A 57,671-nucleotide genomic window follows, 5' to 3' on the forward strand; every position below is an offset into this window, starting at 1 on the left:
TACGCTGCTGCGCTCGCTGATGTCCGGTCAGGAACTGGCGGCCTTCCGGGAGCCGCAGGCCGAACAGCTCTCCTTCTTCAGCGAGGCCGAAGTGACCGGACTGCCGGAGCCCGCAGCGCCTGCGGACCTCTTCTCCGGCGGGCCTAATTCTTCCCGGCCTCTTGGCGGACCGGCTGAGGGCGGACCGGCTGCCGGCGGGCCCGCTGCTGCCCTGGCCGAAGCGGCCGATCCACGGCTTACCGAAGCGGCCTTGGTCGGAGCAGATTCCATCGACGCGCTCGCCCAAGAGGCCTCTTCCGGGAGGACTGCTTATGTTTAAGACGGCTGCGCTGGCCTACAGCTATGACGGCAGCTTCGAAGGGCTGCTCTCCTGCGTATTTGAGAGTTATGTGTGGAAGGAGACCCCGCTGGCCATTCATCCCCAGGACGATGGTCCCGGGCTGCTGCTGGAGTCCAAATGGATCGAGACCGATCCCGAGCATGCCGGACGCGTCCTGCGGTCCATCCCGCAGCGCATCGGGGCGAAGGCCGAAGAACTGGTGCGCCTGGGCTTCTGTACCTGTCTCCCGGACAAGGAACTGCTGCTGCTGAAGTTCCTCCAGCTCGGCTTCGCCCATGGCCCGCGCGTCCTGGACATGCTTGCCGATGATACGGTGGATGCACTGGTTAAGGCCGTTCTGCACTTGCGGCGGGAGAGCCACCGCTATCTCGGCCTGATCCGCTTCTCCGTCTACGGACCGGTCATAGCGGCGGTGATTGAGCCGCGGAACCTTGTACTCCCGCTCATCCGCGACCACTTCTGCGACCGGTTCGGGGGCGAACGCTTCATGATCTATGATGCCGCCCACCGCATGGCGCTCATTCATGAACCGGGACGATCCGCCATCATTCCGCTGGAAGCGTGGACGCCGCCCCAGCCGGATGAGACGGAGGAGCGCTACCGGCGGCTCTGGAAGGGCTTCTACGAAGCAATCGGCATCAAGGAACGCCGGAATGAGCGGCTTCGGATCTCCAATATGCCGAAGCGGTACTGGAAGGAGCTGACGGAGATGGACGGCGGCGGCTGGGGAGCCGCGGTTGCCCGGTCCCGGGCCCGCTCCGCGTCCCCGTCCGCACCCGGCGGAGCCGGCGGTGCGCCGACGGCGGAATCTCTTCCGGCCCCGGGCGGGAGCGGGGATTAGCCACGAGGAGCGGGATCACCGAGCAAATGCGCTTGGCAAGCATTAGAGAACGGTTATCGCGCTTTGCTTTTCCAGATCATGTACTGCAGCATGTCGGAGTCAAAGTAAAGCTTGGCGCCTTCCTTTTCTCTGGAAAAGTATCGGATTCGATCCATAATAAAGGCTTCAACATGGTTCATGGACAGGCAAATAAAACCCGGTACAGCATTCTCTCTTTTGGTGACCAGAAGCTTGCCCACTTCATGAAATTGCCCTTTTGATACGGAACGGGTTCTTAACTCCTCTGCATGAAGCCTTACTTTGGTCTCCGAGAAGAATCCGATCCTCCTCAAACAATACTGGATGCGATCCTCTCTTCGCATATGTACTTTCTCTAAATTTAATCTGGAAGCGGACTTTACTTCACAGATCAATCCGATGTTGGTATTCGGGCTAAAATGTCCGAAGAGATATTCATCACGGTGGCCATTGCCTACCTCTTCCGCCACAAACTTGGGACGGATCGCAACGAGATCTGCGTCCGCGTTCTGATGTCCGTCCTGCAATCCCTGCCGGTGCAGCACAAAATTGGTTAAGGGAAAGAACCCATTAAACCGCAAATACCAATAGACCAATTCTTCAGCAAAATTCTTCATGATTATCCTTTCTTCTAAACGGTTTAGCTGTCACCTCTATGTATCGGTTGGATGACTGTCCGATAAAAGCGAGCGGCAGACCGGTTCAATTCGCTCCCGGTACTGCCGCTCGAACTTGTTTATAGACTACTGCGCCGCTCTCAAAGTCTGCTCCTGGCCGTTAACGCTGAACCGGTTGAAGGTTACTTTGCCTTCCAATGAGACGATCCGCAGCGAGTGGGGAGCATCGGTCAGGTTTTTGACTTCGTAGACGACTTTGCTGTAGCCTTCGAGGTTCGCTGAGGTCAGGTCGATGATGCCCTTCGCGACGTTGTCGATATAGACCTGCGCCGTGCCCATATTGCTCTGGACATTGGACAGCCAGCGCACGCCGGTGCCGGTGAAGCTGAAGGAAGCGATCTCGCCGGAGCTCTCGGTCTCATTCCAGCTTCCGTTCTCATTGGTTGCAATGCCGGCCGAGTAAAAGATCCCTTCGTCACTGAACGCATAATCGCGCCAGCCGGTCTCGGTGGAGGGCAGTCCCTGCTTCGGCGTCAGCTCGATAAAATCGAGGTTGACTCCGCCGGTGTTGCCGCTGTCATGACGCAGCATCACGGTATTGGGCCCGTCGGTCAGCGTCACTTCGGTGGCAATGCTCTTGTAAGCGCCCGCGCCCGACGACTTGCCGGTCGAGGCAAAGGTCAGCTTGCGGATCAGCTTGTCGTTGACGTACAGGTTCAGCGTAGCGTCCGCCGCGGTGGCGTACCCGATGCGAACCGAATAATCGCCCGCACCCGGCATGATGTTGATAATGCTGACGCTTGCTCCGCTGCCGTGCATATCCCGGACATAGCCTTGGGAAGAAGCCGCGGCGTCGGCTGCCGTCTTGGCGATGCCGCCGAGCTTGCCCTTCTCGGCCTCATAGAGCGGTCCGCCCGGCGTTACCGGCATATCCGGCACGGCCAGCGTGGCCGGGCTGCTCGCCGCCGAGCTGTTGCCGGAATCGTCAAACGCCCGGACGGTGTAGGCATAGGTATGGTCATAGGCGACCGAGGTATCCGTATAGCGTGTCACGGCAGCGGGAAGGACGGCCAGCTCGGCCCCGTCGCGGTACAGCACGTAGCCGGTTGTTTTGCGGTTGTCGGCCGCCTCGCCCCACTGGATGACTGCGGTATTCCAGGTCGCCATGGCGGCGCCGGCAATGACCGGCTGTGCCGGAGCCTGCGTCTCCTTCGGCGTCAGGTACAGCTGCACCGCTTCGCCTGCGGCCACATTCAGATCTACATCCATATACGGCGATGCCGTGCGTTCATAGGAAGAGTAAGCTGCCCCCAGCGTTTTGCCGTCCCGGTACTGCTCTACCCGGTAGGCGGCGTTATCCGGGAGCATAATCCGGACCGCAACCCGCCGTGCCGGGGTCCCGGCCGGCTCGAAATTGACGATGCTGACAATCCGCTTGTCCGCCGAAGCGCCGATGTTTGAAGCGCCCAGGGCCCGGGTGTCTACAGCGCGGACATAGATTTTGCGCCCGGCTGATTCATCGCCGCTCAGGAAGGAGTAGGCCAGGGGCGATCCGTGCGTCGCATAGGCAGCCGCCAGCCTGCGGAAGGTTCGCAGCCGCGTCTCCCCGCCCTCAGCCGCATTCGCCGACCAGGCCGCCGTATCCGCAGCGCGGTGGGTGCTCCAGTTGGCAGGCTGGGCAAAGAGCGCATAGTTCGGATTGGCCGTATCGAAGGCGGTGTGCTGCATCATATGGTCGGCATAGCCGATGTCGGCGCGCAGCTCCCGGTCGAATGCCGCGGCGTATTTGTAAGCGGTAGCGCCGAACTTGCTGTTGTCGGCATGCAGATCGTTGGCGCCCGTCTCCGTCATCATCATTTCCTTGGGCAGACCTTCCTCGGTGCCCCCGTTGTAGGACAACAGGTTCTCGTTCAGGGAGCCGCCCCGGCCCTGCGTAAGGCCGGACAGCCCGTAGCTGTGGCCGTTCGTCAGATCGGACAGGGCTTCAATCGGTCTCCGCTGGGCGGGATCGCGCTCCCAGCCGTAGGGAGTGCCTTTGGAGGGCCAGTAGGCCCAGCCGGGGGCAACGATTTTTAACTGGGGATAAGCGGCCTTCTGGGATTGGAGGAATTGCGCCAGTTCCACCAGGGATGCTTGGTTGTGATTGAATACGCCCGGCTCGTTATCCAGCTCCAGGTAAGCGAAAGACGAACCGTAGGAGGCCATGAACTGGCGGATATACGTCTTGATCTCCTCGGACACATGTCCGGCAAGCATCTCGGTGCTGCCCATATAGTTGGAGCCGATCATGCCCACCACCGGCTGGAGATTCAGGTCCTTTAGCGTCTGCAAATACGCTCCGAGGCCGTCCTGCCACTGGTTGCGCGTATCGGACCAGGCAGGGACCCGCATCATATTGCCGCTGTAGGCGGAACCGAGCCATTCGGTCAGATCCGGCAGCAGCCGGGTCACGTTGTCGTTCATAGCAAACCCGTTCGTAATCGCGGTTCCGAGGTGGACATACCGGCCATGAATCGGCTCGGCGGCCGGGGCCTCCAGAGCGGTCAGCGACAGCTCGTCCCACTCGTACCAGAGATAGGCGTCACCGGATGTGCCGGCATAGGAGCCGGCATAGACCTCCAGCTTGAGCTCGTTGCTCCCGCTCTTCAGCAGCTCCACCGGAATATACAGCCGGTATTCATCGCGGTAAGGATTGGCGCCGCCGCTGCCCGAGGTCCCGGCAATCTGCAGCATGCCCGCCAATCTTCCGTTGGAGTACACGGCCATCTGGGGAACCGACATATAGGCATTCAGAATGTGCACATCCAGCTCCGCGCCATACGCCGGCAGCGCATCCAGCTTGTAGCCGATGGAGAGCGTCTTGTTGACGCTGGCCTTCATTCCTTTGGGAAAAGCTTTCCAGTCCGGCGCAGCCGGGTCGGAGGCATAGGTGGAGTAGACCGCCGTCATCGGCTTGAAGTCGGCAAATTCGGCGGAGCTTCCGTCATGCTTGCCGATCTCCCAGAGCTTGCCCTGCGGAGCAGCGGCGGCAAGAGCGGCGGCACCAGCCTGCGGAGCATACACTGCTTGCGTGACGGCAGCCTTAAGCGCCGGAGAAGCCGATGGCGTGATTGTGATGCCGGCGGCGGTTGAAGCGCTTGCGGGCTGCTGCTCGGCATATACAGGTCCCATGGAGAGGGCCGGTCCGCCGAGAATCAGGGCGAGCGCCGCGAGGGCGGAACCTGCTCTGGACAGCAGCTTGCTGCGCGGCCGGCTGCGCCGGGCGGGGACAGGAGTTGAAGCTTCTTGGCGGTCATTGCAGATATTGCGGGTGTTGCCATCAGGTCTGTTCCATGAAGTCATGGTATTTCTCCTCCGTTAAAATAGTTCCCTGATCGCCGCCGCTGCCTTGGGATAGGTCAGCGGCGCCCGAATGGGCGGAGGAGGAATTACTTTTATCAAACGGCGGGTCTAAATCGGCGGCATACGTTCAAAAAGCTCTTCCCCCAAGTGAGTCTGCTTGATTGGAACCGATTTGATTTCAGGCAGAAATCACTCTTTTTCCGGCAGCGCGGCTGCCACCTTCGTCCTGCGTCCCTTCAAGCGGAGCTTAGCAGAGCGAAGAAGGCCCTATGGCTTTGCGTCCCTGCCTTTCGGCAGGTTTGCCTTTGTCACAATATAGGGTGAAGCAAATAAAGGACGACGGACGGCATCTTGCGAGGAATCGCTGCGGCGGCTTGCCGCGTACCGGAAGAACGGCAGGAAAAAGGGTTCGGACAGGGGAGAATTTCAATGCGAATCGGGCACGTTCAGCAAGCTATCCAGCAAGCGTTTCTACTCTTGTATATCGGTCTTCCGGGAGTTTCGATTTAGACTCGGACAGCCCCTATCTTTCGCATTTCTGAAAGGATTGTGACGATTCATATAGGCAGTTGTCAGCCGCCTTCGGTACGCTTGGGCCATAAGACTCACAGCCTGCCGGCAAAAAAGCCGAGTCACCGTCCGCGGGAAGTTCACGCAGGCGATGCTCGGCTTACAGGGTTAAGGCGCTCTCCGCATCCTTTAATCAGCGTTTAACCTGATTAGGACTGGTGTTCGTTACGACAGGCAGCATCTTTTCACTCTTCTCCATGAGAGCCTGACATTGGCCGCAGACCGGCTGAATCGAAAAAACGAAATTGTCTCTCATCCATCCGTTGCACTCTTCATTGGTGCAGGACCATATGGCCGTCATCTCTTCTGGAAGATCCGCCATCAATCTTTTCCGTGAATAGTACATGCAGCATCCTTCTTTCTCTGGTGGAATCAGGAGCGAAAAAAAAGCCCCAATGCTAGGATTGGGGCTCTCGGTCAGCTATTTACAGTTTAACAACATTCTCGGCCTGCGGGCCGCGGTTGCCTTGAACCACGTTGAATTCAACGCGCTGTCCTTCGTCCAGCGATTTGAATCCGTCACCAACGATAGCGCTGAAATGTACGAATACGTCATTTCCGCCTTCTACCTCGATAAAGCCAAAGCCCTTGTCTGCGTTAAACCACTTTACTGTTCCTGTTTCCATTATTCATTACCTCCACGATATTATTTACATGATCTTAAAATTCCTAAAAAAAATCACATATTGTACAAGGTTATAAAATCAAAATCATAACCCTCTACAATATGTGAGTTCAGGTCGAAATTTCAATAAACTAACTATAACACATCTGGGGAGCATTGACAACTCCCCTTTTATTTTTATTTACAGAGTCGTCAGATACCGCTCATTCGCCCCTATAAGCCTGTTGCAAGGCCGCCAGGTCGAATTTCTTCATGTTCATAAAAGCCTTCGTTACACGCGCCGCTTGCTCCGGCGTCCCCTTCTCCAGCAGCTCGCCTATATCGGCCGGAACAATCTGCCACGATACGCCGAACTGGTCGGTCAGCCAGCCGCACTGTTCGGCTTCGGGAACCGCAGACAGCCTCTCCCAATAATGATCGATCTCTTCTTGCGTATGGCATTTCACCATAAAAGAGACGCCTCCATCGAACTGGAACCGATGATCATGCGCGCTGTCCATGGCGGTGAACCACAGATTCTCCAGCCTGAAGTCGGAGAACAGGATCGTCCCCGCCCGATCGGGTCCCGAGCCTTCCGGATAGCGGACAAGCATTCCCTGCCGCGAATTGCCGAATACCGAAACATAGAGAGACATGGCCTCTTCCGCCCTGCCGCATACCTCTCCTACAAACGTTAGAGCAGGCAAAATAGCCGGCCGCTCCTCGCCTTCCGGATTCGTCAGAATCAGCTGCCAGGACAAGCCGTACTTGTCCTGAATCCAGCCGTACCGCTCGCTGAACGGATACTTGCCCAGCGGCATGAGGGCTTGTCCGCCCTCGGATAACCGGTCCCAGACCTCATCCAGCTTCCGGGCGGCGTTCTTGTCGCGCGAAGGATCAAAGTTCACGAAGAAGGACACCGACGGGTTGAACCGGAAATGAGGTCCCCCGCTGATGGCCATGAACTCCTGTCCCCAGATTTCAAAGGAGACTTGATCGCAGTCGCCCGAAGGCGTGCCCGAAAGGGTTGTCACCTTCGTGACTCTGGATTCCGGGAATACCGAAGCGTAGAATTGAGCGGCCTCCACCGCTTCTCTGTCATACCACAAGTGCGGCACGATCTTTGGATTCACGTTGGCCAAGGATCATTCCTCCCCGGGAACATTCACTTGAAACGTAACGCCGAACCTGTCCTTCACAATTCCGTACAAGGGGCTCCAATCCGTCTTCTGAAGGGGCATGACAACCTGACCGCCGTCCGCCAGCGCATTGAAGATCTCCCACGCCTCCGCTTCTTCCGAGGGATGAATGGCAATCTGAACCGTATCCCCCTCCGCCTGGTGCGCCGTCCCCGGAAAAGTATCCGAGAACATAAGGTCCGTATCCCCGACCTTCAGCTGCGCATGCATCACAAGGTTCTTCATTTCATCGGTTAGCGGATGACTCGGATTCTCCGGCATATCCCCGAACGTCATGATCCCCACTACATTCCCGCGCAGCGCTTTCGCATAGAAATCCAACGCCTCTCGGGTATTTCCGTTAAAAACAAAATACGGGTTCAAACGGATTGACATCATTCTTCATCCCCTTCGCAGTACAAATGGGCTTTCAGCTTCATTATACACAAAGATTGGAGGAAATATATGTTTTTTTGCGAACGTATGAGCTCTTTTTTGACTTTTTTTATTGCCTTTATTATCTGGATAACTTATCAGCTGAATCTTTGTATTATAAGCCGTATTAAATTCCAAGTGATTCTACTATCCACAAAAATTTTAAAGGGTTTTGATTTTTTATCATAAGGATTTATCGCTATGACTCCTCACTTTTTTCCTGAAAAATCCTTATCTACAACTTTTAGATACGAAGTAGCAGTGCTTCTAGAGGTAGAACATCGTATTAAAAAGAAAATAAGAAGTAACATTTCTGAACTGTGCCTTTGTTCTTAAATATATTACTAATTACAATAGAGTACGATAACATAAAAAAGACACCCCTAAAGGTGTCTTTCACTGATACTCCATATGGAGCCGAGGCAGGATTATTTAAGGCCACAACTTTCCGGCTACAGTTGAATAAATTCCGTAATTACTAAGGACGTTTTTTGCTATCTTTATCATTATCTTTGCTTCCGTAAGTCACCCCTTCTTTTAAAATTCTAGGTGGGGGTGATGATGGTGGTTTTTGTTCTTGATTTTGCGGATCATTATTGCTCATAGACACTACCTCCAACAGTCTGTTTTGGAATACTTACGACTTCAATCTTTTGGACATCTTCTTTAACAATTAAAAGGGCACTTATAACCAGTGTAAAATTTTCAGATTTCCTTTTATCTTTCTACCTTTTCCCGCATTTCCATCCTCCGTCCCTCTCTCCTTGCTTTATTCCATCAGCTGCTCAAACTACAACATCTTTCCAGTCCAACTTCAGCCGCCGTCAAGTAACTATGATGTATCCTCAGTTCAGCAACATGTAAAAACATAGAATTCTCATGCCAAGCCGAAAACATTCCAACGACATTCCACAACACTCTATAACCGAACATGATGTATAAAATTTAAATTTTTAGTGGAAGAGACCCTGCATAGTCCTGTCGTTGCTTAGGAGCGAGTAATTTCCTGACAACGAAATACTTTTCGTAAAATTCTTTGTCCTGTTTCTTCTCTTCCTTGTCTCCTAGCAATTTTTATACCTTTACTTTAAGCCTTCGCTTAGATTTAATGTTACTAGAGCCATTACTGGACAAGAAGGGAGCATCCTTTCTCCATTCCACTCATAGATTGATCCAACAAACTGCTGAATGGAGTTAACGAATTGCGAAATTCCTTAAATATAAACAAGCAGAGCCGCCGATGGATATATTCGATCCATGAGCAGCTCTTTGTTACACTCTCGTTTGACTTGTGTCCACTTAGTTCCCGACACCCATCGCAGAATACTTCGACCACATCTGCTTGAATTGAATGAAAGCTTTCCCATTTGCACTGCTAAGCGTTCGTCCGTTCTTAGCGGAAAGTGTATAGACTTCACTCCATAGTGTGATTTTCAGGCCTTGATACTCCTCCAGGATTTTGTTGTATACTGCGCTATATCCTCTATCAAGCGTCATAGCCTGCGCAGAACTTTCGTACATGGCCGGGACGTAGTAAATAAACCGAATTGGATTCGGATTGCGGCTGTCGCTACCACGACAAACCTTGGTAGAGACCTTTGTGACCTTGAGCAATATGTTTGCATTGTTCCAACCTGCTACAGCTCGAAGTGTTCGGCCCAAAGGATTTTCAGAAATGTCATCCCACCCATTCGGCCCCACTGCGGCGTAATCAATGGTGCAAGAATCCGTAGCCGTATCCGTCACGCTTCGATAGCCACCATTACACTCATTTCTCCCCGTCATGCTATTATACTTGGTCTTTAGGCAAGAATCGTAAACCGATCGCGTGTATCTAAAATTCCAGTAATACGTGAGCTGCCTCGTATCGGGTATGGCCCACACTCCAATTTTTTCACCAAAGTAAGGACTATACTTGTTTGCATTAGCTTTTACTTGGCTGCTAGTATATTTAGAAAGGTCCATCGCACCAGTTGGAATAGACCCATTACTTTGCTTAAGCTCTCCAACCTCTCGAATAATCCCCCTATCTTTCCAATAGGTTGAATTAGTCGGCCCTTTTATTTCTAAGGTTGTAAATGAGCCTATTGTTACTCCCCCACTGTTTCCGTTTTGATCAAACGCCTCAAGCTTGCAGGTATACTTTGTTTCCGAAGAGAATCCGGTTAACTGTGAAGACGCCAGCGTGCCAGTGTAATTTGTATTATATTTAGGACTGCATTTGAGGGTGTAATGCGAGAAGTTTACATCTTTAATTGCCGTCCAGTAGGCAGTAGCATCATACTCTCCAATGTTTTTGAAATGAATTGGAGGAGTAACAATCTTTTTGGCTGGGGTCTGTGTGGCGGTCGGTATTGGTGTAGAACTTGGTGTCGGAGAAGGCGTTGTTGTCGCCGTGACCAACTTTGAAATATCGAACTCCAAATAGTCCATTCGGCCATACCCATCATCAAGCGAAAGAGTAACCTTTTGTTTAGTGGTACCGGCCATCCGCAGAATTTGTTCATTGGACACAAATACTTCGCCAGTAAACTTCGAGTTTTTTCCAGGATTCCATTTTCCTTGGATGACCCCAAAACCAGAAGGTTGTACCCATTGAGCACCACCAACTACTACCTGCTCGCAATTGGTCGGATCCAGAGTCATATCATCCGTAGACTTTTTGGTCCCCACTTTCACTGTCACGTATCTGCCAGTATATCCATAAGCCTGATAAGAGATTTTAAAGCCCGGTGTCTTCTTTCCGTTCAACGTGTAGTTTGTAACAGCTGTTGCCCTTAGAAACGCCGGAAAGGGCGTCATCTGATAAATAGTGTACCCTCGATAAGCATCTTTGTCCGTTGTAAATCCAGCAAGGCCGTTAAAATTACTTACCTCAACCATCGTGCCTCCGATAGAATTAATAAATTCATTCATATAGAGAAAATAACTCGGCCGAGCATGCCCCTCTTTGGAAACTTTGTAGAGGCCGGTTGTACCGACAGATGCCTTGATATCTGGAGTCCAAATATCCCTTGACTCAAATTTTCGTCGCATCAACGCCGTACGGAATGCTGAAATCTTGGCAGCATCCCGGGTAAAACCACCCGAATTTTGGAATTCAGCGTCGCTGGTTGGGTTAAGAGCTCCGATAAGCTTGGATTGCTGCAAAGCCTCTTGAGGAAGCATGGTATAACCGGTGCTGGTTGCCGCTCCTCCGGTCAGGTAGGAGGAATCAATATTAAAATTGAGCAGATCGGTAACAACCGCCTTGCCAGAACTCGCCGTAATCCCCGCAAAATCGTTCAAAAAAACTCCTGCCCACCGGGAAACAGAAGCCGTAGTTTCAAGGAATTCGTTGGTTCCTTTCGCATAGTTATGAAATTGACCATCTGTCCATCCCTGAACATTACGGAAAGCCTGCGCAATTTTGTAGTCTTTGGTTGTCGTGAATGGAAACTGAGCGATTGCTGTATTCATGATCAAATTGGCAGCCTGGTTGGCTTCCGTAAAAGGATTATACTCTACCCCAACCCTTGTATGCAGCCAATTTTGCAAAGTTGCCTTATCCGAAGCCGCACCAGCCTGTTGTCTACCAATCGTTGTTAAAAGAATTATGATTGCAAAAAAGGCTGCTTTAATAGCAGCCAATTTCTTGTTATGCATCCCTGGACCCTCACTTCCATTAGTTATTGATTCCAAGAGCTTTGTATACAGTGTCCAATGTAACCATGTTTTTGTGAGCATCATATAGGATCAGATCGTTATCAATAACCCCTTTATAACCATAATGCTTTTGAGCGTAGGACTTAGACATGATGTAATAAGTATCAATGCCTACAGAGCGAGGCAAGTAGTCAATCTCAACGAAAAGAATGAAGTTTGAGCTAAGATTGGCCAAGATGTGCGGACTTCCTGTCGGTAATTCCGCTGAGGTTTTTTTATCAACATCCTCGTATCCCGATAGCACTCTCCAAGACTCGTTTTCATGAGTTATAGTTGAAGGAAGTTGAAAACTCAGGGTTCTGGTAGAAACATCCCAAGTCAACGGCTTAAAAACAATAGGGCCTGTTACTTTCTGATTGGCGGTTGGCACCCATGTCGTGTGTTTATTTTTCGTTTCTGATGCAGGGGAGGGAGTAGAAGCCGGAGTTTCCCATGGTGTAGTGATCATAACAATCCCGCCTCCACCTGATTGAATGGTATAATCCACCGTTGCACCTAGCCCCTCGCTAATAACTCTCAATGGCACCATAACACGATTATTTTTTATAACTGCTGGTGATCCTGCAGGAGTGATCACAACAGGATTATTCAACGTTTCTACTAGAACTTCTTTTCCGTTCAGGGGGACCGTGACCTTTCTGCTAGTCGGTTCAATCAATTCGACCGTGGCTTGTTTATACATGTTATCCCAAGTCACAGTTGCCCCTAGCGCCTCACTAACAAATCGCAAGGGCACCATGGTATACCCTTGGCTAGCGTAAGCCGGAGCTTCTCGCATCGAAGTAGTAGCTCCATTGACTTTAACAACAATTCCTGGAGCTTTGGCCGCAGAAGCACCGTTGAGCGTGACTGTAAACATTGAGATAGCAGCAACCACGCTTAGGATTACCCTCTTTGTCTTGGTTTGTTTTATCACTTTTGTTCCTCCTTAAGATTTCTTTGCTGTCCTGCTGTTTAGCCACTCCACGACCTCACTGTGATAAAAGGTATACTCCCAGACCTTCACGTTGCCCGAATAGATGTGCCTGATTTTGAAAGGTAAAGGGTCCTTCTCAAGTCTTGTCCAATTCACAATTGTTCGGGGTGAAACCTTTAACTCTCTAGCCAACTCCTTTTTGGAATATTTCACTCTACGACCACCTCCGCATCCAAACAACATCTCTAGATTTCAAACGTTCGGATTTTAACACAAAACCAATTGTTTTTACAATATATGTATAAAACAATTTTATATAAACCATTGCTTCTATTCAAACTAAGCATTCATGAAAGAACTATCTATTGAAGAAATCACGCGAATTTGGTGGTATAGCACACAGAATGGCAATAAGAAAATTTTTTATAATGTATGAGGAAGTCTATCATTTTTTATTATAGAGGAGGGTCTTTCGATGAAGTTTTCTGGAAGGATAAAGTTGATCTTGACAGCAATGTTGGTGTTCACTACTATAATCAGTTTTAGCAATAATAATTCTGTAGTATCGGCCTCTGTCTCAACTAACCAAACAATTACGCCAATAACAAACAACTTGTCCAAATTCAATTTGGACCTGCAAGTTAAGCTGCCTTTTACCACGACTGTGAACGGACTTAGCTATACTCTGCACAAGATGATGATCTACGATGTGAATTCAAAGGACGCCAAAGCTCTGATGAAGCAGTATGGTTACTCAAGCAAAACCACTTGTTACCCGGATATGAAGTATCTCATTTGGACAAAAATCACTATTACCAACAAAAGCAAGTACAAAATGGGTGCTTATCCGGACGATATGAGTGAGAAGTGGAGTTATTATCTGGATGATGGCCGCAATTTCGATAAGATGATGCCGATGAAAGAAGCTTGGACCTATAATAGCAAGTCGGCTCTTTGGGCTTATATCCTCAAGCCGGGTGAGACCATCACGACATATCAAGCCTATGCCCTTGGTGGAGAATTCACTAATCTTCGCCTCACGACCAGCTTCAAAGGGGTACCCGGTAAAGAAGTCCAATTCGCTACTCTCAAGAAATAGAGGGAGGATTTGCTTCTCCGAGCTAACAAAAGGTATTTCCTTTGCGTTTGAATATTCCTCCGCTGCGTTAATATTCCAGGCTAGTCCAAAGCCCGAAGAGACTAGCTTCCTTGGCTCCCTGGCCCGTTCCCACTTGTCTGGACCGAGCAACAGGCTAAGTCTTATTCCTTGGTGCCCGGTTTGCGGCCAAAGATACGGGCTCCCCCAGCCAACGGAAGGTATCTTCCTTGGCTTGGAGTATCAATCAGCTATTGCAGTACTTAGTGATATGCGCAAGTTCAAGAAATAGGCCTCCGAATGGCTCGTGTCACCAACTAGAATTGAAGACTCGCATACTGGTATGCTTGTTTCTTAGGTCGGCTTGCGCTGTTGATATGGCGCTTGCCGCATTCTATGAGAAGTTTCTTCCCATACCGACCATATAGTGTGGAATGCTTCTCTGAGAGTATTTGGTGCACCTGCCAAATAGCCCGAATTCTCTTTAGTCCGATTTTATATCATTCCTTATTTAGTGCTCCAGCTGGTAGAAGCCCTGCTCTTGTGATGAGAGCAGGGCTTCTTCGTGTTTGACTACATCAATTTTACTAACGTGATCCTAATAGGGAGGAGGAGTGCTCCATGGTACAGTTTACCAAAAGAGAGCTCCAAGTATTGAAGAGGATGTTTGTTGAAGGTAAGGGGCTACACAAAATCGGTAAGGAAATTGGCGTGTCTACTACGCGTGTACGCCATATCCGTGACCGTGTAAAAGTCAAGCTCACTGACCTCGATTAATTTCCTCAAGAAGTGCCCGGGCGCTTACGTTACTGGGCACTTCTTCCCATGCTTAGGTCCACTTCAATTCGGCCATCTTTTTAGCCGGGAGTTCAAATACGACAGGCAAGCTATACTCGAAGTCTTCGTCTGTGCCGCAGTTGTCGCTCTCGTCTCCAAGCATTCCCAGGGCATGAAGTATCTTAAGTCCAGCTTGTCGCTCTCCCGGAAGCGCATATTCCTCTTCATCTTGGGTTGATTTTGGAAAAGCGAATCTCAATCTCTCGACCATCCCATCAGCTGGGGCAAAACTCATGATAGTTTCTTCCAATTTAAAGCCATACTCGCTAGGAAGATCTGTAGCAATTGCAATTTCGCCTCCATCCACTTCCATGACACTAAAATCAATCTGCATTGCCTTCGCGTCTGGAAAATGGTCTTGGATCATGTTGGGAATATCAGTCGGACCACATTTCTCAGTGCCCTTAAACACTCTTACCGCTACCTTTGCCATTAGCAAAACCTCCTCTTAAATTTCGGGGAAATTCTACCATGCCATCACAGTGCTTCACAATTTGTACCCTAAATAGTTGTGAGAAATTTTCACTATGGTTATTGCATATCCAATAGAATTATTAGTCTTCGCCGGTTAGCTTTCTCCAAATCTGTCGCAGTATAATGCCTCTCCAAGCCAACAAAAGGTATTTCTCTTGGCTTGGAACCCCGCCCGGCTGCGTTAATATTCGGGCTGAGTTGTAAGCCCAAGGGACCCCATTCCGTTGAGCTCCAAGGCCCGTCTGGGCCCAAAACAAAGTTAAGCCCCCATTTCCTCTTGGTTAGGAAATAGGGGCTTGACTATTATTCTCCGATATAGTTAATATTAATAACGGACCCTTCTCTAAAAGGGCCTTACCAGAAAACTGGTACATGCTGCATTGGGTGAATAAGAAAGCAAATAAGTCTGGATGGGATGGACATTTTAGGAAGGAATTCCCTAATTTAATAACCGTCCTCTGGCCGTAGGAATCTGCTCCGTGGTCGCACCCACGGTGCTTTCTTTTTGTAAGAACCGCCCACAGCGGGCTCCGCGATACACCAAGAATATCAGACCGAAGCTAAGCTGTCAAGTGACCCTACGTATCAAGTTTAGCATAAAATGGAACTATTTGTCAATTATGTTTCGTTGTGGCCGTAGCCCAAACATAAAAAGGAGACCCAACTCCCCAAATAGCCAGGGGTTGGGTCTCCTTTCTGCTTTAGTCAACGTAGATAATCATCCGACCGTAGCCAGTACTGATAAACTCCAGGGTCTTATTTTCCACTTGCAATGTCTTTGTGTCCCCTGCCGGAGAGAGCGTCCAGTCGATAGTCTTTTCTACACTCGGGCCACTTGGCAGCCCCAGGGCATCCATCGCAGCAAGAACTGCCTGCAATTGTGCCTGGTCTACGCTATCATTGTTATTGGAGCTAAGCATTCCCGACATCGAGATAACCTGCGTCCCTCCCGAAGCAGTGTTGTCGCTGTAAGACATGAAGATGATGCCATCTTCGGTCCGGAGGAATGTCCGGCCTTGGCCTTTGTTGTAACCCGCGCCAAAACCCAAGTCGCTTACTGCAGCCAGCATCTTGTCCGCCCAACCCTGCAGACGAGCGTCATACCCGTCGATTACGGCCACCGAACCCTGGCTACCGCCGGGAAGAGTGGAGGCATCACTTTCTGTAGTCGGACGATTCTGGAGATCGGCTCCATTTGTTTTGTCCAGCACGTTCTTGATAAAAACTACTGCCTCAGCCCGAGTCAACGTGTCTCCACCTTGATATCCATACACTGTGTTTGAGCTTTTCCCCGAAGCCAACCCCGAAGCCAACATGTAACGGATCGCATTCGCCCCTTCGTAGTGTTTACCTTGAGTTCCTGCAATCAGTTCAGCTACTTGGGCTCGCGTGATCTTGGCTGACCGACTTGTTCCAACTGGATAGTTATACTGTTTAGCGACCGTATAATAAGGTGCGCTCCACCGCTGGCCAGCGTCCGCCACCAGTTTGCCTTTGTACGACCGGATCAGCATCGACAGGAATTCTTCAGAGGTCACCGAATCGTTTGGTTTAAATGTACTGTTAGCATAACCTGTTGTGATTCCTTTGTTTACGCCCCATTCCACTGCCGAATATGCCCAATGGCTCTCCTTCACGTCTTTGAAAGATGCTGCGTATGCGGACGCGGTTCCCATCAGGGTTGCGGCGATAGTCAAACTAATAATGAACTTGCTCGCTTTCATCTCAATCACTGCTCCTTGTTCGAAATTTAGGAAAATCCTAACGTCACTACTCAAGTAAAGACAATCCATTTTGGAGCCCTTTTAAAAGAAGGGTTTTTTGCGTTTAGTTTTGAACTCTAACAAGCCGATATTTAATTTATGACTATTATAGAAAGCAAGTGATAGAATTGTTCGAATCTGTAATGAATACCCCGATGTTTTATGACATCCCCGATATTGATCCGAATTTGGTCGTGCCCAAGTTCTCAGAACGTCGTCTTGATAAGGGAAATGTTTTATTTCTCCAAGGGGATCCAGGTAAGGAGATGTACCTTATTAAATCAGGAACACTTAAAATTTTTCGGGAAGCTGAAGGCAAGGAACTTATTCTTGGACACCAATTCCCCGGCGAAACAATAGGCGAATTAGAAGTCATTCATGCAAATAACCAGCGTCTTGCTTCGGTGTCCGCATTGGAGAAGAGTGTGCTATGGATGATACGAAAGCCAGACCTTGAAGCATTGTTAGAACTTTACCCGCAATTGCTTCGTAAATTGTTTTATGTGGTAAGCGAACGGTTGGATCAGGCAGATCGCAAGCTGGAGTACTTAGCTTTCTTGTCCAGTCGAGTGCGAGTAGTTAATCTTCTGCTCGACTTGAATTCCAACTTTGGTATTAAAACCTTAGAAGGTTATTTAATTAATTGGAGGGTTACCCACCAACACTTGGCCTATATGATTGGGGTGAGTCGTGAATCTGTAACTATCACTCTTCAAGAGCTTCAAAATGAAGGCTTTCTTGTACTGCGTAATCGCCTTATCCTTATCACAAACCTTGCCGGTTTGCATGCTTTAGCGCAAGATGATCAGCATTCTGCTAAAACTCGAGAATGGCACTCCTCTTACAAGTATACTATTAGATAAAAAACCATAGTTCTGTTAGCTACATAACCGAATATTTATGAATTCAGTCACGGAAATCGCGACCTTGACGCTTTAGGGAATAGGATATGTTCTTTTCAGAAGGACTTTTCTGGATAAATGGATTTGAGAACCCACGCAACACCGTGTAATTCCTCGTGGCTTACCAGAACCGTAGTAAAAAGACTGGAGGGCTCAAGAACAAGCAAGACGTTTCATGAAAACGATTAGTGGCACCTGAACTTACGTAAATCTGAACGAGTGACTCTCCGAACATCTACTTAATCCCCCTATTCGGAACCTTAGGAGTCCTGGCCAATTGAGTTCCTATGAACATAGGAATTGTGCACCCCAAATTCTCTGTGATAGGATTTGCCAACATTAACACAGAGGAGATGGAGAAATATGGACGATCCACTGTTCCCGATCGGGCGAGTTGTAGTTACACCAAGAGCCATGGGGATGATAGGAGATTATGGAGTTTTGTTTGTCATTTGTTGCCATGTAAATGGCAACTGGGGAAACGTCAGCAAAAGCGATGAAAGGTTGAATACTTGGGCTATCAACAATAGAGAGCGAATCATCAGCACCTACTCCGGAATCTGGGATAGAAGCGTGTTTGTTGTCACCGAACGAGATCGGAGTGTAACGACTATTTTGTTAGGAGATGAGTATTGATTGCACAGACCAGGGTCAAACCTAGGTCAATGCCGGGGTCAGTGCCTTCGCACCCCCTGTGGAGGGGGAAGAACCGATAGGTCAAGAGGTCAATAAAAAATTAAACCTATTTCTTCCTAACAAAAAAACAAACACAAAAAACATTGAAACTCTTGTACCCTTTATCTTTTGCTTTGACCTCTTTGACCCTTTCCTTTTTAATCCCTCTCTACGTTTCTCTTGACTTTGACCCTCCCTTTGACCCGGGCTTGACCCTTTTGACTTCAGTGCCGGTTTGAGTTATGAAAGACAACAAGAGGGAGCTATTAGCTCCCTCGCTTGTGTTCAGTTTTTTTCTTGTGGAATGAATTTCTCAAAGGTATCGTAGGTAAACTTGTAACCTTGGATTCGCGCTTCATTCTTCTCCATCGGGGGTGCCGTTGGGAACCGAATAAGTGTAGGGGCAGATGCTTCTAGATACCCCCCGTTCTTTAGTTGTTCACAAACAGCTTTAACGCTCTTATATCCACCCTCCCTAATAATTTGCTCAAGAGTGCTCCCTTTAACGATGAGATGACTTTGTTTGACGTAGCATACATTTACTTTACCAAGGCCGTTATAAGAAAGTCCTTCGTTAAGCAAGATACAGTCCTTCTCGTTATACGACATACCGGCCATAGCTTCAAAGATTTTCTCCACGATAAGTTTCATTTGGTTATCAGCCACATTGACATTATCCGTTTGGGCTTCCATTGATTCTTTCAGAAGTTCGATCATGTTATTGACATTGATATTTATATCGAATAGCTCATTAAATTGTTGAAGGCAAAAAACTAACACTTGGGCTTTCGTTGCCAACCTCCCGTATAATGCATCTTTCCCAGTGCAATCAAAAAGCTTGTGGAGTTCTCCTATTTTGTGGTAAATTTTATCCGAACCCAGAGCTATCAGATGCTCGATCCAGGGCTCGGCAAAGTGTCCAGCATTGTCGAGCCCTCTCTTCTTGTAATTTTCAACATCATCTTTTGTTGTTTGTGTTTGGAAGGGGCTTCGGTTAATCATAAAGATTCGACCCTGAATTCCGGCTGAATCCTTTGGTGTTGTTGAGTAAATGGGTACCTCTCCGTTAAAGAAAAGCGTTCCTTTGTATTGACTCCTCTTGGGATCAATTCCCTCCCATCCTCCTTCTGTTTGAATACTTTTGGGACCCTCTTGACCGTTGATTAAATCATGCGGAATTCCTCCATGCTGCTCCTTCATCCGGTGGGTGTCATCTAGGATTAGCGGCAAGTTGTTGCTAACCCGAGCCGTATTCCAAACGCCCGCATCCTTCAATTTTGCCCAGCTTTGCTTTAGAAGATCACCAAGGCCATAGATGATATCAACTGCGAGCTTTTGAATGGTTGTCTTACCGCTTGTTGTCTTGCCAGCAATATCAATACCGATGTTTTCATCTAATTTCCCTGGAATCAATGGTACAACGGGGCTTGCGAGACATCCAGCCAGGCATAAAGCAAATACCGGATTGTCTCCAAGTTCTTGAACTAACCTCTTCGCTTCTTCAAGATTTCCTTGTGGAATGTTCTTCATGGATTCTGTGATGGAACGCAAAAGGGTTTGTCCATTGTTGGGAGCTGTTGATTCTTCATTCAAAATACGGTATGGATAAAATTCCTTTTTATCCTCGCTCCAGCCACACCGATCTTTCTGTATAGCAACCGGCAGGCCCTGCAGCCGGTCATTGGCTTTCCACAAATCCGCAAAATACTGAGCTAGCCCCCCGCGTTGCTGTTCGCTCACTACGATTTGTAGCGAACTATTAATTTCAGGGAGCTTGCGCGTTGAGGTCAAAGTTGCATAGTCGAACAACACCTCATGTTTTGTCCACTGTTTTCTGTCGTTGTCCCAAAAATTCAATCTGACCTTTGGGTGTCTATCATCCTTGTCTTTTTTAATTAGTGCGGTCGGTACAATAACAAAGCCATATATCGGTTGAACCGCTTTGGAGCTCATCAGCATAATGCCTTTATTGGGGTCTAGTGAGTAGTTATCCGGAATCTGTAAGTCCACTCCATTGGGCAATGGTGGGAATATTTGTTGTAAAGTTTCTGGCTTGGCTAGGTCAGGACGTTCTTGTGCGATTTGATTTAAGGCTGCTTCTAGCGGGTTGTCTTTCATACCTCAAAATACTCCTTCCACTTTCCAAAATAAGGGGCTAATTTGTACGGATTTGTCATAGTTATGGGGTCATCCCAATGTCGTCTGAGTTGAATTCCAGCCTGCTGAGCAGTTTGCTGAATAAATTCTCTCGCCACTCTTGTTGTAAATTCTCCTTTTTGTAAAAAAAGCCAAAAAATTCGGCCTTTTCGTTCAAAGGGAATCTTCATTTGAGTAAGTTGTCGTTCAAAGCGTGCAGCTTCTTCATCTGAGAACCACTCAAACCAAATAGACCGGACATAATTGTTTACCGCTGGAAACTGGACATATAGTTTTGTGTCTCCAATCAAATGTTTGAAAATCCAGTAATCAGTAGCCTTCTTATGCTTGGGAATACCTTCTGGTCTAATTTCAAAACTCGATGATTCGTGGAATAAAGATCTGAACCGTTCATAACCCCCTTCTCTTTCCCAAGCCCTAATTTCTTTTCTCTTTTTTCCTGTAAGAAGGAATTCTTTGCTGTTACAGCTATAACTCGGTGGAGCATTAAACAGCGCAACGAAGTTAAAGGGGCATGTGGAAAGTTTGGGGCATGTCCATCCCGCGTGACTTAGTCCTTTACAACTGTACGGATATTGGTTACGCTGCAAATCGTCAAGCTTCTGATAGAATTTCTTTTCGGTCTCATCTTGGTCGTAGGTTAGATGGCCTCGGCTGACTTCGTGGGCCAATTCCAACCCACTCTTATTAAAGACAGCAATATTACTAAGCAACGCTTGCCAGGCAGGTTCCTTAAAGTCATTCGCGTTCGCAAGGCTGGCTTTAATCGCCTCGCACCCTCGAATGCGCTCCAATTGTCCATCGAGTTCTTCAAGTTCGAGCCACTGAGATTGATCCACTTGTGTTTTCTTCGCAATCTCTCCTTTTTCTACTTTCGGGGCTGACGCATGGCGTCTTTCCTTGAGCTTCGGATGATCAGCAGGAGTACGTTTTATATATGCTTCTTCTAGTTTTGCCCACTGATCTATGAAAGCTTGCTGGTTCTTGTCGATGAAGACGCAATTACCCTTTCGCATGGCGTTCCCTTGAAGCGGAAGAGCAATTTGATTGCCGAATTTCCCTTTGTTCAGTGTATCCTGCGTTGGAAATAGTCTATCCATAGCCTTACCCATGCTGTTACCCTTTTTCATCGCGCCTTCAAAAGAAATGCCACATTCAATTAAAGTGTTAAACATGAGCGTTCGGGCATCCTTCGCTTGTACAGGATTCTCAAAGAATACCCAGACGTGATAGCCTTTTCCTGAGTAACTTCGTTCCACTAGAGAAAAGATTTGTTGCTCTTCCAGTTGGTTGTGCAATCCCCATGCTTGATTAAACGCTTCTTCATGCTCGTCAAAATCAGCTACAACGAAGCTGCACGTATTAGTTTCAGGCTTGATTGGATAAGTTCCGATTCTGATTTCACCTTTAAGATGACTGATAATTGTAAGTGGTGTGATAGGCATTAACTCATTTTGATGGCGTAGGGGACCTATCCAGCACTGACCTTCAGCCTTTCTTGCTTGAACTTCTGTTCTGTGAATGAACAGCTCTTGAAATAACTTTACTTGCTCCATATCAACCATGTTCTTCCTCCTTTTGGGTCCAATTAGAACACCAATCATAAGAGAGGCGCAATACCCTTCGGGAGGACCGCCGCGGGCGGGCCTCCCGGAAGAGCCTTATAAATCTCTTGGTTTTTAAGAAGTGTACAACGACTTTCGGAGTTTGTTCCGCTTCCAATCCCTAATGTTGTCTTTCTGAGTTCCAATTTTAATATTTTCTTCTTGCAAATTATTTTTATCGTCATCATTATGCAAAGTAAGGTAGCCTTTCTTGAACATCTTGTCTCCATAAAGTTGGTAACACAAAAGCCGATGCAGCTTGACAAGAATCTTCCCTTGGTTCGGTACTTCGACAACTGCAAACGGGTATCCATTATTTGGTTTAATAATAGGAATCAAGTTTCCTTCAGGATCGAGAAGCTTTTCATTTACCACTTTGAATCCAGCGTTGTGAACAGCTACCAATTTTTTTCCAGCTTTAGTAATTGACACTTGATTCCCTCCTTGAGTACAGCGCATGATTAATTAATCCTACATTGATTTCCAGTACGTCGGGCCCGATCGTTCTGTTGGATTTATAATAGCGCGATCTCATTTAAGTAGCGATCTTGGTATTTCGCCTTCTCCAATCCACCTTTTTTAGGGGGATTCGCCGTTTACGGCCTGGGCGGAAAGGGCGACCTCTTGACAAGGTCATCCTTCATTATTTAAGCTCTAGCTTCCTCAGTCGCTCGTTTTCGCAATTTTTTGTGCGTACGCTTGGGTTCTGGTATCGCTTTGTTTTTTAAACCATTCCTGCGCTTTCTTCAAATCAATCCAAACAGTACCATCGGTGTGTCGTGTGGATGCTAATCCTCGATTTCTCCACGTTAATACAAGACGATTGCTGACTCCTAACATCCGAGCGAATTCACCATGCTTTAAAGCCTCTTCTGAAAATTTTTGGTCCCCATTGGTATCGCAGCGCCCACGCCACCATTCCTTGCACTGATCGACATCAAATGCGTAGGTGTTGAGACCTGCAAGAAAAACAACTGGGAAGTCGGATTGCTTTTGAATAGTCCTCCTTACCGTAATAGCACTGCACTTAAGCTCTTTCGCGATCGCGTTTACTCCATAAACAATCAAGTACACCCCTCCTTATCGGAACATATGTTCCTTAACTGATAAGGAATTTTATCACACCCAACTACGCCCCACAATTACTCCGGGTTTGTATTTTCAGGGAGATTGTAGCTCCCTGGGATACCTCAAAATTTTTGTTTTAACCTTGCCTTTTTTTATAAAAAAGAACACGCTGATTTTTTAAATAATCAGCGTGTTTTGAGAATCTCAATCATTTGAGAACTCCGCTACTGCGTTCGCGGTCGTCCCCTTGGCGAATTTACAGAGAGTGTTCCAGGCTACTATTATTCCTTAATGAATTCTTTGAAATGTTCAAATCCTTGGGTGAGATTTGTCTTCACTGAGTCGGCTCCGTTCATACCGATCATTAATCCAAGCCACACTAAAATAATGATGGCTAGGCTTCCTGCGCTAACAAGCCAGCGTCGTGAATGATTAAATAACAGCAAACATGGAGTAAAAGCTAAAACCCATAATGGAGCTAATACAGGAATTGATAAGAATATAAGCAATGCAAGTACGGAGAAGGTGATAATTAGAACGGCTGTGACCTTTTTTTTAATTGGCAAGTTATTCTTCATCAGAAGACTCCTCCTTACTATTCTTACGTCTCTTCCAAAGGACAATCCACAACAGTCCGCTCGTCAAAATTGCAATTGCTCCTGTTTCTCCCCGCTTCCATTCCTGCCCTGTTGATTGTTTAACATTCTTAGTGTTAATCTTTGGCGCACTTTGCTTGTGAGCCTCTGGCATTCGTGCCGGAGTCGTAGTACCAGGCTGCCCTTTGTGAATAATAGCATGCCGGCTCTCTCGGGAAAGCATGCTTGGATAATGCTTTGGCAGGCGCATGTCTTGTTTTTTAGCAGATGATCTACTGATTTCTGTCCGAACCTGGTTTCTTGTTTCCTTTGATTGATGATCGCTCACTGAAGTGGTCATATTTGACATTGACAGGATGTCGTAATTTGAAGAATTGCTTCCTACCGCTACTGGAATCAAATTATCTTCATCTTCCTTCTCATCCTCCGGCTCATAGCGCGGTAGAAAAACCTCAGCAGGCGAGGTCGGCTCAGCTGTTAAAAAGGAACCGTCTAATTCAGGTTCATTAGCCACCTGCATTAAAGGCGGAACATTCACGTTGTTGTCTTCGGATGTTGATACTGGTTCTGGTGTTGGCGTTGCTGTCACGGCTGGATCAATAGAAGGTAATGAATTTGCATGGTCTGTTTCTAATATAACCCTCACCTGAGCAAGTCCGCTTATATAACCAAACGTAGCTCCTATACCAAGAGTCCCCTCTTTCTTGCCGTAAACTCTGCCATGAGCGTCCACATTTGCGATTTCGTCTGTAGCACTCCACCAAAGCGCTTCCTCGGTAACATCTTGTTCCGTATGGTTCGAAAATTTAGCGATCGCCTTCAATTGTAGTGACCCTCCTACCGGGAGGGTTCCTTCGCTAGGAGTGACTACAACCTCAAGGGGATTCATTTGCTTTACGTTGATTAAAGCAACCCCTTGACTTTCCTGCCAGTTAACAAAAACATTGGAATTACCAGATCTCAGGCCTGTAACAAACCCTTTATCAAGCTTGATAGCTTCCGGACTCTCCAAGCTCCATTCGGCATCATCCGTAATATCTTGAGCCGTTCCATCTGTAAAGTGGGCAGTTGCATGAAGCTCGATAGTCTCTCCCGGAATTACCTCGGAGTAATTGGGAGTTACTTCAATCCAAGTCACCAGATTGGGAGTTACACTCGGGCCCGTTGTTGCAGTAGGGGGTGGGCTGCTCTCCTGTGGAGCTTCACTTGCGGGCGAAGCGGAGGGCTGAACCACAATATCGAACGTATATTCAGTATACTGGGATGACCAGCCAAACAATCGGGCTGTAATTTGAGTGGTGCCTTGACTTACACCTGTAATCCATCCCCTCTCATTCACGGTAGCGATAGCAGGATTAGAAGAGATATAGGAGGCAAACATGGAGTCGAATTTAGGATACCAGAGTCTTTTAGACCCCCAATTAATACCATCATAGCTTTGCAAAATTGAATACCTCAATTCAATGCCTTGACCAGTTTTCACTTCTACCTGCTTTGCAAAGTTCAACAGAGTAGGGTCAAGCAAACCAAATTTTGTTTGTGGAGAAATAATTTTCTCACCAGCTACCTGTATTGTTTGAATAATATCTTGGTTGTCCACATCGAACACATTTATAAAGTTATGGCTTACATCAAGACTTTGCAGTCTAGCAAGAGATGTTAGGGGAGAAAGATCGGTGATGAAGTTTTCTCGTAGATCTAAAGAGGACATGCTAGCCAGCGTTTTAAGAGGTAAAACATCGGAAATAGAATTTTCGGCCAACACTAAACTTTTTATTTTGCTTAGCTGACCAAGAGCTTTAATATCTTTAATTTGATTTCCTTGCATATTTAATATGGACAAATTTGTAAGATGAACAAGCGGAGATATATCTTCTATTTGGTTCTGCGAACAATGAAGATTTACTAAACTCGTCATGGAAGCCAGTGGCCCAATTTGCTGAATTCGATTGCCTCCGATGAACAATTGCCTCATCGCTGTCATTTGCCCTAATGGTGTCAGTTCAGATATGTTATTGCCGGTTAGCTCTAGAGTATTGAGCTGTTTTAATTCAGCCAGGGAACTAATATCAACTAGACCGTTATGGGATAAATACAAACTTTCCAAGGAAATAAGCCCCCTGAGCGGAGTCAAGTCGGAGATTTGATTGACGTTTAGACTTAGAGTCTGTAATTGATTCAGGTTAGCCAAAGGCAGTAACTCAGATATTTGGTTTGATGAGAAATCCGCCTCATTGAGGCTAGTTAAATTCTCAACTGGCGATAAGTCGGTAATTTCATTTCGGTAAGCTATCAATCGTTTTAGTGAGGTAATTCCGGCTATTGGAGAAAGATCCTTTATGGAATTTTCAGATAAATTCAAGTATCTAATCCCAGTACCTTCGAAAATCTCCATCCCGGTTAAGTCGGAGACATCCTTCCTGTTCAGGGTGAAATAATAATTTGTTGTAGCTAATTTAGAACGAATGTCAGTCTTATAGATCGTATCTGTCACTGACTTCCCGAGCCATTCAGTTACAGCCTTGCGCAGGTTCTCGTCACGAAATCGCTGAGGTTCCGAGTATGCATCTGCCGAAACCGTTGTAGGCCGTAAGGGGCTGATGTGCTGTGCTCTTGGAGAAATCAGAGAGAATCCGGATGTAAAAACAAGAAGAACGGTGAGAATTTTAGCTATAAGCGACTTCATTTAATTTTCCCCTTTCAATTGTACAAACAAAGACAGATCTAGACCTGAGTAACCATAAGAAAATAAACTCCGTAAGAGAGACTCTCAAATGTCACCGCACCCCGTTTCTCAATACAATCGCTAATCATGCCGAATTTCTTCTCTTCGGCTTTCTAACCAAGAAAATAAGGCCTTCTTAGAAAAGCGATATGCCTTTCTCTCAGGAATAACAACTTGATTTTGAAAAGTTAAGCTTTTTCTTGCCCAATATCGCACGGTGCTGGGATGAACCCCCGCTATTCGGGCGGTTTCTGTGAGGGAAATCCCATCTAAAGAACGATTGTGGATTCTGTCCTCTAGCCAAGCCCTAGCTGCAGGGGCATCTACATAAATCCGCCCATACTTGCTCATTTTGATGACAGGCATTCCTCGGTTAATCCACTTCTTCGCAGCTTGCTTGCTTATCCTCTGGCTGGCGCAAAAGTCATTAAGGCTTAAAATTTCCATTTGTGTTCACCCCTATTAACTTTGGGCGGATTTTAACATAAGAAATTAATTCTTTACAATATATGTAATTTATTTTCTTCTCAAAATTCTCTTTTCTTCTTATCATTCCCGACGAAGTCCCCAGAGAGGAGCGTTTGGCGCTATCTTGCGCACCTCCGGAGAGAGCGGTTAGAATTTGCACGCAACTAAGCCTGAATACAACCATGGCAATTCACTCCAAGGAGGAATAGGGATGGGGATGTTGACCGCACAAACTCAAGTTCTGCGAGAGAGTCTGATTAAACAAATTTATGAGCCGAAACATCTTAGCTCTAAAATGGATAAAAGCAGTACTCAATGGGAAGCAGCAGGAGAATTACTCACTTCGCTTTTGCGTGCCAATAAAAGTTCATAGCCGTATGTATGTTTGGGGGATACACCGCTATTTCACATAGATGCTTTAAATGAATGAGGGGGATTGTAGGATGGGAATAAAGGCCGCCGTGTACGCTCGTTATAGTTCGGACAACCAGCGCGATGAATCCATTGATGCTCAGATTAGGGCCATTGAAGAGTTCGCTCAAAGGAATGATTATATGATTATCGAGGTTTATGCCGATAGAGCTAAAACCGCTACTAGCGACCGACGTCCAGAATTTCAGCGCTTGATCGCAGATTGTGAGAAGGGGCTTTACAAGGTCGTAATTGTCCACAAGCTTGATCGTTTCAGCCGCGACAAGTATGATTCGGCCCATTATAAGCGCAAGCTTCGTGTGGCTGGCGTCCGGTTGGTCAGTGTATTGGAGAACTTAGACGATTCTCCGGAAAGTATCATTCTGGAGTCTGTACTGGAGGGAATGGCAGAATACTATTCTAAAAATTTGGCCCGTGAGGCGATGAAGGGTTTGAAAGAAACAGCCTTGCAGGGGAAACATACGGGAGGACGGCCACCAATTGGATACAAGGTAGACAAGGAGTCGCAGAAACTCATCATCTATGAGGAGGAACAGCCCATCGTGCAATTGATTTTCGAGCAATATCTTGCGGGACACGGTTACAAACAGATCGCTCAACTTTTGGATGCTAAAGGCTATCGCTCCCGTCTTGGACGGCCAATTAGTAAAGCGACTATTCATGACATCCTACGAACAGAGAAGTACACAGGTATCTATCTTTACAATGTCACGGATAGCAAGGATGCTCTAGGGAAAAGAAATAGCAACCGAAAGAAGGACGCTAGCGAAGTAATCCGTATTGAGAATGCAATTCCGGCCATCATTAGCAAGAAAGACTTTGATACTGTGCAGCAGATGATTGCTCAGAATAAGCGAACACGCCGTTCTGGGTCATACACCGCCAAGGAGCAGTACTTGCTGAGCGGACTGATCTTCTGTGGGGAGTGCCAGAAGCTTCATGGTACCCCAAGCGGGATGGCAGGCAACGTCAAGTACTCAGGCAGAAGCAAACTCAAGTACGTCACTTATCGTTGCAATCGGAAAGACAACTCTCGTTCTTGCCGTAATAAGGAGATTCGCCGAGAGCATATCGAAGGTTACGTGCTTGATTATCTGGTGAACCATATCTTTAGTGAAGAGAACATCCCCCTTCTGGTAGAGCAAGTCAATATTCAACTTCAGAAGGCAGAGTCCAAGGATGGTATAGAACGATTGAATTTGGAGCAGCGGTTTCGTGCCATTAATGACCAGATCACAAATCTGGTCAACGCGGTTGCACAGGGTTTTACCCAAGCATCTTTTGTACAGAAAATTGAGCAACTGGAGGCAGAGAAAGATTCTTTAGAGATCGAGCTGACCAAGCTTGCTGCTAAAGAAAAAAGAGCAGGAATCACAGAAGAGGCTCTGCGAACACTGCTCTTTTCCTTAAAAGATTCCATTGCTCATAGCAACTTTCCGGAGCTTAAACGCTTTGTTCAAGCCTACGTTCAGCAAGTTGTCGTCTATGCCGAGCACGTAGAGGTCGTCTTCAAGCTTCCAGTCGTTACCGATGATCGCTTAACCAATGGAGCCGAGGGGAGTCGAACCCCTGTCCGAAGGCAACGCCACACAAGCTTCTACGAGTGTAGTCACGGTTTTGATGTCACCCTAGAAGCCCCCGTAACCGGGTCCCCTTCGGGTCAGCCTGATTATCTTCTTCTGCTGACCCCAGGCGGAGACCAGACAGCCAAAAACAGGCTACAACATACATTATGTTAAATCCACATCTAAATAATGCTTAGCCCTACTTTGAAGTTGCTCCATTATAAATCCAGCTTGTTCCGAAGAAAGGCTCAACTCATCAGATATCTTTTTTAAATCATCTCCATTAATTAAAAGATAAATAACCTTTCTTTCTAAAGATGATAGTCTTGCCAAAAAAATTTCTACATCAATAATAGTATCATCATATGGAATTGATCTTATGAATTCTAAATGAGTGTGAGATTCATTATGAATACGCACAGGTGCATCCACTGAAAAAATGGATTCCATTCTCCTTATAGCCCATGCTTCTTTGTTTTTTTGTTTCATAATTATTTTCAACTGTGCTAAAAAATAGTCTTCAAAGCATCCAAAATGGGTATTGTAAGTACGAATAGCATGGATAAGAGCCACCACACCTTCCGTAATTCTATCTTCAATTTCCAAACCTTTGTATGAATTTTTGCATTCATTAACTACAAGCGGAAAGTAATGATTTACGACGTCAGCCTCAGTAATTTTCTCTTTCACTGTATAGCTTTATTAGGAAGCATATTACGAAGTCCACTTTTTCTGGGTTTCTTAGGAGTATTTTGGGGAGTGAGCGGTACTTGCTTTGGAGGAACTAACGTAGCAAACCATAAATCATCTTTTTTTTCAACAGTATAACTTGCCGGAAAAGAAATTCCTCGCTTTTCGATTACCTTAACTAATTCGAGGTCTTTTATTTTCCCATTTTTCAAAACATGATATCCCTTTTCAGCTATTCCTAACAGCCCAATATTCTTTCCGTCTGAACTTATACCTATTGTTAGCTGTTTAGGAATGAATTCATAAAGCTTGCTGTTTAAACAGAATCCCTTTTCATTAGATACACTTATTGAAAATACCGGCTTAGAAGGACTAGGTAAAAACCATTCTAGCTGATAAATATCAAATTTTTCTTTCCTATTAAAATCATCATTCATATCCATTCTCCTTTTTTGTACCAAATTGGTATTTCTAATCATAATTTACTTGGATTCTATCTATTTTTCTATGACAATATATATTTGAAATATACATACATTGAAGTAATATATTAGAGTTATTCTATTGAAAAAATATAATGTCTATACTATGCTTAAAGCGTATATAGGTCAGATACTTTTATCTGTGGATTGAAATAATGTATGTATTTTTCAAGACAAAGTAAAAAAAGCCACCTTCTGTATGGTGGCTTTTTTTATTAGTTAATCACTTATAACAACGGTTATCATTTTAGACGGTACTACAAAAGGGATTTTTTTTCATAGGATGCAATCACATTCTTTATTTTCTCAAAGCCTCGATCTCTTGCTCTGTTAATCCAGTAGCTTTTATAATAGTCGTTATGTCCAGATTCAAGCCAAGCATGTTTGTAGCTACTTTTTTTATGCCTGCCATTTCCGCACTACCCAGCATAGAAGCCTCGTCATGCAAATACTTCTGTCTAGCCTCATACAAACGTCTGGCCTCTGAATCCTGGCTCAAGTATTGCAAGGTATCCATCGCCTTTTCCAATCCCGGTTCATTCATCTTCAGCACCTCCCAATGGGTTGTATCTACGCCCTTGAGGAACAACAGCCAGTTCTCCAATCCACCGTTTGATGGGATCACATCATCCAACTTTGGCAGCTCCAAAAAATGGACCTCAATATCGTCAAGCAGTGGTATCAATGTTCGGTCTTCGCGGAGATGAAATATATTATGGTACTCGTCATTCGATAAGAAGGCATAGTTCAAAATGTTAATGGTGACGCACTTCTTCAGTTCCTGATACTTCTCGCCTTCCTGAAGCTGACTGGCGTATCGCTTGCTCCAGTAGAACAGCGTTCGCTTCTCGATATCGTATTTGTTGAACAATTGCATCTCAATGTCTATCAACTTACCCTCAGCCGTCTTGGCATAAACATCAAAGATGGACTGTTTGTCGAGTGGATCATCTTTATCCGTATAGGGATTCATCAGGATGATCTCTGTCAGCGGCGGCTCGCCAGCTTCGGTGAAGATGCGGTTAAGAAAAGCCAGCAGCACATCTTTATTGTTCTCGCTGCCAAATATCCGTTTAAATACAAAGTCCACACGCGGGTCCAGCAGTTCCATCGGCATCAGCTCCATTCATTATTATTATATCATTTTTCAAGGGTTCTGAACCTTGCAAAGATACGTAATACCGCTCAGATTAAATCAGGCTGTCGTTTGAATTACTGTAAACACAAATTATATGCAGCAGAGTAACTGAATGTCTGAGAAGCTCTGGAGGCTTTGAGGGCTAATTCAGAAGTAGCCTTTAGGTAGTCCAAGTGCAGATGATGGGGATGAACGACAAAAACGCACGGTGAAGGGAGCAATCGTATCACTAGTTACGTAGCAGCCAAAACCTCCTGTCTCCGTATAGCTGAAACTCACTGCATCCATTAACAGTAAGCTCCAGAAATCGCATCATAGCAAGCTTTTCAACCACTACGTATAGTCCAAAATAACCGTGAAAACGAAAAAAGACACCTTAGAAGGTGTCTTTCACTTTACTCCATATGGAGCCGAGGGGAGTCGAACCCCTGTCCGAAGGCAACGCCACACAAGCTTCTACGAGTGTAGTCACGGTTTTGATGTCACCCTAGAAGCCCCCCGTAACCGGGTCCCCTTCGGGTCAGCCTGATTATCTTCTTCTGCTGACCCCAGGCGGAGACCAGACAGCGTATCCCACTACTTGTTAGCCCCTATCCCTGTCACATGGGCGATGCAGGGTAGAAGCACGCTCACAGGTTATTAAGCTGCGAAAGCGTAGTTGTTGTTTTGTTTGCCGTTTAATTGGCTTTAGCGTTGATGAAGCGGACGCGTCCCCACTACTCGCTACCCATGCTCGAACTACCCCCGTCGAATCCAAGAACGGCCCCTCATTAGAAAGGGCAGCTTCGGATCAAGCAGGCCGTCCGGCAAGAACGGTGCTGACATTGAAGCGCTAAGTCTTACATACAGAGTATATCACAAATGGCGGTAAAAAGGGATAGATCCTCAAGGAAATGGTGCCATCCCCTGCCACTTCTGCTCTTCAAGCCCTGCCGCGCGGCAATCTGTCGGCATATTTGGCCCGCAGCTTCCCCAGGTGCCCCAGCCTGGACAGCACTTGCTCCTTCATCGACAGTCCGATGCTCAGGATGATCTGCTCCACCAGCAGCAGCGGCGCCACCATGGAATGGAATTCACCCCGTTCACCCCGCCGGACGTAAAAGGAAGCTTTTACCGAAGCGCCGTCCCGGAATTCCTCCCGGTCGGTTATCATGACTGCGGGGCAGCCTTTCTCCTTCACATAATCGAGAATGACCTCAGTCTCGGGCAGCAGACGGGTGAAATTGAAGAGCAGGACGGCATCTCCGGCCTGGACATGGGCCAGCGGCTCCAGCAGCTCGTGACCGCTCGCCGGCATCAGGCGTACCGTCAACCCGAACCGGGACAGGCGGTAGCGAAGCAGCTCGCCGAGCGCCGCAGCCGGTCCCGGAGCATGAAGGTAGATGAGGTTGGCTCCGGCCAGCAGCGCCGCGGCTTTCTCCAATTGCCCCGGCGCAATCTGCGCCGCCGTCTCCCGCAGATGGAGAATGGACTGCTCCAGCGTGTGAAGCGGCAAGCTGTCCGGGTCCATGCGGGAGATGGTTGTCTCCAGCTTCACCGCCGGCGTGTGGGCCGAGGCGACCCGCAGCTTCCGCCGGAAGTCCTTCCCGCTGTCATACCCCGCTGAACGCCAGAACCGGGACACGGTAGCGATGCTGGTGCCGATCCGGTCGGCCAGCGCTTGCTCGGTCAGGAACAGCACTTCATCGGCATGGTTCTCAATGAAAGCGGCAATCTTCCGCTCCCCGGGTGTAAAACCGGCCTGCTCCGAAAAGATCCGGCCTGAACTGGACGGCATGGCGCAGCTTCCTTCTTTCCTTTTAGAGTCTCCGCGATGGCTTCAGCATACCCGCGATTTGTTATGTAAATTTTATTTCATCTCTTTCAATATGTAAAATTTATTACAATACGTTGACAAACCCTCCCGCCTCGCTTAATAGTTCCCCCCTAGACTGAACCTGTAAGCAACCCAAGAAGGAGGCTGATGTCCATGAAGAGTAGCACCCGAACCCTCTACACCCTGACGTCTTCGCAGAAAATGATGATCTTCGTCCTGTCCATGTCGCTGTACGGCCTGTCCAACATGTTCACCGAGCTGATTCCCGAGCTGCGCATCGGGCCGGTAGAACTGTCCGTCGAGTATTTCGCCTTCATCCCGCTCACCCTCTGCATCCTGTTCCATCCGCTGTATGCCGCGGTCGGTGCGGCGCTGGGCGAGATCATCTTCGGCGAGCTGATGCTCGGCCAATTCGGCGGTCTGGGCGAGCTGGAGAAGTTCCTGACCTTCTCGCTGGCCATGTACATCGCCGGCCGGATGGTGCGCAACCCGCTGAGCCGCATGCAGGTCGGAATCGCTGCGATGACGGGCGTCGTCCTGCATCAGCTGTGCAGCAGCCTGATCGACATCGGCAAGGTCTGGATCGGGGTAGAGGAATTTGAAGCTGTACCCGGACTGGCCGAGAGCGTCGTGATCGTCGAAGGCGTAGGCTTTCTGAACGATGTTCTCTTCTCCGGCATTCTTTTTGCGCTGCTGCCTACGCTCTATCTGGTTCCCCGTCTGTACGGCAAAATCGAGCCGCTGCTCGGCATCCGCCCGCGCGACCGGTCCACCCGTTACGAAGGCGCGGGCGTGCTCACGCCCAAGATCGTGATCCTCGGGCTCGCCCTTGCGCTCGCCGCGTTCGGCGCTGAATTGCTCTCCGAGACCGATTGGAATATCGGGGAGTGGGAGAGCGGCTGGGCCGGCCAAAGCGGTGCGGTCTGGATCAGCATCGGAGCAGCCGCAGCCGTCGCCGCCGGGACTGTGCTCCTGCTGCGCCTGAAGCGGGCCCGCAGTTCCAGAACCGGAGCCGACACGGAGGGTATGCCTTATGCGCGTTAATCCGGCCGACCAGACGCCATCCTCTCCCTATGCGGCTGAAATATGCGGAGTGACCTTCAGTTACCCCGGCTCCGGGCATGCGGTGCTGAACGGGGCGTCCCTGACCGTCGAACGAGGCAGCTTCACCGCCATTATCGGCGGCAACGGCTGCGGCAAGTCTACGCTCTGCAAGCTGTTCAACGGGCTCATTCCCCACTATTATTCCGGGGAGTTCTCGGGGGAAGTCCGAATTAACGGAGAGGATGCCGCAGGCCGGAGCGTGGCCGAGCTCTCCCGGATGGTGGGCTATGTGTATCAGGATTTTGAGAATCAGCTGGTCCGTCCGACCGTGCTGGATGAGGCCTGCTTCGCTCCGATGAACTACGGGCTCGCCGATTACCGGGAGCGGGCGCTGCGCGCGCTTGATCTGTGCGGATTGGCCGGCCTCGAGGACCGCTACATCTGGGAGCTCAGCGGCGGGCAAAAGCATCTGCTCGCGCTGGCCGGCGCGCTGGCCCTGGAGCCCGGCATCCTGATTGTCGATGAGCCGGTCTCCCAACTGGACCCCCGGCATGCCCGCCAGGTCTACGACGTGCTGCGACGCATCCACACGATTCACGGCCGAACCGTGATCGTCATTGAACACCATACGGAGTTTATCGCCGATTACTGCCAGGACGTCTGCCTGATGGAGCAGGGCCGGGTCGTATGGCAGCTTCCTGTGGCCGAAGCGCTGAACCGTCTGCAAGATCTGGAGCGGCTCGGCATCCAGCCGCCTGAAGTAACCCGGACGGCAGCCAGACTTGCAGCGCTCCAACCGGAGGCCGCCGGGACGGCGCGGGAACCGTACCCGGTTACCGTGGAAGAGGCGGCCGCATACTTCAGCCGCCTGCTTCCGGCCGGTCCCCCGGCTGCCGCCGGGATGCAGGCAGCTCTATCGGTGCCAAAGATGCCGAAGACGGCGGCCTTCCCACAGTCGGAGCCAGGGTCTGCGGCAGAGCCTGGGGCGGGCTTCGTGTCAGGATCCGTTAAGGGGCTCCTGACAGGGCCCGATGCTTCCGGCCCTGCCCAAGGTGAAGCGGCCGTCATCCGGCTGGAGCGCGTATCGCTGGGCTACCGCTCGATCCGCAAGCAGGTACAGCCTGTCCTGCACGGGGTGACGCTCCGCATCGGCGAAGGGGAACGCGTTGCCCTGGTCGGCAGCAACGGCGCCGGCAAATCCTCGCTCATGAAGCTGATTGCCGGAATCGCCCGGCCTTCGTCCGGAGCAGTTGAGGTGCTGGGTCAGGATACCCGCACCCTCACGCTGGAGCGGCTGTCGCGGGAGGTCGCATATATTTTTCAGAACCCGGAAGATATGTTCATCGAAGACAGCGTCCGCAAGGAAATCGCCTACTGCCTGGACAGCCGCGGTTATGCCGAGCCCGGGAAGACGGTGGATCACATGCTCCGCAGCTTCCGGCTCGGACCGCTTCAGGAGCGCGATGCCCGTCTCCTGTCCGGCGGCCAGCAGCGCCGGGTGTCGCTTGCGATCGGCTCGGCCGTCCGGCCTGCCGTCATGCTGCTCGACGAACCGACCGCCAATCTGGATATGGCGACCCGGGAGGAACTGCTGGGCATACTCCGGGAACTGGAGCAGCATGTACGGACGGTCATCATCGCCACGCATGACATGCAGCTTGTCAACGAATGGGCCACCCGGGTCATCGTCATGCATCAGGGGGAGATTACCGCCGATGGGACGGCTGCGGAGATTTTTGCCGATTCCGGTCTGATCGGCCGGGCCGGGCTTGCTCTGACCCAGAGCATGGAGCTGTCGGCTGCGCTGGGCCTTTATCCGGTCAGCAGCTCTCCGGCTGCTCTGGCCGAACGGCTCCGCCGGATGCAAATTCAAGAAAAGGAGGAGAACGGCCATGCAGCTTGTCCGCAGCTGGTTTGACCGCATCTCGTTGGACCGCATTCAGCTGGAACTGATGAATACCGCCTACGGCAGCGGACATGCGTCTCTGTCCCGGCTTGACCCGAGGGGTCTGCTGATCTGGTATCTCTTCTTTGCCGTGGTCCCCTGGTTCATCGGCAGCATGACGGTTCTTGCGGGATTATGTCTGCTGATGATACTGACTACCGCTCTCTCGCGCGTCTCGCCGTTCATTCTGTTCATTCTGGCGCTCGGTCTGATCGGCCAGGTCGGATGGCTGTTCCTGCTCTCGCTGTTCTTTGGCGGCGATGTCTCCTCCGCCCTGCCGCTGCTGAAGCTGACCCTCAAGCTCTCGGTGGTGTCCCTGGCCAGCATTACCGTCTTCTCGGGGATGGACCCCGAGAAGATCAGCGACGGCCTGCTGGCGCTCGGCATGCCGGCGGCCTTCTCCTTCAGCCTGTCCTACGGCTATCGCATTCTGCCGGTGCTGTTCGAGGAGTTCCGCAACGTGCTGCTCTCCTACCGGCTGCGCGGCCGGGTGCCGGAACGGCCCGGTCTTCTCTACTGGCGGTATGCGGTTCACTATGTAAGACTGCTGGTGTACGCCTTCTTCCCCCTGATGCTGGCGACGGCAAAACGCTCCCGGACGACCGTAGAAGCCTTGGAGACGCGCGGCTTCTCTTACGGCATGAAGAATCCCGCCGCCAAGAAGCTGAAGCTCGCCCATCTCCGGCTGCGCAGGCATGATGTTCTGTTCCTCGGCGGATCAGCGCTCTATACAGCCGTCCTGTTCGGTCTGGACCGAATTGGATAAACCACATTAAAACAAGGAGACGATTTCATGCGCATTGATCTGCATACCCATGCCAAATTATCCAAGGCCACCGATTTCTCGCCGGCCTATTATGAAGAAATGGCCGCCGAAGCGGCAGGGAGCGGGCTGGACGCCCTGGCTCTGACCGAACACTTCAATACCCGCCATTTCCATGACGTGTACGAATCGCTCGACCGGATGTACCCCTTCAACGGGGAGTATTACGAAGCAGGTTCGCTGAAGATCTTCCCCGGTATGGAAGTCGATATCCGGGAGAATGGACATATCCTGCTCATTGGGCGCAAGGAGCATATTCTGGAGGTCCGCCGCGGCCTCGAGCCTTATACGGAGAAGGGCTGCTTCATTCCTTTCGACGAACTGATGGCGATGACCGAGGCCACTCCTCTGCTGCGCATCGGCGCGCATCCTTTCCGGCAATCGACGCCGCTTCATCATTTGAAGAGAGAGCAGTTGATGCGGCTCGATGCCTTCGATCTGAACGCCAAGGACCTGTACGAATACGGAGCCGCGGCCAACCGGGAGCAGGTCGAGCGCCTGGCCGCCGGGTTGGGCAAGCCTGTAACCGCCGGGAGCGATACGCACCAGTGCCTCCAGTACGGCAGTGTATACAATGAATTGCAGCATCCCTGCCATACGGCGGCCGAGCTGAAGCAGGCCATATTGAACCGCGCCTATACGCTTACCGTCGCCGACAGCCTGCCGCTTCAGGTCAAAGCCTCCGTTATGCTCAAAAAGCTGCTGAAGCGGCTCCATCGGCTTGAACAAGCCGAACCGGCGCCTTCCCTATAGGCGGCCCTGCCGCTGCCAGCGTTCTCCTCGGGCTGCCGTTCCCGGCGGCCCGGAAGGGTCGGGGAATGACCGATTCGGCCCAGCGCCAGACAGGCCATTTCCGCCGATGCGTGACATCGGGAAATGGCCTGTCTTTGTAGTCGGTATCCTGCTGTTCCTTCATCTTTGGCTGACGGGTCGGTCCGCCGGTCAGCGGGCGATCTTCTGCTTCTCCCGCAGCGCGCGCTGAATGTCGCGCTGGGCATCGCGTTTGGCGGCTGCGTCGCGTTTGTCGTACTGCTTCTTGCCCTTGCCCAGGCCAAGCAGCAGCTTCGCATAGCCGTTGCGGACGTAGATCTTCAGCGGGACAATCGTGTAGCCTTCCTGCTTCGACTGGCCGAGCAGCTTGGCAATCTGGCCCTTGTGCAGGAGCAGCTTGCGCGTGCGGGTCGGATCGTCCGGGTTGGCGCGGTTGCCCTGCTCGAACGGGCTGATGTGCAGGTTGTGCACGAACACCTCGCCGCCGCGGATCGTAGCGAACGCGTCCCCGATGTTGGCGCGGCCGTTGCGCAGCGACTTGATCTCGGTTCCGGTCAGCACCATGCCCGCTTCATACGTATCTTCAATAAAGTAATCATGGGAAGCCTTTTTGTTCTGGACGAGGACTTTGCCCTCCGCTTTCTTGCCCATGACCATCACTCCCCGGTTGACAAAATAAGGGCGCCCGCCGTGTGCGGGCGCCGGTCTTTATTGTATCAAAAGCGCCTTTGCCCGCGCAAGGAATCCCTGGGCGCCGCTGCGGCGCCCAGGGATTCCGCCTGCGTCCCGGCGCTATTTCTTGCGCTTCCGCTTGCGGCCTTCCCCGCCGCCCGGCGTCACATCCGGGCTGATGAACACGCCGCTTGGCGTGTTCTTCTTCCGGCGGCCCTTGCCGGACCGGCCGCCGCCGTAATCGCCGCCGAGGTCCTCCCGGCTGCGGAACTTCGTGTCGCCGCTGATGGCGTCAGCGGCGCTTCCGCCGGCGCCTTCCGAAGGAGCGCCGTAGCCGCCCTTGCCGGAGCCGAAGCTGAAGCGGATGCCGGGACCGCCGGCTTCGGCTCCGCCCGGAGCGCGCCCGCCGGAGCGCTCCGTCAGGGCCGTGTGCGCCCGGCGCGCATCCTCGCCGGGCCCGCGTCCCTTGCCGCGCTTGCCGCGCGCGGCGCCCTGGCCCGCGGCTTCGCCGCGCGGGCCGCCGCCTTGGCCGCCGCGGGCACCGGCGGCCTCACTGCCGCCCGGCCGCCCGGCGCTGCCGGGCTTGCCTTTGCCGCGGCCCGCTTTGCCGGGGCCGCCGCCCTGAGCCGCGCCTGCGGAGCCGGCGCGGCCGCCCTTGCCGCCCTTCTTGCCCGGGCGGCCGCCGAAGCCTCCGCCCCGGCGTTCCCCTGCCTGGCGGGGCTTCATATCGACCAGCTCGAAGTCGATCGTATGGTCGTCCATGTTCACCTTGGCGACGCGGATCTTCACTTCGTCGCCGATGCGGAACACTTTGGACGTCCGCTCGCCGATCAGCGCCATATGGGTCTCGTCAAAATGGTAATAGTCATCCGTCAGATGACTGAGCCGGATCAGGCCTTCCACCGTATTGTCGAGTTCGACGAACATGCCGAAGTTCGTTACGCTGCTGACCATGGCATCGAATTCCTCGCCTACCTTGTCGAGCATGTACTCGGCTTTCTTGAGCTGCTCCGTATCCCGCTCCGCCTCGACGGCGACGCGTTCGCGCTCGGACGACTGCTGGGCAATGTCCGGCATCCGGCTCGCAAGGTACTCCTGGCGCTTCTCGGAGAGCGCGCCTCCGCCTTCCAGCACCTCGCGCATTACCCGGTGGATAACAAGGTCGGGATAGCGCCGGATCGGCGAGGTAAAGTGCGAATAGAATTCCGCGGCCAGTCCGAAGTGGCCGGTGCTCTCCGCATCGTACTTCGCCTGCTTCATGGAGCGCAGCATCATCGTGCTGATAACGGTCTGCTCTTTGGTGCCCTGGATGTCCTCCAGCAGCTTCTGCAGCGCCCGGGGATGCACCGAGTTGCCGCGGCCCTTCACCTGGTAGCCGAAGTTGGCCGCGAACGCCATGAAGTTCTGCAGCTTCTCGGGGTCCGGGTCTTCGTGAATCCGGTACAGGAACGGCACCTTCAGCCAGTGAAAATGCTCGGCGACCGTCTCGTTCGCCGCCAGCATGAACTCTTCGATAATCTGCTCGGCCACCGAACGCTCGCGCTTGACGATATCGACCGCCTTGCCGTTCTCGTCGACGATGATCTTGCTCTCCTGGAAGTCAAAGTCCACCGCACCGCGGCGCATCCGCGCGTCGCGCAGCTTCATGGCAAGCTCCTTCATGAGCTTGAAATCATTGACCAGCGGAGCGTAGCGCTCCAGCAGCTCCGGGTCCTCGCCCTCGAGGATTTTGCGGACATTCGTATACGTCATGCGCTCCTTGGTACGGATTACGCTTGTAAAAATATCGTGCTTTACGACCTTCATCTGCTCGTTGAATTCCATCTCGCAGGACATCGTCAGCCGGTCCACCTGCGGGTTAAGACTGCAAATGCCGTTGGACAAGCGGTGCGGCAGCATCGGAATCACGCGGTCTACCAGGTAGACGGAGCAGCCGCGGGCATACGCCTCCTTGTCCAGCTCGGAATTCTCGCGCACATAATAGCTGACGTCCGCAATATGAACGCCCAGCTTATAATGGCCGTTGTCCAGCAGCTGCACGTTCACGGCATCGTCGAGGTCCTTGGCGTCTTCCCCGTCGATGGTAACAATGTTCAGGCCGCGCAGATCGCGCCGTCCCTGCTGGATAATCTCTTCTTCGGTAATCGAGTCGGGAGCCGCGTTCGCTTCCGCCATGACTTCGTCGGAGAAGCCCTCCGGAAGCTGGTGCTTGCGGATTACGGACAGAATGTCCACTCCGGGGTCATCCTTATGCCCCAGAATTTCAATAATCTCGCCCTCGGCCGCAGCTCTCCCTTCCGGATAATGCACAATCCGAACAACGACCTTCTCGCCGTCCACCGCCCCGTGGAACGATTCCTTCGGCACGAAGATGTCGCGGTTGATCCGCTTGTCGTCCGGCAGCACGAATCCGTACGTCTCGAAGCTCTGGAAGGTGCCTACCGTCTGCTGCACGCCCCGGCGCACAATCCGCACCACTTCGCCCTCCATTCGGCCGCCGGAAGGACTGCGGGAGGTTACCCGCACGAGCACCATGTCGCCGTTCATCGCGCCTTTGATGTCATTGGCATTAATGTAGACGTCCGGGTGCTCCCGGTCGTCCGGAATCAGAAAGGCAAAGCCTTTGGCGTGGGCCTGAAGCCGCCCGCGGAGCAGATCCATCCGCTCGGGCACGCCGTAGCGCCCCGTCCGTGTCAGCACGACCCGGCCTTCCTGTTCCAGGACCCGCAGCAGTTCCTCGAATTCCCGCAATTCCTCGCTGCCTACAAGATTCAGATGCAGGACGAACTCGTCGTAGGTCATCGGTTTATAAGCGGTCTCCCGCATAAAAGCAAGCAAATGGTCTTGGGTTATCACTTGACAAGTCACCTCGGCCGCCGCGGCACGAGGGCCCGGCTGTATGTATATTTCTCCATTACTACTTCATACCCTAGTATACACGAAATTAATCCCCGGCATCCCTGCCGGAACGATCCTGCCGCACCATGACCGGAACGCCGCTGTTATCAAAAAAACCTCCGCTCCATCACAGAGCGAAGGTTTAGATCGTCCAATATCTGTTTAGTCGGTAAGAATAGCTACAACGATCGACAGGATGAAGAATCCGGCCGCCAGACCAACCGTAATACGCTGAAGCACCAGTTCCATGCCGCGCGCCTTCGATTTGCCGAACAGATGCTCAGCGCCGCCGGAGATGGCACCCGACAGCCCGGCGCTCTTGCCCTTCTGCAGCAGAACCACCGTAATCAAGCCGATCGAGAAAATGAGAAGCAGCACCTTCATGAAAATTTCCATTTCTTCCACCCCCTACTCAAGCATCACTATCTATGAGAATTGGAATTCACGTCACACAAACAGCATTCTTATTTTATCATAGCCCGAAAGCGATGACAACCTATTCCTGGGATATGGAATCGCGCCGGTCTCTTAACCCGGAATGCCCTCCCCGAAGCAAAAAAACCGCTCCGGCCTTAGGCCGGAGCGGTCAAAGATCACGAATCTGCGGCAGAATCTGCCCGGCAGAACCGATTATCTCTTGAGGTTGTAGAAGGACTTCAGGCCGTTGTATTGAGCCAGTTCGCCCAGTTCGTCTTCGATGCGAAGCAGCTGGTTGTACTTGGCGATACGGTCTGTACGGGAAGGAGCACCCGTCTTGATCTGGCCGGCGTTGGTAGCAACCGCGATGTCGGCAATGGTGCTGTCTTCGGATTCGCCCGAACGGTGCGATACAACAGCCGTGTAACCGGCGCGCTTCGCCATTTCGATGGCGTCGAAGGTTTCAGTCAGCGTACCGATCTGGTTGACCTTGATCAGGATCGAGTTGCCGATGCCTTCTTCGATACCCTTGGACAGACGCTCGGTGTTCGTTACGAACAGGTCGTCGCCTACGAGCTGGATCTTGCCCCCCAGCTTCTCGGTCAGCAGCTTCCAACCTTCCCAGTCGTCTTCGGAGCAGCCGTCTTCGATCGTGATGATCGGGTACTTATCAACCCACGAAGAGAGCAGGTCAACGAATTCAGCAGGTGTGAAGGACTTGCCTTCGCCTTCGAGGTGGTACTTGCCATCCTTGAAGAACTCGGTGGAAGCCACGTCCATGCCCAGGAATACGTCGACGCCTGGCTTGTAGCCGGCTTTCTCGATGGCTTCCATGATGGAGGACAGGGCATCTTCATTGGACGAGAAGTTCGGAGCGAAGCCGCCTTCGTCGCCTACTGCCGTGTTCAGGCCTTTGGCCTTCAGTACGGATTTCAGGTTGTGGAAGATTTCAGCGCCTGTACGCAGGGCTTCCTTGAAGCTTGGTGCGCCAACCGGCAGAACCATGAATTCCTGTACGTCGACGTTGTTGTCGGCGTGTGCGCCGCCGTTCACGATGTTCATCATCGGAACCGGAAGCTGCTTGGCGTTGAATCCGCCCAGGTATACATACAGCGGCACGTCCAGAGCAGCGGCAGCTGCGCGGGCTACGGCCATGGATACGGCCAGGATGGCGTTGGCGCCCAGCTTGCCTTTGTTCGGCGTTCCGTCCAGCGCGATCATGGCTTTGTCGATGCCCAGCTGATCCAGGGCGTCCATGCCGATCACTTCAGGGGCGATGATCTCGTTCACGTTCTTAACGGCGTTCAGAACGCCTTTGCCCAGGTAGCGGGACTTGTCGTCGTCGCGAAGCTCAACGGCTTCGTGAGCGCCAGTGGAAGCGCCCGAAGGTACGATGGCGCGGCCCTTGGCGCCGGATTCCAGATATACGTCAACTTCAACGGTAGGGTTGCCGCGGGAGTCGAGGACCTCGCGTGCATATACGTCGGAAATAATGGTCATTTCAATTCATTCTCCTTTGTATGCGTAATGGGAATTGCTGCTGTGCTTACTTGCGTCTTGCAATCATGGACTGGCCGGTCATCTCGGCCGGCTGCGGCAGACCCATCAGATCCAGGAAGGTCGGGGCCACGTCAGCCAGAATGCCGTGTTCGCGCAGGATGACGTTCTCGTCGGTCACGATGAACGGAACCGGGTTCGTCGTATGCGCCGTGAACGGACGTCCTTCTTCGTCGAAGACCATATCGGCGTTGCCGTGGTCGGCGATGATGATAACGACCCCGCCCTTGGCGGTAACGGCATCCACCACTTTGCCTACGCACTCGTCGGTTACTTCAACCGCCTTGATCGTCGGCTCCAGCATACCGGAGTGACCGACCATGTCGGGGTTGGCGAAGTTCAGAATGATGGCGTCCTGACGGTCGGCTTCGATCTCGGCTACGCAGGCCGCAGCCACTTCGTAGGCGCTCATCTCCGGCTTCATGTCATAGGTTGCCACCTTCGGCGAATTGATAAGAATGCGGGTCTCGCCCGGCAGTTCCACATCGCGTCCGCCGCTGAAGAAGAACGTCACGTGCGGATACTTCTCGGTCTCCGCAATGCGAAGCTGCTTCTTCCCTTGCTGAACCAGCACTTCGCCCAGCGTGTTGACCAGGTTCTTCGGAGGGAAGGCGACATAGCCGACCACCGTTTCACTATAAGTCGTCATGCAGACAAAATGCAGGCCCTGCGGGAACTTCGCTCCGCGGTCAAACCCTGCGAAGTCCGGCTGTGTGAATACCTGGGACAGCTGAATCGCCCGGTCCGGACGGAAGTTGATGAAGACGACGGAATCGCCGCTCTCCACGGTTGCCGTCGGGTTGCCGGCTTCATCGGTAATGACGGACGGCTCCAGGAACTCGTCATAGACGGAGTTCTGGTAAGACGCCGTAATTGCCGACAGCGCGTCGGTGTACTTCAGGCCTTCGCCGTCTACGATGGCGCGGTAAGCCTTCTCGACGCGTTCCCAGCGCTTGTCGCGGTCCATCGCGAAGTAGCGGCCGGACACGGTTGCGATGCGCCCTACTCCGATTTCCTCGATCTTGGCGATCAGCGCCTGGATATATTTCTGTCCGCTGTCCGGAGCCACGTCGCGGCCGTCCATGAAGGCGTGGATGTAGACATCGCTCAGTCCTTCTTTCTTGGCCAGGTCCAGCATGGCGAACAGATGATTGATATGGCTGTGAACGCCGCCGTCGGACAGCAGTCCGAACAGGTGCAGCTTCTTGCCGTTATCCTTCGCGTTCCGCACAGCCGCTACCAGCGTGTCGTTCTCGAAGAACTCGCCGTCGCGGATCGACTTGTCGATCATCGTCAAATCCTGATACACAATCCGTCCGGCCCCGATGTTCAGGTGGCCGACTTCGGAGTTGCCCATCTGGCCTTCCGGAAGACCGACGGCTTCGCCGCATGCGGTCAGCGTCGTGTTCGGATACTGCTTCAGATAACGGTCATAGTTCGGCTTGTTGGCTTGGGCGACGGCATTGCCTTCCGTCGTTCCCCGCAGGCCAAAGCCGTCCATGATAATCAGAGCTACCGGTTTTGGAGCGGACATTACTTCGCCCCCTCAACCAGTTGCACGAAGGAAGCAGGCTGCAGGCTGGCGCCGCCGACGAGTGCTCCGTCGATGTCGCTCATACCCATGTACTCGGTTACGTTCTCCGGCTTCACGCTGCCGCCGTACTGGATACGGATGGCATCGGCCGTCGCTTCGTCGTACAGGTCTTTAATCAGGCTGCGGATATAGGCGATTACTTCGTTGGCATCGGCGGAAGTCGACGACTTGCCTGTGCCGATTGCCCAGATCGGTTCATACGCGATAACCGTCTGCGCAGCCTGTTCCTTGCTCAGGCCCTGGAAGGCGCCTTCGGTCTGTACCTTGCAGACTTCCTTCGTCTGGTCGGCTTCGCGTTCTTCCAGCTTCTCGCCGACGCAGACAATCGGAGTCAGGCCGTGCCGGAAGGCAGCGTGCATTTTCTTATTGACGATTTCGTCGGTCTCGCCGAAGTAAGCCCGGCGCTCGGAGTGTCCGATGATAACATACTCTACGCCCAGATCCTTCAGCATCACGCCGCTGATTTCGCCGGTATAAGCGCCATTGTCCTCGAAATGCAGGTTCTGTGCGCCGATTTTGATCGTTGTGCCTTTCACGGCGGCTGTCAGAGCCGGCAGGTTGGTGAACGGCGCGCAGATTACGGTCTCAACGCCCTCCACTTCCGCCTTGCCTTTGACTTCCGCTACAAAACTCTCGGCTTCCGGAACGGTCTTGAACATCTTCCAGTTGCCCGCGATAATTGGTGTTCTGCTCATGGCAAGCTTGCCTCCCTCTATCGTCTTACTTGTCGTTCAGCGCTACTACGCCAGGAAGAGCCTTGCCTTCCATGAATTCGAGCGATGCTCCGCCGCCGGTGGAGATATGATCCATCTGGTCGGCCAGGTGGAACTTCTCGGCTGCCGCAGCAGAGTCGCCGCCACCGATAACCGTGTAGCCTTCGGTTGTCGCGCAAGCCTGCGCAACCGCCTTGGTGCCTTCTGCGAATTTATCAATTTCAAATACGCCCATCGGCCCGTTCCAGACGATCAGCTTGGAGTTCTTGATGACATCGGCGTAGATTTCACGTGTCTTCGGCCCGATGTCCAGGCCTTCCCAGCCTTCCGGAATGGCAGTAGCGTCTACAATCTGCGTATTGGCGTCTGCGCCGAACTTGTCGGCTACCAGAACGTCAACCGGCAGCAGCAGCTTCTTGCCCAGCTTCTCGGCCTTCTCGATGAAGCCCAGAACAGCGTCGATCTTATCGTTGTCCACGAGCGAATTGCCGATTTCGTAACCCTGTGCTTTAGTGAAGGTATAGGACAGGCCGCCGCCGATCAGAACATTGTCAGCCAGCGTCAGCAGGTTGTCGATGACGTCGATTTTGTCCTTAACCTTGGAACCGCCGATGATTGCCGTGAACGGACGCTCCGGATTGGAGAGCGCTTTGCCCAGTACGGACAGTTCCTTCTCCATCAGCAGGCCGGATACAGCCGGCAGGAAGTGCGCGATGCCTTCTGTCGAAGCATGGGCGCGGTGAGCGGCGCCAAAGGCGTCGTTGACGAACAGATCGGCGAGCTCGGCGAACTGCTTGGCCAGCTCCGGATCGTTCTTCTCTTCGCCCGGGTAGAACCGGACGTTCTCAAGCACGAGCACGTCGCCGTTCTTCAGTTCGGCGATCTTCGCCTTGACGGCGTCGCCGATCGCTTCATCGGCCTTGGCTACCGGTTTGCCCAGCAGCTCGGACAGGCGTTCAGCGGCTGGCGTCAGACGCATGGAATCAACGAATTGGCCTTTCGGACGGCCCAGATGGCTCGCCAGAATTACCTTCGCGCCGTTCTCGATCAGGTACTTGATCGTCGGCAGCGTTTCGCGGATACGGGTATCGTCGGTAATCTTGCCGTCTTCGAGCGGCACATTGAAATCGACGCGCACGAATACGCGCTTGCCGTTAACTTCAACATCACGGACACTTTTCTTGTTCATGATCTATCCTCCACACACGCATAATAGGTTCAAATCGAACACTCGTAAAAGAGCGGAAACTGCGAATCCCGTTTCCGCTCTATGAATGGACTATAGTGGCTTGCGAAATTATTTAATCATTTTGGCGAAGTATTCCAGCGTACGAACGAGCTGTGCCGTGTAGGACATTTCGTTGTCGTACCAAGCCACAGTCTTCACGAGCTGCTTGTCGCCTACAGTCAGAACCTTAGTCTGTGTAGCGTCGAACAGGGAGCCGTAAGTCATGCCCTTGATGTCGGAAGATACGATTTCGTCTTCTGTGTAGCCGTAAGTGTCCGGATCGGAAGCTTCCTTCATGGCAGCGTTGATTTCGTCAACGGTTACCGTCTTGTTCAGAACGGATACCAGCTCGGTCAGGGAGCCAGTCGGTACCGGTACGCGCTGAGCAGCGCCGTCCAGCTTGCCTTTCAGTTCAGGAATAACAAGGCCGATTGCCTTGGCAGCGCCAGTCGTGTTCGGCACGATGTTCTCGGCAGCGGCACGGGCACGTCTGAAGTCGCCCTTGGCATGCGGAGCGTCCAGCGTGTTCTGGTCGCCGGTGTAGGCGTGGATCGTTGTCATCAGGCCTTCTACAACGCCGAACTTGTCGTTCAGAACCTTGGCCATAGGAGCCAGGCAGTTCGTGGTGCAGGATGCGCCGGAGATAACCGTCTCGGAACCGTCGAGGATGTCATGGTTGACGTTGTATACAACGGTCTTCATGTCGCCGGTAGCCGGAGCGGAGATAACCACTTTCTTGGCGCCGCCCTTCAGGTGCAGCTCGGCTTTTTCCTTGGAAGTGAAGAAGCCTGTGCATTCCAGAACGATGTCAACGCCCAGGTCGCCCCAAGGCAGTTCTTCCGGATTGCGGTTAGCCAGGACTTTAACTTCCTTGCCGTTTACTTTGAAGAAGCCGTCATGAACTTCAACTTCGCCCTGGAATTTGCCTTGCGTTGTATCATATTTGAGCAGGTGCGCCAGCATTTTGGCATCGGTCAGGTCGTTGATAGCTACTACTTCGATGCCTTCCACTTCTTGAATACGGCGGAAAGCAAGGCGGCCGATACGTCCGAATCCGTTGATACCTACTTTTACAGTCATTGAATAGTTCCTCCTAAGTATCATTTATTTATTCAAGACAGACGGTTGAGGCCTGTCAAGACAACAGGTTAAGTATAACGCATGATGAGGGCTAATGCTCGCCATTATGTGGAAACGGCGTCTCCCGCGCTGCGGGCGGCTTCGATTTCGCGTCCGATTTCCATGGCGGCGGCTTCGTCGATCACAAGAATGTTCTCGCGGCCGAACCGGAGCATGGCGTGAATGGCTTTGGCCTTGCGCTTGCCTCCGGCGATGCCGATGACCACTTCGGTGCGGATGATGTCCTCCAGGCGGAGTCCCATCGTCAGCATCGTGTGCACCACTTCGCCCGATTCATTGAAATAGTAGCCGAACGACTCGGCTACGGCTCCCGCCGTTCGGATAGCCGCAATCGCGTCTTCTCCGAGCTTGCGCCGGCGCGTCATCTCCATAGCATCGCCGATGCCGTGCACGATGATTCGGGAATGCCGGATCGTGTGCACAATCTCGCCGATATTCGGATCATGGGCCAGGGACTGATAAGCGTCCTCTCCCAGCAGATCCGGGACATGCAGCAGCCGGTAATTCGCACCCACCCTCTTGGCCATGGTGGAGGCAATGGTGTTGGCCTGGATCTCCATGCTCTCTCCAAGCCCTCCGCGTGCCGGTACGAACCAGGTCTTCTGAAAAGTCGGCGCAATGGGCGCCGTTAATTGATCCGCCATCTCCGCGAGCGTGGAACCGCCCGTTACGGCAACCGTATCGCCGGGCTTCAGCACGCTCAGCAGCGCCTTGGCGCCAGCGCGTCCCAACTCCCGCTTGGTTACCGGAGAAGCATCGCAATCTCCCGGTACAATGACCAGCTTGGACAAGCCGTACTCTCGGCGAATCAGCTCTTCCAGTTCGTCAAGGCCGAACAGGCTCTTGGCGATGGGCTCCATCAGATCAAGCAGTTCGCGGCCGGCTTCGCTGATGCGCATGCCGACGCTCTCAATCTCGATCAGCCCCTGGGCTTTGAGCAGATCCGTCTCCGCCCGCAGCACCCGCTCGGTCATATCGAGGGATGCGGCCAGCGTCCGTCGTCCGATGATGTCGGACAGCAGAATCTGGTGCAGAATCGTATACCGCCGTTTGAGGGTCTCCATTAGATCAGGCAGAAGCTGCTTTTGGATCTCTAATAGGTTACGCATGCTTTCACTCCTGCGGTTTCTCTCTTCCCCTTCTCTATATGGTCTCAAAACGTCCCGGGTTAACGTTTTAAGTCCCACTTGTATTCTACCCAAAACTTCCACCGAGTGCAAGTGCTCCCGTCTAGAATTCGCCCGTCTCTATCTTCTTATGCAGCAGACGAAAAAGGCATCAGCCTGTCCGGCCGCGCCGCAGGGCCCGGTCACATAAATTTGGACATATGACTTGCATTCTTCCTGATGTTGATCTATAATAAGTTCTGTTGCGCCCGTGGTCCAATGGATATGACGTAGGCCTCCGAAGCCTGAGATCCAAGTTCGATTCTTGGCGGGCGCGCCATTAACTTCTAGATTATACAGGAACAGCAAGACATACTTGTAATTAACCATCGTACCACGAATTAACCAGAGAGCCGCTTAGCGGCTCTTTTTTCGGTCCGAGTTTGACTTTCTTTGACTTTTTGTTTTAATTTGGTTATCATGTGGTAAAGCAGTATCCTAAGCCGTTCAATTCAAAGGAGGTTATCCGAAAATGAGTTATATTCCAATGGTCGTTGAACAGAGCAACCGCGGCGAGCGGGCTTACGACATCTACTCCCGTCTGCTGAAGGACCGCATCATCTTCCTCGGTACCGAAGTCAATGATGTGGTGGCCAACTCCATTATTGCCCAGATGCTGTTCCTGGCGGCGGAGGATCCGGATAAGGATATTTCCCTGTACATCAACAGTCCCGGCGGCTCCATCACCGCCGGCATGGCGATCTTCGATACGATGCAGTACATCAAGCCGGACGTATCCACCATCTGCGTCGGCATGGCCGCTTCCATGGGCGCCTTCCTGCTGACGGCCGGCGCGATCGGCAAGCGCTACGCGCTGCCCAACAGCGAGATTATGATTCACCAGCCGCTCGGCGGCGCCCAAGGCCAGGCTTCGGATATTGAAATCCGCGCCCGCCGCATCCTGAAGATGCGCGACAAGCTGAACCGCATTCTGGCCGAACGTTCCGGCCAGTCGCTGGAGCGCATCGAGAAGGATACAGACCGCGACTATTTCATGAGCGCGGAGGACGCTGCCGCTTACGGTCTCGTCGACAAAGTCATCGAGCACCCGATGTCCGTGGGTCAATAATCCCAGGACCCAGGCAGCGCATGACGAAGACCCCCTTGTGGCCTCTAAGGCTCAAGGGGGTCTTTTTGTGAACAAAATGCAGCTTGCAGGCCCTTCTTCTTACACCAGCGGACTGTAACCCAGCGCATTCAGCCGTTCGGCAATGACCCGGTAGCCCCTGCCGTTCGGATGCAGTCCGTCGAGGGACAGAAGCTCCCGCTCGCTGCCTGCGAAGGCGCCGTATATATCGGCGAAGCCGCTGGTTCTGCTGCTGTACCGCCCGGCATGCCGGTTAAAGTGTCTCACCCATTCCGCCGCTTCCGCCCATCTCGGGTACGGATTGTAGAGTCCGACCGTCCGCAGAAGATAGGGCCTGCCGTCCTGCGCTTTGATCGAGCCGATAGCCTGCATAATCTCCCCGTAGTGCCGCGTGGCTTTGTGGACAGCTCCTTGGGGGAGCGCCGCAGCGCCATTCCCCCTTGCCGAGCGGGCCGCCCGGATTAAGTCGTTGCCGCCGATCGACACCGTAATGACATCCGCTTCCCGGATCGCCTGGCGGAACATGGCGTTCCGCTGAATGTACCAGAGCAGCTCCGTTGTCGTCAGGCCGTTAATGCCCAGATTGGTGTGCGCCACGAAAGACCTCAGCCGGGCTTCCGTCATCCGCCGGTACAACGGAACGAAGCCGTTTCCCGGCAGCGCCCCGAAGCCTGTTGTCAGCGAGTCTCCTAGCGCCGTGTACTGATAGACCACTCCCGCTCCTCCTTTGCCGAATGCCTCGTTCACCTATTCAGCATATGAAGAGCGGCCTGGGGCGGAACCGGGAGAATGTCCTAAGATTAAATAATTGTAAAAAATTGTATCTATGTTCCTATATAATCTTTTCGTTATGTAGATTACCATGAACAATGTGGATCCACATAACAATAAAGGAAGGGAATGTTATTATTGAAAAAAATTATTACACTTTGTATCTCTATCTTTTTACTTCTGCCCGTTACTAGCGCTTTTGCCAATGACTCCTCCTCATTCAGTTCGCTAAATCAATCGGAAATTAATGATTTAGAAACCGCGAAACAAGCAACCGAGGGACTTAAAACCCAAATGGATAAACAAGAACCACTTTTTATCGGTGATCCTAAAACAGCAGAAAATCAAGCTAGTACAATTAGTACAGATATGTCCAGACAAGCTGCAGGCTCGTATACCTCAAGAGCTGGTGAATTTTTAGTTACTACAGACACAGCCAGCAGTTCTTCTAGCACTTGGGCCGGAGGACATGCGGGCCTTGTCTATTCCAGCAATTATGTTCTAGAGTCTTTTGGAAATAAGGGGGATATGAATGGCGTTAAATTATGGCCCAACGATTGGGATGCAAGGTACGAACATTTCCAACTGCGTACTGTAATTGGTACTACACTTCAACAAGATATTGATCTTGCTCTTAAAGCATACAATCATCTAAACAAACCATATAACTACAACTTCTTTAATATTAATCAATCTTCAAGTTTTTATTGTTCTCAACTCGTATACTACATGTTTAACAGTATGTACAACATTAATTTAAACGATGGAGGGGCTGTTTGGCCCGTTGACTTAACTCAGAGTGAACATGCTTACGTAGTTTACTCACAATAATCAGGACAGCTACCTCTACTTCTGACTGAATGTCGGCAAGAATTTAAGTCAATTCTTGCCGATATTCATTAAATATCTTTAAGAAGGGACTATTGTATGCGGGTAAAAATATTAATAGTGTGGATTTTATTGGCGGCTTTTATGTCCTCTTGCGGCTCGTCTTCCGAGAAGGATAAATACAAACTTCCGGATGACTACGCTTATATGGCCGTATTTACTTCCTTTCGTAGCTCTCACAGTGAGTTCCGGTTCTATTCGGATGACTGGAAGCTGATTCGCACCTTAAAGCTTAGTGCAGGTGGAGTCACACCCGGTAAAACTTATAAAGGTAATTATTATTTTGTAAGTACGGGTACACCGCGACATTCCGGAAATCAAATTATTGAATTGAACAGCCAACTAAACAAGCTGGTTACGGTCCCCACCAGTGATTATCCTATGGATGTAGCTATTCAGAGAGGTTATGCATTTGTGATTCATAACACGGATATCTCTTATGGCGAATTGAATAAGATTGATTTGGCTTCCGGCAAAATTGTCAAGCAAATCAAGGTTCCCGGCGTTCTTCGCACGATTACTTCGAACCAAGATCGGATCTATGTGCTCTCCGATCATATTCAGGAGCGCATGCAGCACATATCGGTGTACGACTCCGAACTGCATGCGATTCACGACTATAAGAACCGTTTGACAACATTCTCAACCGACACCTTCTTCCTAGACCCTACCACACTAATGCTTGCTAATAATGCGATGGATGATTTCAATGGACCAGCGAAAGTCTTGGCTACTCTTCACCTTGAAAGCGGTAAAATCCAGACCATACCCTGGAAAGGTGCCTCTCCCTATCAAGTGCTCAGCTACGGCGAAAGTCTGCTGGTCCCCCAATACTCGCTGGGCCAATCCACAGATAACTCTATTACAGTTATAAATCCTGACACGGGTAAGGTTACTCATCGTTTTCCCCTAGCGGCTCCTCCCAACCGCAGTCTGGTACATGGAAACATCTTCTACTCCATCTGGGATAACCAAGTATATCAATACGACATCGAGAATAACTTCAAATGGATCGCTACTCACCCCCTCCAACCCACCGGCGATCTCCGGCTCATTGACTTTTGGGTAAGGCCGGATTAAGCAGTGAGGCCTTCGGCAGACTTCCGGTCTCACTATTTCAGCGCGCCAAGCACGCTCTGTCCCGGAGGCAGCAGCTCCTTGAAGTCAAAAGTAACAAGCGGGAAGCCCTGGGCATATGCGGTATAGTCATAGAGCTGGAAGAACAGGACCGCCTTGCCCTCTTTCAAATAAAAGTATTTCTCGGTCGTCAGCCCCGTGAACCCGCCAAGATAGCCGCCCATCGCTCTCAGCTCCTTGCCGGCTTTGGCGTTCAGCACCTTCTTGTAGTCGGGATTGGCTCCGAACAGATCTTTCAGCAGCAGGCGCTTGCCGTCCTTGAGGGAGAAGGTAAAGCCTTGACGGTAGGTCATGCCGTGGGCTCCGCCCAGATAGCTGTACTGATCCATGACGAGGCTGAGCAGCCCGTTGCTGTTATAGGTCACCAGGAAGCGCGAGTCGAACTCATACGGGCGTTCATCCTCGCCTCTCTTGGCCAGCTCATTGTTCATCTCCGCGGTAAAAGCGGCATTCGCCTGCTTCAGCGTCTCGTTGATCTTCTGCTGTACCGCAGCGTTGTTCAGCCCGGAAATCTGCGGATACTCCAGATGAATGGCGGCGCCTTCCTTGTCCGCAGCATAGGTGGACGAGCTGACGGCTAAGGCGTTCTGGGCCTTCGGCATCAGGTTAAGCCGGCCGGAGGCCTTGCTGAAATCCGCCTGATATCCCATATAGTCGGTCAGCAGACCGACCGGAACATAGAGCTTCCCGCTCTGCAGGAGACCCTCGTACTCGGACAGGAAGAACCCGTTCACAGACGGCGAAATTCCGTACTCCGAGACATACAGGGTCAGCTTCCGCACGCCGGAACCCACTTGATAGGTCTGCTGTTCTTTATTGTAGGTTACGTTCAGCTTCAACGTATCCCGCAGGAAGGAGACCGGGACCCAGACGGCACCCTCCTTATAGAGTCCCTGCTGTTTCGTAACCGCTCCATTCCACTTCAGCAGGACGGTGCTCTGCGCCGCCTTCTGCACAGCCGCCTTCTGCACAGCAGCCGCCGGCGCAGCCAGGCCCGTCTCCGCCGGAAGCCCTGCCGCCAAGAGCGCCGCAGCCGCGGCTCCAATTCCCCACCGTGCGGCCTGTGTCCGCCATTTGCTGCCTGTTCTTGTATCCTTGTTCTTGTTCATCGCCGTCGTCGTCCTTTCGGGTTATGAATTCTAACAATCCGCTTCTACTATTATAAAAGGGGCTGGACGCGCAGGGGGTTACAGCAGCCTTTACAATTTGGTAAGCTTTGGCGCCGTTCCGGCCTGCGTCTATGACATTTTCTTAAACGATATTTCAAATTTTATTCGATAGCGATAAAAAAAAACCGCCGCCGCATTGCGGCGACGGACTGTCGCACCCCTCGGGACGGCCGCTAAGGGCGGTCCTAATTAAGCTGGTAGACCACGCTGAGCTGGGTGGTCACCTTCACTTCGCCGGTCGAAATCGTCGTGTCGGCGTCTGCGGCCGTGGAAGCCGCCATCATTTTGGCCTGCTCATACATGACCGGCGTATCGGTACTCACGCTCTGGCTGACGGACAGCACCGGTCCGAGCCCGCGTTTGGCCGCTTTGGCGATGGCGCCGGCTTTGACATCGGCGTTGGCCATTGCCTTCTCGATCACCTGGGCTTCAAAGGCCGATGTATCTTCGACCGCAAAGCGGGCGCTGCCGATATTATTCGCTCCGGCCCCCGATACGGCGTCCAGCAGAGCGCCCACCTTATCCAGGTCGCGATAGGCTACCTGCACGACATGGTGAGCGTTGTAGCCCTTCACCTGCTGGCCCCCCTTCTCGCTGTAAGTGTAATTCGGCTGGACGTAGAACTCGGCGGTCTGGAGATCCTTGTCGCTGATGCCCCACGTGTTCTTCAGCAGTGTCGTCACCTTCGACATCTTGGCGGCATTGGCCTTCTGCGCTTCCTGGGCCGTGGCGGCCGAAGAGTCGGCTCCAATGTTCAGGTAGACGATGTCAGGCTTCATCGACAGCTCGCCTTTACCCACGACGCTGACGGTATTCTTGGTGGATTCCTCGGCCGCAAACGCCTTCTTCGGCTCCTGCCCTGCTCCGCTCAATGCCATTCCTCCAAACAACAGACTGCCTGCCAGGACAACGGCTCCCGCCGATTTGATCCAGTTTCTCATGCGTTGTTCCTCCTTCAAAATGAGTACGTTTCCGTACCTTCTTTGACGGAAGCTGCGAACAAAGGTTGCAGCGGAATTCAGGATTTCTCCCGGCACAAATAAACGGACGCCGGTTGGGTCCGGCGTCCGTTCTCTGCCTTAATAGGGATGGAAGCTGAAGGCTTACTGGTTCTCGAGCTCTTCCTTGCTGACAAGGCCGATGAGAGCCGCCACAGCCTGATCGGCATCGGCGCCTTCCGCACTGATATGAATCTCCGTACCGGAGCTGATCGCCAAACTCATGATCCCCATGATGCTCTTGGCGTTTACTTTTTTATCCTCTTTCTCAACGAAGATTTCCGAAGAGAACTTGTTGGCCTCCTGCACGAACAATGCCGCGGGCCGAGCATGGAGACCCGTCTTCAACCGTACAACTACCGGGTGCTTTGTCATGAAACGCTTACCCCCTAATTAAGATCTGCCCAAATACGCATTTAATTTTCTCACATTATAACATTATATCCGAAACCGCAAAAGCGAACTAGAAAAAAAGTTGGCGTTTTCGGAAATCGCTTACCGGGCGGCTCAGCCGCCGCCCCGCAGTTTCTCCGCCAGCTCGTCGATCTTCCGCAGCCGGTGGTTCACGCCGGACTTGCTGACGTTCCCCTTCAGCATCTCGCCAACTTCCTTAAGGTTGATGTCGGGATGGGCCAGCCGGATCTCGGCCACCTCCCGCAGCTTGTCGGGCAGATTCTCAAGGCCCATCTCCTTCTCAAGGAACTTGATGTTCTCGATCTGGCGGACGGCTGCGCTGATGGTCTTGTTGAGATTCGCGGTCTCGCAGTTGACGATCCGGTTGACGGAGTTGCGCATGTCGCGCATGATCCGCACATCCTCGAACTTGAACAGGGCCTGGTGCGCGCCGATCAGATTCAGGAACTCGATGATCTTCTCGCCTTCCTTGATATAAAGAATGAAGCCCTTCTTCCGCTCGATGCAGCGGGCGTTCAAATGGAATTCACCGGCCAGCTCAACGAGCGCCTTGCAGTGCTCTTCATACATGGAAGCGATCTCCAGATGATATGAAGAGCCCTCCGGATTATTGACCGAGCCGCCCGCCATGAAGGCGCCGCGCAGATAAGCGCGCTTGCAGCAGTTCTTGCGTACCATCGACGGGTCAATCCCGTCGGTAAAGACAAAACCCTCCGAGACAATCTTCAGGTCGTTCAGAATCTCCTCGACCCGGGCGGGAATGCGGACGATATAGACGTTGTTCTTCTTCAGCCGCATCTTCTTGCGAACCAGAAGTTCGGTATGAACCTGGTAATGCTTCTTCAGCAAAGAATAAATCCGCCTTGCAATCGCGGCATTCTCCGTCGAGATATCGAGAACGATTCGCTTGTTCGAGAGCTGCACCGAGCCGTTCATCCGGATCAGGGCCGACATTTCGGCTTTTTCGCAGCAAGGCGGGCTCTCGATCATCGTCAGCTCTTTTTTGGTCAACGCCGCAAAAGACAAGGTCCTCACCTCTTCTTCCCATCAAAATGGCGCGGTAAACGCCGCTAGTGGCCGGTGTCAGACGACCGGCCGCTCGCTTCGTCGGCTCATCCATTCCTCTACCAGCTGGTAGATATGATGGCTCAGCCGCTCTGTATCATGCCGAAGATAGGTGCGGAACAGCACAAGCCGGTCGGCAATCAGCTGATACCGGTTATCCAACAGCGCTTCCGAGTCCAATTCGACCGGCTTCGCGCCCTTCTCGGCATATTTGTCCTGGACAGGCGCCGGAATCTCACCGTTGTTGACGATCACATAATCGAACAAATGCAGGCCGATATGGTCATAGACCGCCTGCAGATGATCGCTGACCGTATAATTATCGGTCTCGCCGGGCTGGGTCATCACGTTGCAGACAAAGATCTTGATGGCCTCCGAGGATACGACCGCCTCCGCCAGCTTCGGCACGAGCAGATTCGGCAGAATGCTGGTGTACAGACTTCCCGGCCCCAGCAGAATGGCATCCGCCTGGGCAATCGCTTCAAGCGCCTCCGGCAGCGGTTCCACATCGGCCGGCTCCAGAAAAACGCGCTTGATCTTCTTGCCGGCCTCGGGAATCTTCGATTCGCCGCTGACCAGGGTGCCGTCCTCCATCAAGGCGTGCAGCACGACGGCTTCTCCGGCGGCCGGCAGCACCCGGCCGCGAACGGCAAACACCCGGCTCAGCTCCCGCACCGCGGTCACAAAGTCGCCGGAGATGTCGGTCAGCGCGGCCAGGATGAGATTGCCGAGGCTGTGCCCGGCCAGCCCTTCTCCGCTGCTGAACCGGTATTTCATAATGTCTTCCATCAGCGGTTCTACGTCCGCCATTGCCGTCAGCACATTGCGGATGTCGCCGGGCGGCGGCATCTGCAGCTCGCTGCGCAGAATGCCCGAGCTCCCGCCGTCGTCGGCCACGGTAACGATGGCCGTGATATCGAGCGGCTTCTCTTTGAGTCCCCGCAGCATCACGGACAGACCGGTTCCCCCGCCCATAACGACGATGCGCGGCCGGTGCCTTGCTGGTTCAGCCATTGCGATCCCTTCCCTCGTTAGTGGCGGTCGCGCTCGGCGTCCCGGTGGCTGACCGATACGGATTCCGTCTCGCTGACTCCCAGCATTTTGCCCAGATACTCGGAGA

51 protein-coding genes, 1 tRNA gene, 2 other RNA genes, 1 pseudogene and 1 riboswitch (2 of these 56 cut by a window edge) are annotated in these 57,671 nt (G+C 51.7%); of the genes and pseudogenes, 16 read left to right on the forward strand and 39 right to left on the reverse strand.

Going from position 1 to position 57,671, the window contains the following annotated elements; all coding sequences use genetic code 11:
• A protein-coding gene (locus tag RBI05_RS12195) for a putative DNA modification/repair radical SAM protein (protein WP_310551355.1) crosses the window boundary here: on the forward strand, nt 1-319 show its end. The gene continues 1,163 nt to the left of window position 1, outside the view; the window shows 319 of its 1,482 coding nt (coding positions 1,164-1,482); its start codon lies off the left edge, out of view; its stop codon occupies nt 317-319.
• Nucleotides 312-1,181, forward strand: coding sequence for a TIGR03915 family putative DNA repair protein (locus tag RBI05_RS12200; protein ID WP_310551310.1), 870 nt, complete (start codon nt 312-314; stop codon nt 1,179-1,181). Before RBI05_RS12195 ends, RBI05_RS12200 begins: the two co-directional genes overlap by 8 nt.
• 53 nt (nt 1,182-1,234) lie before the next feature.
• Here RBI05_RS12200 and RBI05_RS12205 read toward each other — a convergent pair whose 3' ends face one another.
• From RBI05_RS12205 to RBI05_RS12245, 9 genes are all read right to left on the reverse strand, one after another.
• Nucleotides 1,235-1,816, reverse strand: coding sequence for a hypothetical protein (locus RBI05_RS12205; protein ID WP_310551311.1), 582 nt, complete (start codon nt 1,814-1,816; stop codon nt 1,235-1,237).
• A gap of 126 nt (nt 1,817-1,942) precedes the next feature.
• On the reverse strand, nt 1,943-5,158 hold the full coding sequence (locus RBI05_RS12210; RefSeq protein WP_310551312.1) for a polysaccharide lyase family protein: 3,216 nt from the start codon (nt 5,156-5,158) through the stop codon (nt 1,943-1,945).
• A gap of 199 nt (nt 5,159-5,357) precedes the next feature.
• A riboswitch (cyclic di-GMP riboswitch) is annotated at nt 5,358-5,472 on the reverse strand.
• A gap of 389 nt (nt 5,473-5,861) precedes the next feature.
• On the reverse strand, nt 5,862-6,074 hold the full coding sequence (locus RBI05_RS12215; protein WP_310551313.1) for a cold-shock protein: 213 nt from the start codon (nt 6,072-6,074) through the stop codon (nt 5,862-5,864).
• Between the two features lie 79 nt (nt 6,075-6,153).
• Nucleotides 6,154-6,354 carry a cold-shock protein gene (locus tag RBI05_RS12220; protein WP_150458735.1) on the reverse strand — a complete coding sequence of 67 codons (201 nt, stop codon included), beginning with the start codon at nt 6,352-6,354 and terminating at the stop codon, nt 6,154-6,156.
• A gap of 202 nt (nt 6,355-6,556) precedes the next feature.
• Nucleotides 6,557-7,474, reverse strand: coding sequence for a VOC family protein (locus RBI05_RS12225; protein ID WP_310551314.1), 918 nt, complete (start codon nt 7,472-7,474; stop codon nt 6,557-6,559).
• A 3-nt stretch (nt 7,475-7,477) separates the two neighbouring features.
• Nucleotides 7,478-7,906: a VOC family protein gene (locus RBI05_RS12230; RefSeq protein ID WP_150458777.1), complete on the reverse strand. Its 429-nt coding sequence runs from the start codon at nt 7,904-7,906 to the stop codon at nt 7,478-7,480.
• 517 nt (nt 7,907-8,423) lie between these two features.
• Nucleotides 8,424-8,549 carry a hypothetical protein gene (locus RBI05_RS12235; protein ID WP_310551315.1) on the reverse strand — a complete coding sequence of 42 codons (126 nt, stop codon included), beginning with the start codon at nt 8,547-8,549 and terminating at the stop codon, nt 8,424-8,426.
• Between the two features lie 695 nt (nt 8,550-9,244).
• Nucleotides 9,245-11,590 (reverse strand): hypothetical protein, encoded by a 2,346-nt coding sequence (locus tag RBI05_RS12240; protein WP_310551316.1) that lies wholly within the window; start codon nt 11,588-11,590, stop codon nt 9,245-9,247.
• Nucleotides 11,591-11,609: 19 nt separating this feature from the next.
• On the reverse strand, nt 11,610-12,566 hold the full coding sequence (locus RBI05_RS12245; RefSeq protein ID WP_310551317.1) for a copper amine oxidase N-terminal domain-containing protein: 957 nt from the start codon (nt 12,564-12,566) through the stop codon (nt 11,610-11,612).
• Nucleotides 12,567-13,041: 475 nt separating this feature from the next.
• Here RBI05_RS12245 and RBI05_RS12250 point away from each other — a divergent pair, with 475 nt between their 5' ends.
• Nucleotides 13,042-13,665, forward strand: a complete 624-nt coding sequence (locus RBI05_RS12250) for a hypothetical protein (protein ID WP_310551318.1) — start codon at nt 13,042-13,044, stop codon at nt 13,663-13,665.
• A 618-nt stretch (nt 13,666-14,283) separates the two neighbouring features.
• Nucleotides 14,284-14,439: a sigma factor-like helix-turn-helix DNA-binding protein gene (locus RBI05_RS12255; RefSeq protein ID WP_310551319.1), complete on the forward strand. Its 156-nt coding sequence runs from the start codon at nt 14,284-14,286 to the stop codon at nt 14,437-14,439.
• A gap of 52 nt (nt 14,440-14,491) precedes the next feature.
• Here RBI05_RS12255 and RBI05_RS12260 read toward each other — a convergent pair whose 3' ends face one another.
• Together RBI05_RS12260 and RBI05_RS12265 are read right to left on the reverse strand one after the other, a co-directional pair.
• Nucleotides 14,492-14,932, reverse strand: coding sequence for a hypothetical protein (locus RBI05_RS12260; RefSeq protein ID WP_310551320.1), 441 nt, complete (start codon nt 14,930-14,932; stop codon nt 14,492-14,494).
• A gap of 742 nt (nt 14,933-15,674) precedes the next feature.
• Nucleotides 15,675-16,697 carry an S-layer homology domain-containing protein gene (locus tag RBI05_RS12265; RefSeq protein ID WP_310551321.1) on the reverse strand — a complete coding sequence of 341 codons (1,023 nt, stop codon included), beginning with the start codon at nt 16,695-16,697 and terminating at the stop codon, nt 15,675-15,677.
• A 167-nt stretch (nt 16,698-16,864) separates the two neighbouring features.
• Between RBI05_RS12265 and RBI05_RS12270 the strand changes: the two genes are divergently transcribed.
• Together RBI05_RS12270 and RBI05_RS12275 are read left to right on the forward strand one after the other, a co-directional pair.
• Nucleotides 16,865-17,599 (forward strand): Crp/Fnr family transcriptional regulator, encoded by a 735-nt coding sequence (locus tag RBI05_RS12270; RefSeq protein WP_310551322.1) that lies wholly within the window; start codon nt 16,865-16,867, stop codon nt 17,597-17,599.
• Between the two features lie 402 nt (nt 17,600-18,001).
• Nucleotides 18,002-18,274, forward strand: coding sequence for a hypothetical protein (locus tag RBI05_RS12275; protein WP_310551323.1), 273 nt, complete (start codon nt 18,002-18,004; stop codon nt 18,272-18,274).
• Between the two features lie 324 nt (nt 18,275-18,598).
• On the opposite strand, the gene RBI05_RS12280 is transcribed toward RBI05_RS12275, so the two are convergent.
• The 7 genes from RBI05_RS12280 to RBI05_RS12310 form a co-directional block, all read right to left on the reverse strand.
• On the reverse strand, nt 18,599-20,431 hold the full coding sequence (locus RBI05_RS12280; RefSeq protein ID WP_310551324.1) for a DUF927 domain-containing protein: 1,833 nt from the start codon (nt 20,429-20,431) through the stop codon (nt 18,599-18,601).
• On the reverse strand, nt 20,428-22,035 hold the full coding sequence (locus RBI05_RS12285) for a TOTE conflict system archaeo-eukaryotic primase domain-containing protein (protein WP_310551325.1): 1,608 nt from the start codon (nt 22,033-22,035) through the stop codon (nt 20,428-20,430). The genes RBI05_RS12280 and RBI05_RS12285 overlap by 4 nt, the downstream gene beginning before the upstream one ends.
• A 114-nt stretch (nt 22,036-22,149) precedes the next feature.
• A complete protein-coding gene (locus tag RBI05_RS12290; RefSeq protein ID WP_310551326.1) occupies nt 22,150-22,506 on the reverse strand; it encodes a hypothetical protein in 357 nt (118 codons plus the stop codon).
• Nucleotides 22,507-22,737: 231 nt separating this feature from the next.
• Nucleotides 22,738-23,142 (reverse strand): hypothetical protein, encoded by a 405-nt coding sequence (locus RBI05_RS12295; protein ID WP_310551327.1) that lies wholly within the window; start codon nt 23,140-23,142, stop codon nt 22,738-22,740.
• 281 nt (nt 23,143-23,423) lie between these two features.
• On the reverse strand, nt 23,424-23,720 hold the full coding sequence (locus tag RBI05_RS12300; RefSeq protein WP_310551328.1) for a hypothetical protein: 297 nt from the start codon (nt 23,718-23,720) through the stop codon (nt 23,424-23,426).
• Nucleotides 23,710-26,424, reverse strand: a complete 2,715-nt coding sequence (locus tag RBI05_RS12305) for a leucine-rich repeat domain-containing protein (RefSeq protein WP_310551329.1) — start codon at nt 26,422-26,424, stop codon at nt 23,710-23,712. Before RBI05_RS12305 ends, RBI05_RS12300 begins: the two co-directional genes overlap by 11 nt.
• Before the next feature lie 120 nt (nt 26,425-26,544).
• Entirely contained in the window at nt 26,545-26,910 is a 366-nt protein-coding gene (locus tag RBI05_RS12310) for a MerR family transcriptional regulator (protein ID WP_310551330.1), read from the reverse strand.
• Nucleotides 26,911-27,142: 232 nt separating this feature from the next.
• On the opposite strand from RBI05_RS12310, the gene RBI05_RS12315 reads away from it, so the two are divergent.
• Nucleotides 27,143-27,304 carry a hypothetical protein gene (locus RBI05_RS12315; RefSeq protein WP_310551331.1) on the forward strand — a complete coding sequence of 54 codons (162 nt, stop codon included), beginning with the start codon at nt 27,143-27,145 and terminating at the stop codon, nt 27,302-27,304.
• A 70-nt stretch (nt 27,305-27,374) separates the two neighbouring features.
• Nucleotides 27,375-28,448, forward strand: a pseudogene (locus RBI05_RS19330) (recombinase family protein); the annotation flags it as partial.
• A 458-nt stretch (nt 28,449-28,906) separates the two neighbouring features.
• On the opposite strand, the gene ssrA (RBI05_RS19335) reads toward RBI05_RS19330, so the two are convergent.
• From ssrA (RBI05_RS19335) to RBI05_RS12345, 5 genes are all read right to left on the reverse strand, one after another.
• Nucleotides 28,907-29,210, reverse strand: a transfer-messenger RNA (tmRNA) gene (ssrA, locus tag RBI05_RS19335).
• Between the two features lie 404 nt (nt 29,211-29,614).
• On the reverse strand, nt 29,615-30,055 hold the full coding sequence (locus RBI05_RS12330) for a hypothetical protein (protein WP_150458732.1): 441 nt from the start codon (nt 30,053-30,055) through the stop codon (nt 29,615-29,617).
• A gap of 343 nt (nt 30,056-30,398) precedes the next feature.
• On the reverse strand, nt 30,399-31,211 hold the full coding sequence (locus RBI05_RS12335; RefSeq protein WP_223879885.1) for an Rpn family recombination-promoting nuclease/putative transposase: 813 nt from the start codon (nt 31,209-31,211) through the stop codon (nt 30,399-30,401).
• Nucleotides 31,212-31,640: 429 nt separating this feature from the next.
• Nucleotides 31,641-32,005: a transfer-messenger RNA gene (ssrA, locus tag RBI05_RS12340) on the reverse strand.
• A gap of 155 nt (nt 32,006-32,160) precedes the next feature.
• Nucleotides 32,161-33,015, reverse strand: a complete 855-nt coding sequence (locus tag RBI05_RS12345; RefSeq protein ID WP_310551333.1) for a MurR/RpiR family transcriptional regulator — start codon at nt 33,013-33,015, stop codon at nt 32,161-32,163.
• Between the two features lie 192 nt (nt 33,016-33,207).
• On the opposite strand from RBI05_RS12345, the gene RBI05_RS12350 reads away from it, so the two are divergent.
• From RBI05_RS12350 to RBI05_RS12365, 4 genes are read left to right on the forward strand one after another with little or no spacing between them, the layout of a single operon-like run.
• Entirely contained in the window at nt 33,208-34,098 is an 891-nt protein-coding gene (locus RBI05_RS12350; RefSeq protein WP_310551334.1) for a cell division protein FtsQ, read from the forward strand.
• Complete coding sequence (locus tag RBI05_RS12355; RefSeq protein WP_310551335.1) at nt 34,088-36,016, forward strand: ABC transporter ATP-binding protein; 1,929 nt, start codon at nt 34,088-34,090, stop codon at nt 36,014-36,016. Before RBI05_RS12350 ends, RBI05_RS12355 begins: the two co-directional genes overlap by 11 nt.
• Nucleotides 35,991-36,809, forward strand: coding sequence for an energy-coupling factor transporter transmembrane component T family protein (locus RBI05_RS12360; protein ID WP_310551336.1), 819 nt, complete (start codon nt 35,991-35,993; stop codon nt 36,807-36,809). The genes RBI05_RS12355 and RBI05_RS12360 overlap by 26 nt, the downstream gene beginning before the upstream one ends.
• A 27-nt stretch (nt 36,810-36,836) precedes the next feature.
• On the forward strand, nt 36,837-37,619 hold the full coding sequence (locus RBI05_RS12365) for a PHP domain-containing protein (RefSeq protein ID WP_310551337.1): 783 nt from the start codon (nt 36,837-36,839) through the stop codon (nt 37,617-37,619).
• Between the two features lie 189 nt (nt 37,620-37,808).
• On the opposite strand, the gene smpB is transcribed toward RBI05_RS12365, so the two are convergent.
• From smpB to RBI05_RS12410, 9 genes are all read right to left on the reverse strand, one after another.
• Nucleotides 37,809-38,288 carry an SsrA-binding protein SmpB gene (smpB, locus tag RBI05_RS12370; protein WP_150458725.1) on the reverse strand — a complete coding sequence of 160 codons (480 nt, stop codon included), beginning with the start codon at nt 38,286-38,288 and terminating at the stop codon, nt 37,809-37,811.
• A 141-nt stretch (nt 38,289-38,429) separates the two neighbouring features.
• Nucleotides 38,430-41,165 carry a ribonuclease R gene (gene rnr / locus RBI05_RS12375; RefSeq protein ID WP_310551338.1) on the reverse strand — a complete coding sequence of 912 codons (2,736 nt, stop codon included), beginning with the start codon at nt 41,163-41,165 and terminating at the stop codon, nt 38,430-38,432.
• A gap of 204 nt (nt 41,166-41,369) precedes the next feature.
• Nucleotides 41,370-41,603 (reverse strand): preprotein translocase subunit SecG, encoded by a 234-nt coding sequence (secG, locus tag RBI05_RS12380; protein ID WP_150458723.1) that lies wholly within the window; start codon nt 41,601-41,603, stop codon nt 41,370-41,372.
• Nucleotides 41,604-41,837: 234 nt separating this feature from the next.
• Complete coding sequence (eno, locus tag RBI05_RS12385; protein WP_150458722.1) at nt 41,838-43,124, reverse strand: phosphopyruvate hydratase; 1,287 nt, start codon at nt 43,122-43,124, stop codon at nt 41,838-41,840.
• Nucleotides 43,125-43,170: 46 nt separating this feature from the next.
• Nucleotides 43,171-44,715 carry a 2,3-bisphosphoglycerate-independent phosphoglycerate mutase gene (gpmI, locus tag RBI05_RS12390; RefSeq protein ID WP_150458721.1) on the reverse strand — a complete coding sequence of 515 codons (1,545 nt, stop codon included), beginning with the start codon at nt 44,713-44,715 and terminating at the stop codon, nt 43,171-43,173.
• Entirely contained in the window at nt 44,715-45,470 is a 756-nt protein-coding gene (gene tpiA / locus RBI05_RS12395; RefSeq protein ID WP_310551339.1) for a triose-phosphate isomerase, read from the reverse strand. The genes gpmI and tpiA overlap by 1 nt, the downstream gene beginning before the upstream one ends.
• Nucleotides 45,471-45,495: 25 nt before the next feature.
• The gene (locus RBI05_RS12400) at nt 45,496-46,677 is read right to left on the reverse strand and encodes a phosphoglycerate kinase (protein ID WP_150458719.1); all 1,182 of its coding nucleotides are present in this window, start codon (nt 46,675-46,677) and stop codon (nt 45,496-45,498) included.
• Nucleotides 46,678-46,785: 108 nt separating this feature from the next.
• Nucleotides 46,786-47,796, reverse strand: a complete 1,011-nt coding sequence (gene gap, locus RBI05_RS12405) for a type I glyceraldehyde-3-phosphate dehydrogenase (protein WP_150458718.1) — start codon at nt 47,794-47,796, stop codon at nt 46,786-46,788.
• A 104-nt stretch (nt 47,797-47,900) separates the two neighbouring features.
• Nucleotides 47,901-48,965: a sugar-binding transcriptional regulator gene (locus RBI05_RS12410; RefSeq protein ID WP_150458717.1), complete on the reverse strand. Its 1,065-nt coding sequence runs from the start codon at nt 48,963-48,965 to the stop codon at nt 47,901-47,903.
• A gap of 262 nt (nt 48,966-49,227) precedes the next feature.
• Here RBI05_RS12410 and RBI05_RS12415 point away from each other — a divergent pair.
• Both RBI05_RS12415 and clpP read left to right on the forward strand, forming a co-directional pair.
• A tRNA-Arg gene (locus RBI05_RS12415) sits at nt 49,228-49,302 on the forward strand.
• Nucleotides 49,303-49,494: 192 nt separating this feature from the next.
• Nucleotides 49,495-50,091, forward strand: coding sequence for an ATP-dependent Clp endopeptidase proteolytic subunit ClpP (gene clpP, locus RBI05_RS12420; protein WP_310551340.1), 597 nt, complete (start codon nt 49,495-49,497; stop codon nt 50,089-50,091).
• Between the two features lie 99 nt (nt 50,092-50,190).
• Here clpP and RBI05_RS12425 read toward each other — a convergent pair whose 3' ends face one another.
• Nucleotides 50,191-50,823: a GDSL-type esterase/lipase family protein gene (locus RBI05_RS12425; protein WP_310551341.1), complete on the reverse strand. Its 633-nt coding sequence runs from the start codon at nt 50,821-50,823 to the stop codon at nt 50,191-50,193.
• Between the two features lie 195 nt (nt 50,824-51,018).
• On the opposite strand from RBI05_RS12425, the gene RBI05_RS12430 reads away from it, so the two are divergent.
• Complete coding sequence (locus RBI05_RS12430; RefSeq protein ID WP_191089576.1) at nt 51,019-51,711, forward strand: YiiX/YebB-like N1pC/P60 family cysteine hydrolase; 693 nt, start codon at nt 51,019-51,021, stop codon at nt 51,709-51,711.
• Nucleotides 51,712-51,807: 96 nt separating this feature from the next.
• Nucleotides 51,808-52,848, forward strand: a complete 1,041-nt coding sequence (locus RBI05_RS12435; protein ID WP_150458713.1) for a YncE family protein — start codon at nt 51,808-51,810, stop codon at nt 52,846-52,848.
• A 32-nt stretch (nt 52,849-52,880) separates the two neighbouring features.
• Here the strand turns inward: RBI05_RS12435 and RBI05_RS12440 are convergent, their stop codons facing one another.
• From RBI05_RS12440 to rapZ, 6 genes are all read right to left on the reverse strand, one after another.
• Complete coding sequence (locus RBI05_RS12440; RefSeq protein ID WP_310551342.1) at nt 52,881-54,014, reverse strand: DUF3298 and DUF4163 domain-containing protein; 1,134 nt, start codon at nt 54,012-54,014, stop codon at nt 52,881-52,883.
• Nucleotides 54,015-54,259: 245 nt separating this feature from the next.
• On the reverse strand, nt 54,260-55,015 hold the full coding sequence (locus RBI05_RS12445) for an SIMPL domain-containing protein (RefSeq protein ID WP_150458711.1): 756 nt from the start codon (nt 55,013-55,015) through the stop codon (nt 54,260-54,262).
• Nucleotides 55,016-55,177: 162 nt separating this feature from the next.
• On the reverse strand, nt 55,178-55,447 hold the full coding sequence (locus tag RBI05_RS12450) for an HPr family phosphocarrier protein (RefSeq protein ID WP_150458710.1): 270 nt from the start codon (nt 55,445-55,447) through the stop codon (nt 55,178-55,180).
• 132 nt (nt 55,448-55,579) lie between these two features.
• Complete coding sequence (whiA, locus tag RBI05_RS12455) at nt 55,580-56,512, reverse strand: DNA-binding protein WhiA (protein WP_150458709.1); 933 nt, start codon at nt 56,510-56,512, stop codon at nt 55,580-55,582.
• A 57-nt stretch (nt 56,513-56,569) separates the two neighbouring features.
• Nucleotides 56,570-57,565, reverse strand: coding sequence for a gluconeogenesis factor YvcK family protein (locus tag RBI05_RS12460; protein WP_150458708.1), 996 nt, complete (start codon nt 57,563-57,565; stop codon nt 56,570-56,572).
• Between the two features lie 17 nt (nt 57,566-57,582).
• Nucleotides 57,583-57,671, reverse strand: partial view of an RNase adapter RapZ gene (gene rapZ, locus RBI05_RS12465; RefSeq protein ID WP_150458707.1) — the end only. It continues 814 nt past the right edge of the window; only the last 89 of its 903 coding nucleotides appear in the window; its start codon lies beyond the right edge, outside the window; the stop codon is at nt 57,583-57,585.

Origin of the sequence: Paenibacillus glufosinatiresistens, from assembly GCF_031470375.1 — a bacterium.
Taxonomy (GTDB): domain Bacteria; phylum Bacillota; class Bacilli; order Paenibacillales; family Paenibacillaceae; genus Paenibacillus_AQ; species Paenibacillus_AQ glufosinatiresistens.

Excerpts from the sequence above, each read along its gene's own strand:
- RBI05_RS12300 (WP_310551328.1), bottom strand. The coding sequence starts at position 23,720 with ATGAAGAATAACTTGCCAATTAAAAAAAAGGTCACAGCCGTTCTAATT.
- RBI05_RS12230 (WP_150458777.1), bottom strand. The coding sequence starts at position 7,906 with ATGTCAATCCGTTTGAACCCGTATTTTGTTTTTAACGGAAATACCCGA.
- clpP (WP_310551340.1), top strand. The coding sequence starts at position 49,495 with ATGAGTTATATTCCAATGGTCGTTGAACAGAGCAACCGCGGCGAGCGG.
- gpmI (WP_150458721.1), bottom strand. The coding sequence starts at position 44,715 with ATGTCCGCTCCAAAACCGGTAGCTCTGATTATCATGGACGGCTTTGGC.
- RBI05_RS12285 (WP_310551325.1), bottom strand. The coding sequence starts at position 22,035 with ATGGTTGATATGGAGCAAGTAAAGTTATTTCAAGAGCTGTTCATTCAC.
- RBI05_RS12350 (WP_310551334.1), top strand. The coding sequence starts at position 33,208 with ATGAAGAGTAGCACCCGAACCCTCTACACCCTGACGTCTTCGCAGAAA.
- RBI05_RS12205 (WP_310551311.1), bottom strand. The coding sequence starts at position 1,816 with ATGAAGAATTTTGCTGAAGAATTGGTCTATTGGTATTTGCGGTTTAAT.
- RBI05_RS12345 (WP_310551333.1), bottom strand. The coding sequence starts at position 33,015 with ATGCCGTCCAGTTCAGGCCGGATCTTTTCGGAGCAGGCCGGTTTTACA.
- RBI05_RS12215 (WP_310551313.1), bottom strand. The coding sequence starts at position 6,074 with ATGTACTATTCACGGAAAAGATTGATGGCGGATCTTCCAGAAGAGATG.
- RBI05_RS12460 (WP_150458708.1), bottom strand. The coding sequence starts at position 57,565 with ATGGCTGAACCAGCAAGGCACCGGCCGCGCATCGTCGTTATGGGCGGG.
- RBI05_RS12220 (WP_150458735.1), bottom strand. The coding sequence starts at position 6,354 with ATGGAAACAGGAACAGTAAAGTGGTTTAACGCAGACAAGGGCTTTGGC.
- RBI05_RS12330 (WP_150458732.1), bottom strand. The coding sequence starts at position 30,055 with ATGAATGATGATTTTAATAGGAAAGAAAAATTTGATATTTATCAGCTA.
- RBI05_RS12400 (WP_150458719.1), bottom strand. The coding sequence starts at position 46,677 with ATGAACAAGAAAAGTGTCCGTGATGTTGAAGTTAACGGCAAGCGCGTA.
- RBI05_RS12260 (WP_310551320.1), bottom strand. The coding sequence starts at position 14,932 with ATGGCAAAGGTAGCGGTAAGAGTGTTTAAGGGCACTGAGAAATGTGGT.
- RBI05_RS12255 (WP_310551319.1), top strand. The coding sequence starts at position 14,284 with ATGGTACAGTTTACCAAAAGAGAGCTCCAAGTATTGAAGAGGATGTTT.
- gap (WP_150458718.1), bottom strand. The coding sequence starts at position 47,796 with ATGACTGTAAAAGTAGGTATCAACGGATTCGGACGTATCGGCCGCCTT.
- secG (WP_150458723.1), bottom strand. The coding sequence starts at position 41,603 with ATGGAAATTTTCATGAAGGTGCTGCTTCTCATTTTCTCGATCGGCTTG.
- RBI05_RS12440 (WP_310551342.1), bottom strand. The coding sequence starts at position 54,014 with ATGAACAAGAACAAGGATACAAGAACAGGCAGCAAATGGCGGACACAG.
- RBI05_RS12305 (WP_310551329.1), bottom strand. The coding sequence starts at position 26,424 with ATGAAGTCGCTTATAGCTAAAATTCTCACCGTTCTTCTTGTTTTTACA.
- RBI05_RS12360 (WP_310551336.1), top strand. The coding sequence starts at position 35,991 with ATGCAGCTTGTCCGCAGCTGGTTTGACCGCATCTCGTTGGACCGCATT.
- RBI05_RS12275 (WP_310551323.1), top strand. The coding sequence starts at position 18,002 with ATGGACGATCCACTGTTCCCGATCGGGCGAGTTGTAGTTACACCAAGA.
- RBI05_RS12355 (WP_310551335.1), top strand. The coding sequence starts at position 34,088 with ATGCGCGTTAATCCGGCCGACCAGACGCCATCCTCTCCCTATGCGGCT.
- RBI05_RS12235 (WP_310551315.1), bottom strand. The coding sequence starts at position 8,549 with ATGAGCAATAATGATCCGCAAAATCAAGAACAAAAACCACCATCATCA.
- RBI05_RS12250 (WP_310551318.1), top strand. The coding sequence starts at position 13,042 with ATGAAGTTTTCTGGAAGGATAAAGTTGATCTTGACAGCAATGTTGGTG.
- RBI05_RS12315 (WP_310551331.1), top strand. The coding sequence starts at position 27,143 with ATGGGGATGTTGACCGCACAAACTCAAGTTCTGCGAGAGAGTCTGATT.
- RBI05_RS12210 (WP_310551312.1), bottom strand. The coding sequence starts at position 5,158 with ATGACTTCATGGAACAGACCTGATGGCAACACCCGCAATATCTGCAAT.
- RBI05_RS12445 (WP_150458711.1), bottom strand. The coding sequence starts at position 55,015 with ATGAGAAACTGGATCAAATCGGCGGGAGCCGTTGTCCTGGCAGGCAGT.
- RBI05_RS12365 (WP_310551337.1), top strand. The coding sequence starts at position 36,837 with ATGCGCATTGATCTGCATACCCATGCCAAATTATCCAAGGCCACCGAT.
- RBI05_RS12410 (WP_150458717.1), bottom strand. The coding sequence starts at position 48,965 with ATGCGTAACCTATTAGAGATCCAAAAGCAGCTTCTGCCTGATCTAATG.
- RBI05_RS12435 (WP_150458713.1), top strand. The coding sequence starts at position 51,808 with ATGCGGGTAAAAATATTAATAGTGTGGATTTTATTGGCGGCTTTTATG.
- RBI05_RS12265 (WP_310551321.1), bottom strand. The coding sequence starts at position 16,697 with ATGAAAGCGAGCAAGTTCATTATTAGTTTGACTATCGCCGCAACCCTG.
- RBI05_RS12310 (WP_310551330.1), bottom strand. The coding sequence starts at position 26,910 with ATGGAAATTTTAAGCCTTAATGACTTTTGCGCCAGCCAGAGGATAAGC.
- RBI05_RS12240 (WP_310551316.1), bottom strand. The coding sequence starts at position 11,590 with ATGCATAACAAGAAATTGGCTGCTATTAAAGCAGCCTTTTTTGCAATC.
- eno (WP_150458722.1), bottom strand. The coding sequence starts at position 43,124 with ATGACCATTATTTCCGACGTATATGCACGCGAGGTCCTCGACTCCCGC.
- smpB (WP_150458725.1), bottom strand. The coding sequence starts at position 38,288 with ATGGGCAAGAAAGCGGAGGGCAAAGTCCTCGTCCAGAACAAAAAGGCT.
- tpiA (WP_310551339.1), bottom strand. The coding sequence starts at position 45,470 with ATGAGCAGAACACCAATTATCGCGGGCAACTGGAAGATGTTCAAGACC.
- RBI05_RS12200 (WP_310551310.1), top strand. The coding sequence starts at position 312 with ATGTTTAAGACGGCTGCGCTGGCCTACAGCTATGACGGCAGCTTCGAA.
- RBI05_RS12280 (WP_310551324.1), bottom strand. The coding sequence starts at position 20,431 with ATGAAAGACAACCCGCTAGAAGCAGCCTTAAATCAAATCGCACAAGAA.
- RBI05_RS12335 (WP_223879885.1), bottom strand. The coding sequence starts at position 31,211 with ATGGAACTGCTGGACCCGCGTGTGGACTTTGTATTTAAACGGATATTT.
- RBI05_RS12450 (WP_150458710.1), bottom strand. The coding sequence starts at position 55,447 with ATGACAAAGCACCCGGTAGTTGTACGGTTGAAGACGGGTCTCCATGCT.